This is a genomic window from Nodularia spumigena CCY9414 (assembly GCF_000340565.2).
GTDB lineage: Bacteria > Cyanobacteriota > Cyanobacteriia > Cyanobacteriales > Nostocaceae > Nodularia > Nodularia spumigena.
This window is the reverse complement of record NZ_CP007203.1, coordinates 2,097,561-2,151,344: the sequence shown is the minus strand read 5'-3', so window position 1 is coordinate 2,151,344 and position 53,784 is coordinate 2,097,561. Positions and strand designations below refer to the sequence as shown.

The window sequence follows — 53,784 nt, the reverse complement described above, 5'->3', positions numbered from 1 at the left end:
ATTAGGAGAAAAGCAAGAAGCGCTCAAATTCTACAACCAAGCTTTACCCATATACCGTGCAGTGGAAGACAAGGGAGGGGAAGCCACCACCCTCAATAATATTGGCAGTGTCTACGACTCATTAGGAGAAAAGCAAGAAGCGCTCAAATTCTACAACCAAGCTTTACCCATATACCGTGCAGTGGAAGACAAGGGAGGGGAAGCCACCACCCTCAATAATATTGGCAGTGTCTACGACTCATTAGGAGAAAAGCAAGAAGCGCTCAAATACTACAACCAAGCTTTACCCATACGCCGTGCAGTGGGTGACAAGGGAGGGGAAGCCATCACCCTCAATAATATTGGCAGTGTCTACGACTCATTAGGAGAAAAGCAAGAAGCGCTCAAATTCTACAACCAAGCTTTACCCATATACCGTGCAGTGGGTGACAAGGGAGGGGAAGCCACCACCCTCAATAATATTGGCTTGGTCTACTCTTCATTAGGAGAAAAGCAAGAAGCGCTCAAATACTACAACCAAGCTTTACCCATACGCCGTGCAGTGGAAGACAAGGGAGGGGAAGCCACCACCCTCAATAATATTGGCTTTGTCTACGACTCATTAGGAGAAAAGCAAGAAGCGCTCAAATTCTACAACCAAGCCTTACCCATACGCCGTGCAGTGGGTGACAAGGGAGGGGAAGCCACCACCCTCAATAATATTGGCTTGGTCTACGACTCATTAGGAGAAAAGCAAGAAGCGCTCAAATACTACAACCAAGCCTTACCCATATACCGTGCAGTGGAAGACAAGGGAGGGGAAGCCACCACCCTCAATAATATTGGCGCTGTCTACGACTCATTAGGAGAAAAGCAAGAAGCGCTCAAATTCTACAACCAAGCCTTACCCATATACCGTGCAGTGGGTGACAAGGGAGGGGAAGCCACCACCCTCTTTAACATAGCTAACCTAGAACGCAGTCAAGGTAATTTACAACAAGCCCAAACACATATTCAAGCAGCTATTGAAATCGTTGAAGATTTACGCACCAAAATAGCTAGCCAAGAACTACGCGCTTCTTATTTTGCTTCCGTGCAGAAATACTACAAGTTCTACACCGACCTGCTGATGGAACTGCACAAAAAAGACCCATCAAAAAGATATGATGCTAAGGCATTGGAAGTTAGCGAACGTTCCCGTACCAGAGGATTGGTAGAACTGTTAACCGAAGCTAACGTAGATATCCGTAAAGGTGTTGAGCCAAAACTCTTAACAGAAGAACGCCAATTGCAATGGCGAATTGATGCCCAAGAAAAACTGTTGTCACAACTATTCAGTCAAAAAGAGCCATCAACCCAACTAATAGCAACTACCAAACAACAAATCCAAGACTTACTCAAGCAACACCAAGAATTAAAAACAAAATTCCGTAACACCAACCCTCAGTATGCTGGACTAAAGTATCCTGAACCCCTCAGCTTGCGCCAAATTCAACAACAATTGGATAAAGACACCGTGTTGTTGCAATATTCCTTGGATAAAGACCGCAGCTATCTGTGGCTAGTTACCCCTAACTCCGTCGATACCTACGAACTACCAGGAAGCGAAAAGATAGAAACAGCCGCGAGTAATTTATACAAAGAGTTGACAAAAGAACACATCCAAGGAGCAACAGAGGCAGAAAAAGCCCAATATTTAGCCGATACAACCAAAGCCGCTCAGGAACTGAGTCAAATTATCCTTGCACCCGTGGCTGAGAAGTTGGGGAAAAAACGCTTAGTAGTGGTCGCTGATGGGATTTTACATAAGATTCCTTTTGCGGTGTTATCTGACCTAACCCCCCAACGCCCTTCCCTGCAAGGAAAGCAGGAGCAGAAGTACCAACCCATGCTAGTCAATCATGAAATCATTACTCTTCCCTCAGTCACCAGTCTTGCTACCCACAGACAGCAACTCAAAGGACGTAAACCCGCAGCCAAAACTTTCGCGGTTCTCGCAGATCCCGTATTCAGTGCTGATGATACACGCGTCACAGGGAAAACACCGCCAGCCTCCTCATCCCTCGACTTAGAACTAGAACGTTCTGCCCTGAAACGCTCTTTAAACAATATTAATCGTACTGGCTTAGATAGACTCCCAGGTACGCGCCAAGAGGCTGACGCAGTGCTAAAAATGGTATCACCTCAAGAAAGTCTGCAAGCCTTTGACTTTGATGCTAACTACAAATTTGTCACTAGCAAACAACTGAGTCAATATCGCCTCGTGCTATTCGCCACCCACGGCATTTTCGATGACACCAACCCAGAACTATCAGGTATAGTCACATCCCTAATAGATAAAGATGGTAAACCACAAAAAGGTTTCTTACGCCTCAACGATATATTTAACCTCGACCTCCCCGCCGAGTTAATCGTTTTGAGTGCCTGCGAAAGCGGACTAGGTAAAGAAGTCAAAGGAGAAGGCTTAATAGGATTGACAAGAGGATTAATGTATGCAGGTGCAGCCCGTGTAGTTGTTTCCTTGTGGAAAGTTGATGACCAAGCCACATCAGAATTAATGCAGCAATTATACACACAAATTTTGCAACAAGGTAAAACCCCTGTTGTCGCTCTGAGGGAAGCGCAATTGAAACTATGGCAACAGAAAGATTGGCAAAACCCCCGTTATTGGTCAGCTTTTACCATCCAAGGAGAATGGAATTAATTCCTAAATAAATAATAGACATTTTGTTAAAAATATCATGGCTCCTAAACAGATAAACTCTTCCTAACTGGATATGAAAAAAATCGCAAAGTATACTAGAAACCCCTCTCCAAACCTCTCCCCCACAGGGCTACGGTGTACACACATCTTGACAATCAAGCACATACCCTGAATTTACCCCCCTTAATCCCCCCTTGGAAAGGGGGGAAAATCCGGTTCTCCCCCTTTACAAGGGGGAGTTAGAGGGGGTGAGAAGACTTGTGTGTACACCGTAGCCCACAGGGAGAGAGGCTTTGAAACCCCCATTCCCTGCCTTCGGCACGCTGCGCGAACGTAGGGAAGGGGGGCAGGGGGGTTAGGTTTCCGAGATTTCATCGCATTACCAACCAATTTCTAATTAAGGACTTTCATCAATGACGAAAAAGCATTTCTACAACCAACCTTTGACATTGTTTTTTGCTTGCTTTATCGCGGGAATTTTGACTTTTACAACTTGGGGCGGTTGGGTATCAGTACAAGCACAACCAACCAAAGCACCAGAATTTACTAAATTCAAAGATGCAAGTCAATTGCAATTATCAGGAAATGGCAAACCTTTCAAACCTGCTGAGATAAAGAAATCTGAAAAACCCTATGACTCAGACAGAGCGATTATTGATTGGGATGACCGTATCCCGATGATTAGTAGAGAATATCCTTGGTCAACAATTGGGCGAGTGCAGGGAACAACTACTGATTTTCAAAATTATCACTGCACGGGTACTTTAATCAGTGAAAATCTGGTGTTAACAAATGCTCACTGCGTGATTGATCCTACAACCAATAAATTAAGTCAAGAAATCCGGTTTTTACCCAATGTAATTAATGGAGTGGTTCCCAATCAAAGAGATATCGCTGTAGTAAATCGCGTAGTCTATGGTACAGACTTTACAGGTGATGAAATAAGTAATCAAATCAATGATTGGGCTGTGATGGTAATTGATAAGCCCCTTGGTCGCAAGTATGGTTATTTAGGATGGAAATCTCTACCAACTGCAAGTTTCTTAAAAAACCAGAAAAAGCTCTTCTTTGTAGGCTATTCTGGTGACTTCCCTAACCCCAAGAGAAAAGGCTATGAGTTCCTTAGTGCTGGTCAGGGTTGGACTGCTTCTTATCAAGCTGGATGCAGTATTTTTAACGAGGAACAGGACATATTATTGCATGATTGTGACACTACTGGGGGTTCTTCCGGTGGTCCCATCATCGGTTGGATTGGTGGTGAACCTCATATTGTGGCGTTGAATAATGCGGAAATTAAAGAGTTAGGCACAAATCGGGGAATTACCAATTTAGCAGTAAAGGTTGATTTCTTGGATCGCTTATTTGCGAGAAATTAATCAGGACTTACGCAAAATTATGAAAAAACGAACCACGAAGGACACAAAGGACACGAAGTTAAGAGGGTTTCAGAGAGTTCTTGCGTAAGTCCTATTAATCTTTGACGTAAGTAGGTCGGCGGAAATAAAGTTAACTAGCTAGGGTCGTCATTGGTCATTTGTCATTGGTCATTAGTAAGGGTTTGGTCCCTGTTTACGAGTCTTAACATAGTTTGGTTTATTCATGCTTACCTACTTAGTGGACTGACAAGCCTAAAATAGTGGATAAGCATAAATATTTTGGGGTAAGCTCTAGCGACAGCAACAGGTAAATCTGTTAACTGAAACTTTGACTGATGACTAACAGTTAAAACCTTCGCGTTATGTATCTTTCACAGGAAATATAGGACTCCTATTTGATTTCTGTTGGCGTAGCCTGCGCTTTGCGCTTACAACTCAAAAAGCTGTTTCCCACGGACCACTCCCTACGGACCACTCCCCACCTACGCAAGTAAGTATGGCTACGCCACGCAAGCTATCAAAAATCAAAGCGGATTACTATATTTGATTAGAATTTGCCCAGGATTATTGTACTAGCTTGTACTATTACGCATACATCAGAGCCAAAATCTGTTAAATTAACTCGGAACCCATTATCAAGGATTCGTCTTTGCAGATTACTTTTAGTCAAGTTAAAAATTTTCAGGTATTTTTGCAACTACTAACTTGGGATATATCAAAATCATGAAACCATTTCTTTTTGTCTCTGACTTGGATAACACCTTCGTGGGTGATGACAAGGCTTTAGGCGCACTGACAAAATCACTGAGTCAACATCGTCAAGAATACGGCTCTAAGATTGTTTATGCTACAGGGCGATCGCCTATACTTTACCGCGAACTCCAAAAAGAAAAAAATCTCATGGAACCGGATGCTTTAGTTCTGTCTGTGGGGACGGAAATTTATCTCGATGGTAAGGATACCCCCGATGCGGGTTGGTCAGAAATCCTCTCCTCTGGTTGGGATAGTGAATTGGTATTAAAAATTGCTCAGTCTTTTCCAGAGTTGGAACTGCAACCAGATTCAGAACAACGGGCTTTTAAAGTCAGTTTTTTCTTGCATCAAGAAGTAGCAGCAAATGTTTTACCGCAACTAGAGGCAGAGTTACTCAAATCTAAATTAAATATAAAATTAATCTATAGTAGCGGTATTGACCTTGACATTGTGCCTCTTACCAGCGATAAAGGTCAGGCAATGCAGTTTCTCCGTCAAAAGTGGAGCTTTGCAGCAGAACAAACAGTTGTCTGCGGTGATTCAGGTAATGATATTGCTTTATTCGCTGTCGGCGAGGAACGGGGAATCATAGTCGGGAATGCACGTCCAGAGTTACTCCAGTGGCACAACGAGTATCCCGCTAACTATCGTTACCTGGCACAAGCTGTTTGTGCTGGTGGAATTCTCGAAGGGTTAAAATATTTTGGTTTCTTAGAATGATTAGCTATCTCAAAGGGATTGTCGCTGGTATTCAAACAATTGGCGGGGGTCGCATGATGTTGACTCTTGAAGTGAATAATTTGGGGTATGATTTGCAAGTTCCGCAACGCCTGGCAAAACAGTTGCCAGAATCGGGCGGAGTGACACAAATTTTTACCCATCTGCAAATTCGTGATGAAGTGCCGTTTCTCTACGGCTTTGCTTCACCCGCAGAACGGGATTTGTTTCGCCAATTGCTGAGTGTGAGTGGTATTGGTACGGCTTGTGCGATCGCACTCTTGGACACTTTGGAAGTTCCAGATTTAGTCCAAGCCATTATCGCTGCCAATACCCAAATCTTAATTCAAGCCCCTGGTGTGGGCAAAAAGACCGCAGAGCGTATCTGTTTGGAACTGAAAACCAAGTTAGTCGAGTGGCGCAAATCAGCCGGTTTCTTCGTCGCTACAGGCGGTCCCGCACCAGGGATTTTAGAGGAAGTGCAAATGACTCTTTTCGCTTTGGGATATACCGCCGATGAAGTTAGTCATGCTTTACACGTAGTCAGTGAGGATATTGGACTCACAAAAGACGCTTATGTGGAAGATTGGATTAAACAGGCGATCGCGCATCTGAGCAGCAGCCAAGAAGTGACTCATTAGTCATTAGTCATTTGTCATTAGTCATTTGTCATTTGTCGTTCGTAATTAAGAAAGTCTGGGTTTTCAGGATTGCATCTATTTTTATTGGTACTGCTTATATCATGTCCGCCTAATTAGTTATCATTCCCTGCATCCGTGCAAAAACTGCCAAATTCTTTTTCCCCCTGCTCCCCTGCATTCCCCTATGCCCCAAGACCCTTACAGTTGGATAGAAGCATCTCTAGCAACTATTCACAAAGCTAACTGGTATCGCTGTGTACAGACAATCGATGGTCGCCCCGGTGCTACTGTGCTTTTGTCTGGGGAAGAGGTAATTAATTTTGCCAGTAATGACTATTTGGGATTGGCTGGGGATGAACGCTTGATTAAAGCGGCAATTTATGCTACTGAAAAAATGGGAACTGGTAGCACTGGTTCTCGATTAATCAGTGGACATCGGGAATTACATCGGGAATTGGAACAGGCGATCGCATCTTGGAAACAAACCGAAGATGCGATAGTATTTAGTTCTGGGTATTTAGCAAATTTAGGTGCGATCGCTGCTTTAGTTGGTAAGCGTGATTTAATTTTATCTGACCAGTACAATCATTCCAGTCTGAAAAATGGGGCAGTTCTGAGCGGTGCAGAAATCCTAGAATATCCCCACTGTGATATGGAAACGCTAAAAACTCAACTGAGTCAGCAACGCCAAAACTACAGACGTTGTTTAATAATTACTGATAGCGTCTTCAGTATGGATGGTGATTTATGTCCATTACCAGAATTATTAGATATAGCAGAAGATTTTAGCTGTATGCTGCTCATCGATGAAGCCCATAGTACTGCCGTACTAGGAAAAACTGGTGCAGGATGCGTAGAACATTTTCACAGCACAGGTAGGATCTTAATTCAAATTGGCACATTAAGTAAAGCCTTGGGTAGTTTAGGCGGCTATGTAGCGGGAAGCGCCAACCTCATAGATTATTTACGAAATCGCGCCCCCAGTTGGATTTACACCACCGCACTTTCACCCGCAGACACCGCCGCAGCTTTAGCAGCAATTAAGATAGTGCAACAAGAACCGCAACGTCTGATGCAACTATGGCGAAATGTGGATTATTTAAAACAGTTAATTAAAGAACAATTACCCCACCTGAAATTATTACCTACAGAATCACCCATACTATGTTTACAGTTACCCAGTGCAGCAGATGCGCTCAGAGTTGGTAAACAGTTAAGAAATCACGGTATTTTTGCCCCAGCTATTCGTCCCCCCACAGTTCCTACAAGTCGGATACGGATATCTGTGATGGCTACTCATGAAGCCGCACATATTGAAAAATTGGTATCAGTTCTCAGTAAGATTTTATATAGGACTCCTATTTGATTTTTGTTGGCGTAGCCTGCGCTATGCGCTTACAATCTCAGTACAACATAAAAAGGCTCTTCCCCACTCCCCACTCCCCACTCCCCGCCTACGCAAATAAATATGGCTACGCCACGCAAGCTACAGAAATCAAACGGGATTACTATAGCAATTACGCAAAAATTCAGCTTTGAAGTTTGTTCAAAGTATCAGGGATTTAGCACAAACGCAGGTATTTCGATCATATGAAAATATAGAGGAACGAACCGCTTTGGCGCTAGCCTCTCCCTTTGGGAGAAGAACACAAAAGAAGATTTTGAGATAGATAACAATATTAAATAATTTTGTTTTTGGAACAATCATGAAATTAAGGCAAGTCACTACTCCAGAGTAATAACTGGACTTTAGACTAAAAGCACAAAGTGACTCAGGGAAGCTGAGTTGAAAAAAAGCAAAGTAAAAAATGATAAAAGTTAGAAATCAAGCGGATTTAGGCTGGGCTTTACGTAAAGGAGAAGTGCGCTTTTTGACGATAGGATAGCGAATTCTACGTCGTCTCTTCTGTCCTGGTTTCCAGCCGGGAGATTTACCTCGTGGTTTTGGTGGTTTGACGGAATACTGGACACATTGATAAGTCTGCCAGACTGTAGGCATTTCGTGTCAGCAATATTGCATCCGTCATTTCAAATGTTGCGTCCTTTGCCCGACATAAACATTGGTATGCTGCTTGACGGAATTCCTTTAGTTGTGTAAAAACATCCATAGCGGTTGATGAACGTTGGTTGTGCTTCTTTCATCTTCCACTACGGGGGTGTCTGTTCTTACAGGCATCCCTTGATTTTTTTTCACTCCCATGAGCTAACGATCGCATTTTTTAGTCTAAAGTCCAGTAATAAGCTACGCACTACTGTAGGTGAGCGGAAAACTTCTGGCTCTACTGAATGTATCTGATTAGCAACTGCACAAGCTCACAATACAGATATCTATTCAGATACAGAAATAGTATCTTGGATATCTCAGGAGAGAAAATGCTTAGATCAATTGACTCAGGAGAAGTTTACAATACGTTCAATGAGTTGAAGAATAAGGCTCTGAGAAACGAACCGAAATGCGTCCAAGTTGGGGATGAGTTGAAAGAAATTCCTTCTCCTTTCCCATCACCGAAAGATTGGCGAGATGTGTGGATTTACTTTATTATGGTAGACCGCTTTAATAACCCATCGTGTGAGCCTAAAAGTGCTTGGAATGCTTTTGATGGTGATAGTTTTTTAGGTGAAAAAGGTTTGGTTTTCCAAGGTGGTACTTTTGAAGGTATCCGTCAGCAATTAGACTATTTACAAAAATTAGGTGTGGGAGCAATTTGGCTAACTCCTCCTTTCAAAAATTGTCAGTATAAACCTACCTACCACGGCTATGGGATTCAAGATTTTTTACAAATTGATCCGCGATTCGCTACCAACAAAGAAAATCCAGAAGAGGAATTACAAGCACTAATTGATGAGGCTCATGCACGCGGGATTTATGTAATTTTTGATATTGTACTTAACCATGTCGGTAATGTTTTCAGCTATTTCATTGATAGCAAAGATGTTAAATCACCTCAATTCATTGATGAACCGAATAATCCTTATAATATTAATTGGCATGACAAAGAGGGAAAACCGCAATGGATGAATGCACCCGTTGACGAATTTTCTAACCTTGACTCTAATGCAGCAGTATGGCCTCAAGAACTTTGCAAGAATGAGTTTTTCCGCAGGAGAGGAACTAGAGGTGATACTGAAAAAGGTGGCGATTTTAGCGATTTGCGGGAGCTAATTACTGATATTCCAGAAGTACGTAATATCTTAATCAGGATTCATCAATATTTAATTGCCCAGTTCGATATTGACGGATTTCGCATTGATACGTTGAGGTTTATTGAGCCAGAATTCGCCAGAATTTTTGGTAATGCGATGCACGAATTTGCTTTAAGTATTGGTAAGAAAAATTTATTCTCTTTTGGTGAGATATGGGCTGAAGAAAATAATACAGAGGAGAAAATTAGACACTTTATTGGTCGCAATGCAACTGAACCCGGTGATTTATTAGGTATTGATGCGGCGCTTGATTTTCCTTTGTTCTTCCAACTTCCCCATGCGTTGAAAGGCGCGAAAGCACCAAAAGCAGTAGTTGATGTGTATGAAAGACGTAAGGAAAGTCTGCGTGGTATTATCAGTTCGCATGGAGATGTCAGCAAATTTTTGGTGACATTCCTTGATAACCATGATTTGAAGAGTCGCTTTTATTACAGTGACCCTGAAAATCCTCAGAAATTTGATGACCAAGTAACTTTAGCTATTACCTGTTTGTTTGCTTTACAAGGGATACCCTGCATATACTACGGCACAGAACAGGGACTCAATGGTTCTGTTCCAGACAATACCGACTTTGGTGATCTCGTAGTTCGTCAAGCTTTATGGGGTAAACCAGAAGGCGGCTTCAATCGTGACCACTCTTTCTATAAAGCAATTGCAGAAGTATCTGAATACCGCAAGACCCACCCTGCGCTGCGCTATGGTCGGCAGTATTTTCGTCCTATATCAGGCGATCGCATTAATTATGGCATTTCACCCTACAATTCTGGTGTCCTGGCGTTCTCACGCATCCTGAATGAGACAGAAGTAGTTGTGGTAGCAAATACGAACACAGAACTTACTCAGTCTGTTTATGTAATAGTTGATGACAATCTCCATTCTGAAAACCCTACTTTCAAAATTTTATTTAGCAATAAATCTAGGGATAACAGTATTCAACCCAAAAAAGTTGAAGAACAGCACGGTGTCAACATCACAGAAGTTAATGGTCACAAAAATTATGGGCCAGTACGAGTGATGAAAGTAACTCTCCAACCGATGGAAGTACAAATCTTAGTGAAATAGGAATAACATATTTGAGGCTTTCAATTAGTCAAAGTCTCAAATATACAGCACTTTGCAAGTAAATGAAGTACACAAATTAATATTATAAATCTTGTGGGGTGGGCATCCTGCCCGCCCGAACGTACCTACCAAAATGAAATGTGCTGTATTACTTCATCATTGTTGAGGAATGGAGCGTATCCCGTCGCATAAACTTTTTTCATCAGGTTTCACATCAGGATTATTCTGCAAATAATCTCGCGCCCAATCACAACCACGCACTAGTAATTGATCTAAATCATCTAAATATAAATGCCAAACCACGATATCATGTCTGCTACCTGTGGCTAGAGTCTTACCATCAGGACTAAAGCGCACACTCCAAACTGCATCTTTATAGCCTCGCAGGGTACGCAATTCTTTTTTGCCATCAAGATTCCAGATTTTTACAGTATTATCACCACTGGCCGTAGCAATAAATTTACCATCTGGGCTGAAGGCAACATTGTGAACAACATTTTTATGTCCTTCCAAAGTTTGCGTTTTTTGACCGTCAAGATGCCAAATTTTGACAGTATTATCCCAACTGGCACTAGCAATCAGCTTACCATCCCGGCTGAAGGTGAGGTTGTTAATACCACTTGTATGTCCATCTAAGATTTTTAGTTCTTTGCCGTCAATACTCCAAATTTTCACTGTTTTGTCCCAACCAGCCGTAGCAATTCGCTTACCGTCAGGGCTGAACACTGCGCTATTAACTACACTACTCTGACGTGGGAGAGTTTTAAGCAATTCACCGTCTCGATTCCAGAGTTTGACAGTTTTATCCTCACTAGCCGTAGCAATTAATTGACCATCTGGACTGAAATTTATACTCCAGACTGTATCTTTGTGTCCTATAAGAGTTTTATGTAATGTACCGTCTAGATTCCAGAGTTTGGCGGTTTTATCCCAACTCGTCGTCGCAATTAACTGACCATCTGGGCTGAAACTCAGCTTATTTACCCTGCCTTTATGTCCCTTGAAGGTTCGCAGTTCTTGAAGTTTATCCCCTACAATACTCCAGAGTTTGGCGGTTTTATCCCAACTAGCTGTAGCAATGTACTTACCATTTGGGCTAAACACTAGGTCAAAAACCTCATCTTCATGACCCCGGACAATAATGCTGTTAGGACTGTTGAATCTCCAAATTTTAGCCGTTCTGTCACTACCAGCTGTAGCGATGGATGTGCCATCAGGACTAAAGGCGACGCTATTAACTGCATCAGTGTGTCCGTAGAGGGTTTCTAGTTCTTTTCCTTTGCTGTTCCAAAGTTTGACAGTTTTGTCACCACTAGCTGTAGCAATCAGTTTACCGTCGGGACTGAATATCACACTGTTCACCCCATTTTGATGACCTATGAGGGTTCGCAGTTCTTTTCCTTCCAAATTCCAAATTTTGACAGTTCTGTCACCACCGGCGGTAGCAATTTGTTTACCATCTGGGCTAAAGCTGACACTCCAAATCATATCTTTATGTCCGGTAAAGGTTCGCAATTCCTTACCATCAAGATTCCAGAGTTTCATGGTGTTGTCCCAACCGACAGTAGCAATTAGCTTACCGTCTGGGCTAAAGGTGACGCTGTTGACCTTATCTTTATGTTTGTCAAGAGTGTGCAGGAGTTTACCGTCCCGACTCCAGAGTTTAACTGTGTTGTCCCAACTAGCAGTAGCAAGTAGCTGACTATTAGGACTAAAGGCGACTTCCAAAACTGCTTCTTTATGTTTGTCAAGAGTGTGGAGGAGTTTACCGTCTCGACTCCATATTTTTGCTGTTTTATCCCAACTGCCGGTAGCTATGAGTGTACTGTCCGGGCTGAAGGCAACGCTATTAAATCCCTCTCCTGTCTTTTCTCGCAGCATGACTGGCTGTTTTTTGCCGTCGAGACTCCAAATTTTGACGGTTTTATCTCTGCTGGCGGTGGCAATGAATTGACCATCAGGGCTAAAACTGACACTCTCTAGGATTCCATCATGCTCTGCTAAACGATTTTTCTCTCTGACGAAGTTGATGGACTGTTGTAGAGTTTCGGTAACTTGAGTGCGAGTGTTGGCATCAATTCCCTCAGTGCCTTTGATGCGCCTACCTGCTCTAATACTGGCAATTAATCCATCGAACTCTAGATTTGCATTAAGCAAGCTTTCGGCTGATGAGCTGATTGCTTTAGTTTCGCTAATCTGTGCCTTTTGTCTTTGCAACCAAGCAAACCCAGCGAGACCGAGGCTGAAGACTAAACCAGCAACTAGGGATGAAATTGCTAGTTTACGTATGCGCTGCTGCTGTTTAACCTCAAGTTCTCTCAGTTCCAAACTCTGCTTAATGAACCTGATTTCATTTGTATTGAGTTCTTGTGAGCGTTGCAATTGCCATTCTTGGGCATCTGTCAAGGCCTTACCTCGTAATAGCGCATCTTGATCATGTCCATTATTTTCCCATTGGCGAATTGCTAAACGCAATTGTTCTCGCCAGCGCAGAAAGTCACCATCCTCAAGTAGCCACTCTTCCAGTCGTCCCCAGCTTCTAATTAACGCTTCATGGACAATTTCTACTGTTTCTTCTGCCGTGGACTCATTACGGTTGGTCACTACTAGACGTGAAGAAGCAAGTTGTGTGACTAAATCCCAGTTTTCTAGCCTGACTTCCTCACGAGTTGTCAACCGTCGGGTAGCTTCTGTCTCATCTCCTAAACGTACCAATTGGATAAATATTTGTTGCGCCCTTTGCCTGTCTGCTTCGTTTAGCTGGGCATAGACAGCCTCAGCATGGTTAGCCAAGGCTTCTTCTACACCACCAATTTCTTGATAAGCCTGATGAGTTAAGAGCCTATTTTGCTGTTTTGACCATAACTGGGTAAGGGCAAACTCAAGTAACGGCAAATGTCCTGGCTGTTGGTCTATCTCGTCGATTAATTGATTGGTTAATCCTGCTTCTAGTCCTAGGTGCATTTTTTTGGCAGGTTCTTCTATCACCCGACGCAATTCCTTTCTATTCATGGGGCCAAGGTTCTGCACTGCTCCTTGCAAGGCATCACTAAAGCGGCGGTAAGAAAGGGCATAGCTGTAAAAGTCAGCCCGCAGGGTTAAAACGATGGTGAAGGCGGGAGTGAAACTATAAGCATTGAGTAATAAATCTAAAAAAGGCTGACGTTGTGGTTCTGGACAAAGGGTGTAAAGTTCCTCAAACTGATCTGCTATGAGTAGTAAACGAGTGCCAAATTCATGCTGGACAAACTTTTCTAGGATGGTGTGTAGTAATTGGTGGTTTTGCTCTAAGGCGATCGCTAAATCTAATTCTAGTAAGCGAGTAGTGGTATGATCTTTTGGCAACTCTAGTATATTTTCTAGGGAAACAGAGGGACAACACTGCCGTAAACTCACTAATGCAGTCGCCAAAGCTTCAAAGGGATTTTTCCCTGGACGAAAATCAAAGATTTGCCATTGCACATTTGGGTCTTGTCGCAACTGGGGAGTCAACCCAGCAAATACTAAACTAGACTTACCACTGCCACTAGCTCCCACTACAGCCACAAACCGCTTTTTTTTCACCGCTTTGACTAAATTAGCCGTGAATTTTTCTCTGCCAAAAAATAAGTGTGCATCCTCCTCTCGAAAGGCAAATAAACCGCGATAGGGACAAGGGGAAATCCCGCCCAACTGTAACCAAGTTGGTGGTTGTACAGATGGGTTTTGACAAATTACGGGTAACCAAGAAGCACCAGGAAAATTATCCTCTAAACCTTGTAACTGCCTGCGTGCGTGCTGAATGGCTAGATATAAAGGCTTGTGTTCAATGGCAAAAGCCTGGAGAAAATTTTGAAAAAATACCTGTGCTACATAATTTGGCACTGGCTCCCGCATCACAATCACCTGGGGAATATGTAATCTCCCCAAAGCATTGGCCAATCCCAGTCCATCACAGGAGTTGAAAATTGCTAGCTTTAAACCTTTTTCAATGGCTGCAATCAAAGCTTCTTCTAACTGTTCTATTGTCAGACTGTTATTTATCTGATTTTCATTGATGTAAATTCTGCCTGTGTCACCTTCGGTTTGACTATGACCTGCAAAAAACAGAATATCCCAGCCTCTAGAGTCCCAAAGCTGCCTGTTGAATTCTTGACGCGAGGGATTGTTGAGAGAAACAACTTCTGCAATATTGTCTAAGCTTTTGAGAAAAGTTGTTTCTGTCTGCAAATCGATGCCTTGGCTATTCCCCAAAATCGCTAAGATTCTGACTTGAATTCTTGTGAATGTTGGCTGTAAAGATTCTCGCCGTTGATACTCTGGCCTGGAGAGAGCTAGTTCTGCTTTGGGATAATCCTTCAAAAAATCCCAACTATGCAAGGGTAAGCGTCGCAGATTGTCATCGTTGGTTTCTATAATTACTCGAATTTCTTCTGCTGGGTTTAGTTGCGATCGCAATTTTCGCTCAATTGTCAGAAACTCCGTAGATTTCAGCCAAGTATTAATGTTATCTTCTAAATTTTGGCATAATTCATCAAAATCGAGCAGAGAAACGTTAGTGATAGCTCCTGCTTCTATTTCCAGTTTGTCATCTTCCTCCCAGCCTTGAGAACGCAGTGATTGACGACTACACAGAGCCTGATAAATTGATCGCCAGTTTCTATATAGTTCTACCAAGTTTGGATCTGCGGGCAAGCTACCAATAAATTGCTCTGGGGGCAGATGCTCATCTGAGCGAATTTGCGCGGTAACGCTGGGAAATCCATTGTGCAAGTCGCCATTTCCCAGATTGATGACAACTGTTTTGCTCATTATTTATAAGTATAAAGTTTATTTTGTAAGTATACTATCATATATAAGCTAAATTAACAGTTTATAGCGCATTTTTACGATATTTTGTAGAAAAATAATATTTTTTTCTTAGTTGAACTTGATTAGATGGGGTGAAATGACCAATGACGCGTCATTGGTCATTGGTCATTAGTTAATTTCAAGCGGGGACAGTTTTGGCTAAATCATCACCAGCAATAATGGTTGACATGAAAGTATATTTATTATTCAACTGGTAGCGACGGTCTTGTTTAATGATCTGCATAAATTCTCTATGTCCCTGACGAGTTTGTCCTACCAAACAACCAGCACTGGCTTTATCAACCAATTTATTGTCATAACCCCAATGTTGATTAATTCCGAAATGAGAACCAATATCTTCAGGATCGCCAGTCCGAAATCCATCTTTATTGCGATCGCGATGTAGTTTAACTACACCAGTTTGAACCAGTGCTTCATGAGGCTCAGAGTTGCCATGTGTCCCTACTTGCCAAGCTGGATACTGCCCAAATGCAATTCTCGCTGCACCTTTCGGATTCATGGGATTGACTGTGTAATAATGTCCAGGTTCTGTGGTAGCTAGCCAGTTACCCACAATTTGCGGAGTTCCCATCGCGATTTCAATCACAATCCGGCGATCGTTCCATTCATTTAATTTATCAGCATTTGGTACACCATCAGCATTAGCTCCTTCAATATAAATGATGTTGTATCTCTGTTTTCCTCTGGCAACAAAGTAATTTTTATTTTTACTTTGCATATACTTAATGATTCGGCTAGCCAAATTATCACTCAACTGCAAAGGGATAACTTCTTTAACTTCAATTAAAGCTTGGATAGTTGCTTTACCTAGACCCTCCTCTTCTATTTTCATGAGTAATTGGAAATCTTTCAGTGCCTGAGTAGAAAAACGTCCAAATTTTCCATCAGCAAGTGGATCTAGTAAACCCAAGTCAATTAATTTTTGTTGTAATTCTCTTGCTAGTTTAGAGTCATTTTGTAATTTTTCTAAACTAATAGTTTCTTGTGTACCTATTCTTTCCGCTAGTTGCATAGATGTGATCCTCTAGTTTAATTTAATTGATTTAGCCAAACAATATTTTTGAATTGGCTGTTATTTTGTAATAGTTGTATTGCTCAGGAACTTATGCACTTGTAACTACTTCACAAAAAAATACCAGCACTTTTTGTACTGGTATCTGTCAGGATTTAAACTAAAGCTATGGAAGGTTTATTTGATTTCAGGTAACAACAGTTTTAAGATGGCTGCTGCTCCCACTTGCTCAGAAATAGCATCAGGACTCCACTTATTATCTGCAACATATTTACCTTTGTTATAGTTATGAGTACCACTCCAGAGATAAGGTGTCAGCACATCTGGATGATGAAGTCTATAACCAAAACCATTGTAAAGTTCGAGCCGCCATAACTGAGCCGGAATAGTCCAATCTTGAGCTTTATGAAAGTTTTTCATAATTAGTGCATCTGCTGCACTTTCTTCCCAAGAATAGCCAACATCCCAACCATTTTTAGGGGTATTTATTGGGCGAGCTTTCGGAACCCGATGAGTTCGAGCTTTAAGGGAATCACCATTATGGAGGTGACTGTTGAAGTTTAAAGATGCCTCCATGTTATGGATACACCCAATAAAATACCAGGGAACTTTAGTTTCTGAGGCTACGCTTTCATAGCGATCGCGTTTCGCTTGAATGTTGATGACGACTTTTTTAGTACGCTCTAGCCACTCAGGTCTAATCTGACAGCTATTCCAGAGCTTTTCATACTCTGGTTTGAGGACAAAAAGTTTCGTAGTGTTAATAGATTGCATGGTATTAATTGATGAATAAGATAAAGATATTGAGCAGAAGTGTGTCCCAATATAAAAATGTGTTTCTTGTGGCAAAACTCTATTTTTCTGGATCTGAATTAGATTCTGTCGAACTTGATCGAGACAACCCAGCAGCCCCAGATATGGCTGTTCCTGCCAAGCCAATTGCAGATGTTAATTTCTCATTAGAAATTTTTGGTGATCCTAGTGCTGCGATGGCGATTACAGCACCGACAATCGCTAAAAACATAGGGGTTATTGACTTGAGGATTTCGGCATTTCGTGCTGGGAAATTAATGCTTTTTATGAATTTATTTTGCATGATTTATGCACTGTAAATATGTATCTCACATTTATCAGTCTGCTTACAGATGCAAAACACCAGATAACAATTCTGATAACTGTTCACTGATTTATAGGTGTTATCAAAATCAGCTTATGCAGTATTTTTGTAAGAGGTTGTTTTATAGCGATTCTCAGAGGATGTACCTGACTAAAATGAGAAATGCTATATGACACTGCATAAGTTGAAACATCTTGTTTGTATTTATGACTGAGCCAAAAATTCATATTGTGAAAAACTATGCAAGCTAATTTGATCCGAGCTTTTACCCCTCTACTTTTAGCCACTATTGGTGGAGCGATTGGGGTCGCGGTTCTCTTTTTACCTCAAAATGCTGACTCCGTGAAATGGTCGGCGGGAATGGGATTAGCCGGAACAGCCATAGCAGCCGCCGCAGGTCTAGCTCAACCCAGCAACAATAAATACCCTGAAACCGTAGAAGAAGCGACGAAAATGGAGAATAATCGCCAATATTGAGTTAATAAACCATGAAAACGGGGGATACAGAACCGATCAAACTGTAGATAAGCCCAAGGACGAAAATTCAACCGAGATGAAAGACTGACAGGATCAGAGCTAGCCAAAAAACTGCAATTTAGCTGCATATGTTCACAATGCTGGCATTTAGTTATTTAATGCAAGTGTATGACTCAAAATTTCAGCAAATGTGAGGCAAAGCAGTAAATATGAATGCTGCATCAAGATCAAGGTACTGGACGATTTGGCGAATTAATCTCACTAATCAACAAGTAGGATACAAACAGTGTGACCTGTCTCAAGCACGGGATTTTTTCCAGCAACAAGTTGATCATTGCCAAAATGATGACATCCAATCTATCCTGCTAGGGAATTTTTATACCAATCATCTGGGGGAGAAGGATTTGATCAATCGTGGACTAGCTGGTTTGTGTCTGCGGTGCTATGTTTCCTACCCGATTCTGAAAGCCTGTCAAAAAATTGATAGTCTCTTCAGTGGTGAAAAATCTTTCAGCTATCAAGATTTATTAAGCTGTGTACTAGATGATGATGGCAACAAATTAGTTATTTTGGATAGCGATCGCAAAACTCAATTAGTCATAGATGAGCATGGTGTTCCTCAGACAAAAACTTATAAATTGTTTACAGTGGAAGTCTTACGCAAATTTAAGCATGACTCTCAATCAAGTATGAGTCTAGATAATTGGACGTATTTGCAAACTAAACAAAATCCAGAACTGAGAAAGTTTTTATCAGAATTTGGTTTTCAGTATCATAGTGATTGGTCATTATTAAACCGAGTTAGATCCAAGCAACTACAAATTTTAACTCAGCGATCGCGCCAACTAATAACGGTATTTCATGCTGTCTATCGAAGAGATAGACGTGAAAGAAGACAGATAGAAGTGGGAAAATGTCCAGACCCGACTATTTCCCAGTTGCAGGAAATGCTGACGCGCTTGCAAGAACATGACATCATAATCAAGACTACAGATGAGTTGAAGCAAGAACTCAAACAAGTAGGAAACCAACTGCGACAATATGACGTTTGGAGTTACAGAGAACCTCTCGAAATTCCAGATCAGGATACTGGGATACATAAACCCAGAAAAGATTTACCCACAGTTTCTTACGATGAATCGCATTTAGAAGAACAGGAAATAATAGAATTTCTACATCAACAATTTAAATTAATTTTGTCTGATGCGATCGCACAAGAAATTAGTAAGACAATTGCCAAGTTAAAAACCAGTAGAAGTTATGCTCCGCTAGCTCACAAGTATCTTCCTGGTTTACAACTATATTACTGTGAGTGTAGGACTTTGAAGGACATTGTAGAGCTTTTGTCCATGACAAGTTGGGATCAAACACGACGAATATTAAATCCTGGTGAACTGTTGAGTAAGGTACGTACATTAACGGTACAGAAACTTCTCGATACTGTTTTAGAAAAAGCTCATACTAAAGGTTTAACCTCAATTCCTCCCGAACCCGAATACCTGAAAACCTTGGCTGAACAAATAGAAAATTTTGTCGATGTAGAAGTATTTATAGAAGCAGGAGAAGAAATTAGAGCCAGCAAAAACCGTTCCCTTGATAGTTTATATGCTCAAAAACTTCGGAATTACTTGCAAACCCAATCTAGGCAAAATTAAGTTTTTAGCTCTCACTGAAACTCGATAATTTTGTGCTTCATACGGACAAAAACTGCTGTATTTTCTGTCGCATAGATATTTAATTTAATTGAAATAGAGTAGAAAAATAATGATTAATAATCATGAGAATACCAATAATTTGAGATTATTATTACCAGAATTAATTTGGTTAGAACCAGAACATTTTTATTCAGCAAGAAACGTCAGTCAGCAGGTAGTTGGTGAATTAAAACAGTGGGAAACATATTTAAATGCACTAGCATCACTAGGATTTGCTAAATGGCTCAAAGAACACCTACCTGAGCAACCCATCAATCGGAGCAATCAGATTATTGATACTTTTACTCATATCCAAGTAGGTGAATTTAAATTTTGTTTAATCGTTACTGAAAATCTACTAGATGAATTAATAAACATACCTGAAGATAATATTATTAAGCCGGAAGCGTGCGCTCATTTATATGTCGTCATTGAAATATTAGAAGAGCAAGCAGAACTGATTATTCGAGGTATTTTACGTTACGACCAACTCGTTGGTTATCGAGATAAGATGAATTTAAAACCAAGGAATAGTTGTTATCAACTACCACTAGCAGAATTTGATCCAGAGCCAAATCATATTTTATTTTACTGCCGTTTTTTAGATGCTAATGCGATTCCCTTACCTGTGTTAACGACTGTCAACAACGAAGATAATTCAATGCAATCTTTGCCTCAAACTAAAACTAAATTGAGCCAATGGTTGCGGGGGATTTTCCTCGATGAATGGCAGTCAATTGCTGCACTGATTAATCTTGATACTAATTTAGCTTTGAATACCAGAAATAATGCTGATAGTATCAAACGAGGTAAAATTATTAACTTAGGAATGCAACTTGGTAACTATCCTGTTGTCATGTTGGTAAATATTAAAGAAGAGGCTGAAGAAAAATTGCGTGTATTAATCCAGTTGCATCCAAGGGGAGAAACAAAATTTTTACAGCCTAATCTCAAGCTAACTTTACTATCAAAAGCGGGAAAATCACTGTGTGAAGTTATATCTAGAAGTCAAGATAGTTACATTCAAATTAATCCTTTTCAAGGAGAAAAAGGTAAACAGTTTAGTATTGAGGTCAGCTTAGACAATATCACAATTAAAGAAGATTTTGAATTATAGGATAAATTGACTCGCGTCGGTTTTCTTCAAATTATCGAGTTCGATAGCTTGGATGACCTTTTGACGGAGGTCGTAACTGTAGGGTTTGGGCATATGTATAGCGCTACTGATAGTTGATGCTTAAATTACCTTGGCGGTTGCTATACCTCTGCGTTAACCTCAGCGCCCCTCTGCGTTAAAAAAAGGGGAGAGCTGTTAGCCCACCCCTCAAAAACTTAAGAGAATATTTCGTTGCTAATTAACCCAACAAAGCCTTAGCCTTAGCCAAAACATTATCAACACTAAAGCCAAACTTCTCCATACAAACACCACCAGGAGCCGAAGCACCAAAAGTATCGATACTAACAGTATCACCTTCACTACCAACATACTTGTGCCAGCCGAAACTAGCAGCAGCTTCTACAGACAAACGCTTGGTAACAGCTTTAGGTAGAACAGACTCCTTATAAGCCGCATCTTGCGCGTCAAATAAATCACTCGAAGGCATAGAGACAACCCGAACCTTCTTACCTTCGGCTGTCAATTTCTCCCCTGCGGTGACACAAAGGCTTAACTCTGAACCAGTACCAATCAAGATGATATCGGGAGTACCTTGGCAATCTACCACAGTGTAACCACCCTGAGCCACCTTCTCAACTGATGTACCTGCCAAGTTGGGGACAGCTTGACGTGTGAAGGCTAACAGAGAAGGAGCGTTTTCCTTAGCCTTGGTAATTGCCACTTTGTACGCGCCAGAGCATTCGTTACCGTCTGCGGGACGAAATACAGTCAGGTTAGGAATAGCACGCAAGGAAGCCAGAGTTTCTATTGGTTGGTGGGTGGGGCCATCTTCGCCTTGTCCGATGGAGTCGTGAGTCATTACCCAAATTGTGCCAACTTGAGACAAAGCAGATAAACGGATAGCAGCCCGCATATAATCTGTAAAAATCAAGAAGGTAGCACCGTAGGGAATTAATCCCGAACCATGCAGTGCCATACCATTACAGATAGCACCCATACCGTGTTCCCGGACACCAAAGTGGATGTTGGGGTTTTGGTATGCTCCTTTTTGGAAGTCGCCCTTGCCCTTGATTTCAGTTAAATTGGAGTGAGTCAAGTCAGCAGATCCACCGATTAACTCTGGTAAAACTGCTGCTAATTTATTGAGACAGTTTTCTGAGTGTTTACGGGTGGGAAGTCCTTTATCTTCGGGGGTGTAGCTAGGTAAGACTTTATCCCAACCGTCGGGCAGTTTAGCACTGAGGTAACGTTCAAATTCCGCCGCTTCTTGGGGATATTTGGCTTTGTAGTCGGCAAATGTCTTGTTCCACTCAGCTTCGTAGCTTGCGCCACGTTCTACTGCTTTGCGTGTGTGGTCGAGAGCATTTTGAGGAACTACGAAAGGCTCGTGTTCCCAGTTGAGTTGTTTCCGAGTTAAGGCAATTTCGTCTGCACCCAGAGCCGCACCGTGAATACCAGCAGTGTTTTGTTTGTTGGGTGAACCATAACCGATGGTGGTTGTCACCTTAATCATGGTGGGCTTGTCGGTGACAGCTTTGGCTGCTTCAATTGCTTTGGCAATGGAATCTAAATCGGTGTTACCATCGGCAACGTGCAGGACGTGCCAGCCATAAGCTTCAAAACGCTTAGAAACATCTTCGGTGAATGCTACATCTGTAGAACCATCGATGGAGATGTGGTTGTCGTCGTACAGAGCAATTAGTTTGCCTAATCCCAAGTGACCTGCGAAGGAAGCAGCTTCACCAGAAATACCTTCCATGTTACAACCATCACCTAGAATTACATAAGTGTAATGGTCAACAATTTTGGCATCTGGTTTGTTGTATTTGGCTGCTAGATGGGCTTCTGCCATTGCTAAACCAACTCCGTTAGCAATACCTTGTCCCAAGGGGCCAGTTGTAACTTCTACACCGGGGGTTTCAAAGTTTTCTGGGTGTCCTGGGGTCTTAGACCCCCATTGACGGAATTGCTTGATATCTTCTATGGTGACGCTATCGTAACCTGTCAAATAAAGCAGGGCGTACAACAACATGGAACCATGACCAGCAGACAAGACAAAGCGATCGCGGTTGAACCACTTGGGATTTTTGGGATTAAACCGCATAAAGCGATCCCAGAGGACAAAAGCCATAGGAGCTGCGCCCATTGGCAGTCCTGGGTGTCCTGATTTAGCTTTTTCTACGGCATCAACTGCCAAAAAGCGAATCGAATTAATACAAAGTTCTTCGAGGGATTGGGTTGCAACAGCCATAATCTCTTATTCTTAACGACAGGTTAACACTCTTGGAGCTTTTTTCTAACTGGGGTTGTTCTGCACAGTTAGCAGTTAGCAGTTAACAGTTAACAGTTAAAGGTTATCAGTTTTCTTCACTCAACTTGGTAACTGAATCACTGATTGAATTTTCCCCATAGTATCTTTATCATCCCATTCCCCATTTTGATGGACAAGCGGGATCTGCAGAGTAGAGAATTTTAGGCGTACTTCTTAAAGGCTAGTGTGACATTATGACCACCAAAGCCAAAGGAGTTGGATAAGGCGATCGCCACTTTTTGAGGGCGGCTAGTATTAGCTACGTAATCTAAATCACACTCTGGATCAGGATTTTCTAGATTGATCGTGGGGGGAATTTGGTCATGTGCGATCGCTAACACTGTGGCGACTGCTTCAATACCACCCGAACCGCCCAAAAGATGTCCTGTCATCGATTTGGTGGAACTAACAGCGATTTTATAGGCGTGTTCGCCCAAAGCTGTTTTCATCGCCGCAGTTTCCGTGGAATCATTGGCTGGGGTGCTAGTGCCATGAGCATTAATGTAGCTCACCATGTCTGGAGTTATTCCTCCATCCTTGAGAGCCAATTGGATAGCTCTAGCCGCACCTGATCCACCAGGGACTGGGGCGGTCATATGGTAAGCATCACAGGTCATACCATAGCCGACCATTTCCGCATAAATACGAGCGCCACGACTGAGGGCGTGTTCTAATTCTTCTAGTACGAGAATTCCCCCACCTTCACCCATGACAAATCCATCGCGATCGCGGTCGAAAGGACGGCAAGCGTGAGCCGGGTCATCATTGCGAGTTGAAAGCGCTCGTGCTGCGGCAAAACCAGCTAAACCCAGAGGTGTAATTGCTGCCTCACAGCCCCCGCAAATCATCGCCTGAGCATAACCATTTTGAATCAGACGGAAGGCATCCCCAATGGCGTTAGAACCTGCGGCGCAGGCTGTCACAGCACAGGAATTAGGCCCTTTAGCACCGATGTGAATTGCTGTTAATCCCGCCGCCATATTGGCGATCATCATCGGTATCATGAATGGACTACAGCGATCAGGTCCACGGTTAAGGTAGATTGTTTGCTGGTCTTCCAACACCTTCAATCCACCAATACCCGAACCAATCATCACTCCTACCTGTTCGGCATTGAGTTCATTAATGACTAACTTGGCATCAGCAACAGCTTGTTTGGCTGCTGATACCCCAAATTGGGCAAACCGATCCATACGCTTGGCTTCTTTGCGATCCATGTAAGCGAGGGCATCGAAGTTTTTGACTTCCCCAGCAATGCGACAATCATGGCTAGCCGCATCAAAATGTGTGATGTTGCCAATGCCATTGCGTCCGCTTAACAAACCTTGCCAATATTCATCTGGTGTATTACCAATCGGTGTAATCGCGCCAACACCAGTTACAACAACGCGTTTACGTTTATAGTCTGTCATTTCTTAGTTAAAATTGGCTCCAAAGCTGCAAATAAAGGAACTGGGGACTGGGAAGCAGGTATGGTAACAAACCCGATAATAGTTAATTAAGAAGATTTGTATCTATATTCAATTATTCCCAGTACTTAATCCCCAATCCCTGTTTAGGCGGATGCAGCAACTTTATCTTTGATGTAATCCACCGCTTCTTGAACCGTCGTAATTTTTTCGGCGGCTTCATCGGGAATTTCGATATCAAATTCTTCTTCCAATGCCATAACTAATTCAACGGTATCTAGGGAATCAGCCCCCAGATCATTGGCGAAATTAGCTTCTGGTGTAATTTTGTCTTCGTCTTCACTCATGAGTTGCTCCTTAACAATTGTCTTGACCTTTTCAAAAATAATGTCTGCTTCATTCATACGATAAACGTCCTTGACCGGTTGCTATTATGCGCTCTTGATGGGCGATGTGTTTTTGAGCATATACATCTTATCTGAAAGAGCGATCGCCCGTATACTACCAAGGGCTTTTCCTTAAGAAAAACTTAACTCTAAAGGACACACTTAGGCTCTGTACCTAAGATAACAGTTCCACTACTCAAAAAGAATTTGGATACCAGGACACACCAGGCGATCGCATACAATTAGTTTGACACTCCTCGACCTAAAGGTACGAGGATTCTTGCTTCACAGGGATTCCAATGAATTTACCCTCAGCAAGCATCTTGACCGTATGCCCTACGGCTGCAAGTCCGCGAATTGCGACTACTTGAGCAGCTGCAACATCTCTATCAGTTGTATAGCCGCAATTTGAGCAAACATGAATACGTTGAGAAAGTTCTTTCTTTCCTGTCTCAACTCCGCAGTGGGGACAGATTTGGCTTGTTTTCCGTGCATCTACTTTTTGAAAATAGACATCACGTTTAAAACAAGTTTGTTCGAGGATATTAAAGAATTTTCCGAATCCAGCATCCAAGCAATGCTTACCCAGCATTCCACGGGACAAACCAACTAAATTTAAATCCTCAACAAACACCATCCCGGCGCTGTCACAAATTTGGTGAGACAGTTTTCTGTGCCAGTCTTTACGACAATTAGCAACGTACTCATGCAATGAAGCCACTTTCTTTTGTGCTTTTTTCCAATTGTTCGAGCCTAATCGTTTTTTGGAAACACGCTGTTGCAGCAATTTCAGCTTGCGTAAGTCCCAAGGGGACACGCTTCGCGAACGGCATCTACAAAAAACCTCGGACGCTTGACTAAAAGACCATTAGAAGTTGCAATAAAATTTGTTAATCCAACATCTATTCCTACTGCTTCCCCGTGTGGCATGGGTTGGGGTAGACTAATATCCCACTGGATAGTTAACATTACGTACCATCCAGAAACACGCTTGACTACACGTGCTTGTTTCATCCCTCCCCCATCTGGGATTGAACGGGATTGTCGGAATTTAACCCAACCAATCACAGGTAGGTTAATTCTCCCACCACTTAATTTATCCCCCTTCATTTGCCAGAAGACAAAACTACGCATCTTTCCAGATTTTTTAAATCTAGGAAATCCATGATTTTGTTCCCACATACTTGTGAATGCGTTTTCAACTCGTTTTAACGTTTGTTGCAATACCTGAGATTGTACTGATTTTAGATCAGGATTAGCCCTTTTGGCTTCGGTTAATGATTTGCATTGACTAGCGTAGGTGGGACGGGGAGTCTCAGCAGAAATGATGTATTATGAAAAAACGAACCACGAAGGACACAAAGGACACGAAGTTAAGAGGGTTTCAGAGAGTTCTTGCGTAAGTCCTAATTATTTTTAACTATCGCTATAATGAAAGATAAATTAAATGCTCAAATAAAAAGCCTTCCTAGAAGGACGGGGAACCTTAAACCCACTATTTTCGGTAAATATCTCTAATTACCAATTCTGACTAAATTTTTCGTGAATGTCCAATTAATACATACACTTTTATCAGCGTCCTGAGCGAGAAATGATTAAACAGTTATCATCAGGGGTAACTGCCTTTATCCCAAAATATTTATATGCTAAGTCAGACGCTAAAATACGCTTATTACCCCGGCTGTGTGGCTCAAGGAGCTTGCCGAGAGCTTTATATATCAACTCAAGCTTTAACTCAAGCATTGGGTATTGAACTAATTGAACTGAAAAAAGCTGCTTGTTGCGGTTCAGGCACATTTAAAGAAGATTCCCAATTACTCGAAGATACTGTCAACGCCAGAAATATAGCTTTAGCAGAAGAATTAAATCTACCTTTACTTACCCATTGCAGCACTTGTCAGGGTGTAATTGGTCATGTCAACGAAAACCTGAAACAATGCCAAACAAACAACCCTGGCTATGTGGAACAAGTAAATGGCTTATTGCAAAAAGAAGGGTGTTCACCTTATCGTGGCAGTAGCGAAGTTAAACATATTCTCTATGCGCTGCTCACAGATTATGGTTTAGAGGAAATTACCAAACGTGTCACACGTAAGTTAACAGGATTAAAATGCGCCGCTTTTTATGGCTGCTATCTCCTGCGCGCTCAAAAGTATATGCCCTATGATGACCCCTTCCACCCCGAAGGTATGGAAAATATGTTTCGGGCGGTAGGCGCAACCCCAATTTATTACCGTGGTCGGACTCAATGTTGCGGCTGGCCTCTTTCTAGTTACGCCACTAACGAATCTTTTCAAATGGCTGGGATGCACATTCAAGATGCTTTAGCTAACGGTGCTGACTGTATAGTTACTCCTTGTCCTTTGTGTCATCTGAATTTAGATTCTCGTCAGCCAGAAGTAGAAAAGGTGATTTCGCAACGGCTAGGTTTACCAATTCTGCATTTACCGCAGTTGATTGCTTTGGCTTTAGGAGTTAGCCCCAAGGAACTTGGTTTAGACCGTCACATTGTTTCTACCCAGCCAGTGTTAGAAAAATTAGGAATTAGTTATTAGTCATTGGTCATTGGTCATTGGTCATTGGGAAGTACCGTCTTCTCTCCCCTGCTCCCTGCTCCGGTGCTCCCCTGCCTCTTCTAATCCCCACTCACTTTTTCCCTAGTTGGCGTTGTAATTGCCTGAAGGTTTGATACATTTCCGGTAGGCGATGATATATAGCAGATGCTTTGAGATATAGTTTGTGAGGTACTGCGGGCATCCCGGAGACAATTTCTCCTGGTGCAACATCATTATGGATTCCGGCTTGAGCAGAGGCGATCGCACCATCACCAATTTTTACTTGATTGGAAACTCCTGACTGTCCCGCTAAAATGACGCGATTCCCGACTTTCACCCCTCCCGCTAGTCCTGCCTGACCTGCTATAGCACAACTAGTCCCAATTTGGCAACCATGTCCTATTTGTACCATATTGTCAATTATTGTATGACTACCTATGCGTGTTTCGCCTACTGCTGGGCGGTCAATGGCACTGTTACAGCCAACTTCTACATGATCTTCTAAGACTGTATAGCCAGATTGTTCCATTTTCAGCCAGCCAGTGCGGGTAGGCACAAAACCAAAGCCTTCGGCACCGATGACAGTCCCACTGTGAATTACGCAATCGCTACCAATGCGGGTACGTTCATGAATGGTGCAGTTAGCGTGTAAAGTAGTGCGATCGCCTATTTTAGCATCGGGATAAATGACTACATTAGGATGAATAACTGCACGGTTGCCAATTTCCACATCTTGCTGTATTACAGCATGGGGACCAATGTAAACATCATTACCGATTTTGGCTGTGGGATGAATTACCGCAGTAGCATGAATTTCTGGTGCCGGGTGGTATGGTTTATAGAACAGTGCGATCGCTTGGGCAAACAACAGGCGCGGATCTGGCGTGGCTATCCAGGCGATACCGCGTTCTTGCGCTTGTGACTGTAATGTTTTATCTTGGGGCAGAATTAAAGCACTGGCGTTTGTCTGGCTGACAAGAGATGCAAATTTTGCCCCTTCTACGTAACTTAGATGAGTCAGTGTAGCTTCATCTAAGGCAGCTAAACCTGTAATTTCTGGGTCTTGATCTTGGCTAGTGCTGAGGCTATTATCTGTGGCGGCTTCGCCCAGTCTAATGATAATTTCGCTAAATTTCATCTTGTTTTCCGCGAGATAGCCCAGGTTCAGGAAAGCAACCTGGGGAAGAATGTTTTTTTACCTATTACCTGATTAACCCAGAATCCCACCCGCTTTTAGCCGTGGAAGTGTGAATCTGAACCATAGGCAATGCGGAGACTTTGGACTAAAATCACCAGAGAGGCGATCGCCATCAGACCACCCCAAAACCAGTAAGGTAAAATTAAATACTTTTGCATTTGCCCAGTATCAGAAAGTCCTAAAGGTCCTGCACTGTAGCTAAATAAATAATTGAGTTGGTGGTAAACACTCACACAAGCTTGTACACCCAGAAATTGAATGACAAACCCCTGCATCCACTGGGGCGCTTTCAGGGAAATACCCAAAATAATTATACCGAGTATGGGAATCGCCAGCAATCCAAACCAAGAACGTACCCAAACTAATGTTGAAAATAATAAAAAACCTCCCAGTATCTTTAAACTCAGTCCAGCTGTTTTAAAACTACGAGAAGCCAGAATCAAACCTGCACCGGCAATAGCTGGCCCCATTGGACCAGAGGCGGCGACTAAAGCCGGGCCAATAGGCCATAGAGCTTGTGAAATGCCATAAGTAGCAACGCCGGAGCCATTACTAAAAATTTGTAATTGATGAAAGCGTCCCCCTAAGAGCAGAGCCATCAAACCGTGACCCATTTCATGGAACCAAGTTGCCAAGATACTAAAAGGGTATAAAATATAATCGCCTCCTGGAACTTGCCACAATACAATAGTGGCGATCGCTGCTGATATTAGCCAAGTTAGCCCCATACGTTCAACTGCTGGCGGAGCAAGTCTTGTCCACCGTGGTTGAAAATCTTTTCCTGGTTCCCTCATAGGTTACTTCCCTGAACGTAATTACTCCAAATAATGGAGTGTACTTTCATCTATCCTAGTGTACTTATAGATGTAGTACAATTGCTAAATAATACAGCCGTTTGCACCCTGATAGGAAAGCGGTGGGGTAAAGCGCTACAAAGAACGAAATAGGTATCCGTCGCCGGTTTGATGTGGATAATTTGTTCATCCTCCAAGATAGATGATAGAGGCTGCTGGAGGATGGCAAGAATCAGTTAAGCAAGTTGAAAGAGAAACGTGACCAAATCTCCCTTACCCAGACTGATGCGATCGCCTGGTCTGAGGCGGTGTCTGTTCCCTGGTAATAACGGCGAGTTATTAATATAAGTGCCATTGGAACTGCCCACATCTTCTATGTAGTGAGAATCTCCCTCAACCCGAATATCTGCGTGTATCCGTGAGACAATTTCCGAATTGGAAAAGCCGGAAACATCGATATCTGGGGGAATCCGGTCATTGGGTTTACCGATGTGAATCACAGAAAGAGCTTGGGGTAATTCAATCTCGCGATCGCTTTGGACGTGGAATAACCGTGCCATTACCTGCTGCAATTGCGTCATAGAAGCAGATGGGACGGGAGTTGCTTCCACAGCCACAGGTGCTGGTTCTGGTTCTGGTGCGGGCGGTTCCACAGCCACAGGGGGCGCGGGTTCTGGTTCTGGTTCTGGTTCTGGTGCGGGCGCTTCCACAGCCACAGGGGGCGCGGGTTCTGGTTCTGGTGCTGGTGCGGGCGTTTCCACAGCCACAGGGGGCGCAGGTGCTGCTGCTGGAGCTTCTGCGGGCTGCACTGAAATTGCTGTTGGCGGTAGGGGTGCAGCAGCCGGCTGATTGGCATTGGGGTCTGAGTTAATTCCCAAAGCATCAGGTTGTAAAAGTTCTAAAATCGGATCAGGTTCAACTAACTGTGGTACTTCTACTGGGATGTCAGGCGCAACGGTTGCTACAGATGTGGCAGCAGCAGGTGCAACATTTGAGTGCAGGTTAAAACCACATTGACCGCAGAAAGCAGCATCTGCTTGGACAGTTGCGCCGCAATTGGGACAGTTACTAGTTGTTGGTAACGGCGTATAACAAGCTTCACACTGGACAGCGCCGTCTGGGTTGGGGTGATTGCAATTAGGACAGACGATCATCAATTTAAGCCTTTGTTCAAGATCATCGTAAAATCATATTGGCTAGCAGAGAAAACTCTGTAACCACTTGTGCTGTGAGACTGTGCTACAAAGAAAAGTTGCTCCGAAATTTAACCAGTTCTCAGCACCTGCATTAGCAAGGCTAAGAACAAGCTGAAATCCCCCGCCAAGGAGAAATTCGCTCAGGGGATAACTCTAACTTCCGATTTTAAGCCGGGAGTTCCGAACCTGCTGCGGTATCGAGTAACCACGAAAGTTCGCCTTGGGGTTGAATCAAGCGGGATGGATAGGTGAAGTCATCTGCTTCAGGCGCGAAGACTTGAGCTAGAGCTGGTCGTTTATTAGCACCAGCAACCACAAAAATAACACTGCGAGCCGCGTTAATGAATGGGTATGTGAAGGTTATGCGGGGGTTTCCGTCTTTGTTACCCACAGTAATCAGCCGATCTTGTACCTTTAAAGCTTCCGTGTGAGGAAACAAAGATGCTGTATGTGCATCATCACCCATTCCTAGCAATATTACATCCAAGGGGGGAAACTCGTTGGGGTCAGAGTTAAAAAATTCTCGCAGATGCTGTTCGTATTTGGCGGCTGATACGGCTGGCTCTCCTTCCAAAGTTGGTACAGAGTGAATGTTAGCGGCTGGGATATCAATCCGATCTAACCACGCCCGCCGCGCCATCAGTTCATTGCTATCGGGATGGTCGGGTGGTACATAACGTTCATCTCCCCAAAAGATATGAATTTTATCCCAAGGCAGTTTTTGGTTAGCGATCGCCTCGTACAATGGTTTAGGTGTACTACCTCCAGCTAAGGCGATGGTAAATTGTCCCCGTTGCTCAATGGCGGTTGACAATTGGGAAAGAATCAACTCTAGCGATCGCGCCACTAGCGCTGAAATATCTGGGAGAACTTCAACCTTTTTATTCATGGTTTCATCATCATATTGCCGACTTCCAGCAATACCATACCGAACTTATGACTATTCCCCTTTTTAACTTTTGAAACTTTTAACATGATGACTTAACCGAGAACTAGGATACAAGGGTTAATTAACAGATGCATCGCGTATCTAGCTACTCGCCCACCAACAGATGTTCCCAACCGGCGATCGCCTCTCTCTGAGCGATTAACAATTGCTGGATGCCTTTTTCGGCAAAATCTAGTAGCTGATTTAACTGAGTCCGGCTATAACTTCCTTCTTCTGCCGTTCCTTGGATTTCAATTATACCCAGGTTTTGATTCATCACTACGTTGAAATCTACTGCTGCACCGACATCCTCAATATAGTTTAAATCTAAATAAGGCTCGCCTTGCAATAAACCCACAGATATGGCTGCTACTTGCCCACATAAAGGCGATCGCTCTAACACACCCGAATGCAATAATTGACCAACTGCATGAGCTAACGCCACAAACCCCCCTGTAATCGCGGCGGTTCTAGTCCCCGCATCTGCTTGTAATACGTCAGCGTCTACAGTTAGTGTTCGTTCCCCCAACGCCTCAAAATCAATAGCTGCTCGTAAGCTACGTCCAATTAAACGTTGAATTTCTTGAGTTCGTCCAGACAACTTTAACAATTCCCGTGGTTGGCGTTCTTGTGTGGATGAAGGTAACATTCGATACTCAGATGTTAACCAACCTTTGCCAGTTCCTGCTAAAAATTTCGGTACTCCCTCACTTACACTGACAGTACAAAGTATCTGGGTGTCTCCAAACTTTGTCAGGACTGAACCGGGCGCAAAGCGGGTAAAACCCGCGTGAAAACTGATGGGACGGAGTTCATAAGGTTGCCTACCATCGGGACGCTGCCAAACCATGAGAGTTGCCTCAGAAATTTTATACAGAAGTAAACTGCCTTCAGGTTACCAGATACCGTCTTACATGGTGAAAATCTGCGTGTATGTCCCGCGAAAATGTAATTTTTACCGATTTGAGGTGACAGGGAGGCTCTTGAACGAAGCCAAATCCTGTTTTCCGGTGAGAAGTATCAGTTTTATCCAGATCCCCCCTTACCCCCCTTAATAAGGGGGGGGAAAATTAATCAAAGTCCCCCTTTTTAAGGGGGATTTAGGGGGATCTACAAGTGTTTTATGCAACACGAAAAAGTTTTCAGACATCCTCTAACTGCTAAATAAAGTCCTAATATAGTAATCCGGTTTGATTTCTGCATTTATTTGCGTAGGTAGGGAGTGGGGAGTGGGGAGTGGGGAGTAGGGAAAAACCTTTTTGTGTTATACCGAGATTGTTCAAAAATCAAATAGGAGTCCTATATTATTGAGTATTTCAAAAAAGAAAGATTAGCCGCATTAGTCACCATAATTTTACCCCCGTTCATAAAATCCTCTCTGCAATAGAGTTTTCAGTCGGATACTTTCAAGCTCTAAAACTTTCATTGCAAGGTGGCGATCGCCCTCTAGTAAATCATCAAATGCCTGTACCGGAATGGCTAAGATACGGGTTATTTCGGCTTTAGCCATAATAGTTCCCATAAGATTTGTATGGCTTAAAACTTCTAATTCATCAAGGATACAACCTGGTAATAAACAGTAAACAAATTCAGTACCATCGGCTCGTTTAGTAACAATTTCAACACTTCCTTCTATGAGTAATAGGAGTTCACGGCAAGTATCCCCCGATTCGGTAATATTTTCATCAAGGAAAAAGATTTTTACATCAGCCCGATAGGCTAATTCAATCAATGTCTGACTATCCAAAGACGCAAAAAAATCACTGTTAAAGAGATAAACAATGCGTTCAAAAATCGGTAAATGGGATAGTCTTAATTCGCCCTTGTATTTTGTTAATCGGGGGATAATTTCTTGTAATAAAGTGTGGTGTTCGCCGTCAGACTGCGGCATAATTTGCTCGGCTAAAGTAATCCCTCGTTTGGGATAAAACTGTTGTAATAAATAGAGGCAAACTGTTTTGATCAGAACATTCGGTTCTGTGATCAGGGTTTCCAAGGTATCAATAAATGTGCTGAGGGGTAACTCTAAAGAACAATAAGCAGATTGGGGCGGTTGTGCTAAGGTATGCAAAATCTCAGGGGTTAAACGATGCTGCCAACCTGCTGCTTTATCCATCAAAATACCTTTTAAAACAGTGGGTAATAAACTTCCTAATACTTGGGCTATCGGTAAACTTTCAGCTAAATCAAGCTGTTCTAAACGATGCAATAGATCTGTGAATAATAATTCTGTTTCTTGACGAAGGACACCGCGTAAAAGGGAAATAATCGGACGAAATTCGGCAGCAAAGGGTTGATTTAATGCATGATAGGAATTGACTAATTTTTCTAATCTTTCGAGGTAGAGCTTGGCTTGTTGTTTCAGAATTTCAGGGGAAGGTTTTTCTTCACCCCTGATTTCTGGCTCACCCGTCATCGGATCAATCATGACATTATTTTCTAAATTGCTCCCAATCATTTTTTGGATGGTGATTAATCGCACTAAGGATTGATGATAGCCAGAAACACGCACTGAATTTTCAATATCGCGTTGACGATTGGGATCTAATAATGTCGGATCTTCAATGCCAACCTCGACTAAAATTTGTTCATGTTCTCGATCATTAATGCCTAATTCAGTGCGTAATTGCCATAAAACTTCGAGACTATTGGCAGAATTGACATAACCTTCCTCTAGGGCTTCCCGCAAAACACCTTTATATGCATTGCATTTTTCCTTACTAAAACCAGGTAAAAGTTTAGCAATAACATAAACTTCATAGGGATTTAGATCGTCAATATCCCGCCCTGAAAAGTAACTGTCAATTGGGAAGTTCATCTTGATTAATTGTTTACGGAATCGTCCAGCTAATCCTTCACGGGCATATAGTTCCGGTTCCCGTTTGAGGACACGCATTAACCAAAAGGAACTGACCACAACGATTAAAATATCAAAGGCTTCTTGGGCATAATTTGGCAACAGACAAATAAAAGGACGACCGCCAAAAATAAAAAATAAATTGAAGGCGAGGAAAGTACAAATGCTAAATAAATGATGACGAATAAAAGGGAGTTTATTTTTCTTGTTTCTGAGATTTAAATAATAGCGATAAACTTTTTCACCAACTAAACCGAGGACATAGCCCCAAGCGGTAAATAAACCGAGGGTAATAGGTACAGCCAATAATTTGGGGATAGGAATTACTTGACCATAAAGATACCAACCTGCTGAAAAAAGGTGTTCAAGTGTGTCCCCTTCAATTGCCCATGCGCCGGAAAAATAATAATCCCAATTCCCAGCATAGAGGTAATAATAGAAGAAATAGCCGACGAATAGCCCGAAATAAGAATAATAAATAAATTGAATTTGTGGTTTTTCTAAGCCTTCCCAATAAGAACCTTCGGCATCAATATCAATGCAGGGTTTTTGACAAGCAACACAGGCACTTTTTTCTTTATTATCTTCTACAACAACTCGACACATAGATTGAGTAATTGGGGTTTCGCTCATGTGGGCTTTACTGGTAAATAATCCCATCGGTTCTGCATAGATTTTTTGTACGGGAGTCATTGGACAAAAATAGTTACACCATGTTTTGCCACCATATAAATAACCGACTGTAATGGCAGCAATAATTGTTATGGTTAGCCATAGACCTAAAAATAGGCGATCGCTGTTAATAAATAGAATCCGAAAACATAATCCAATGAATAATAAACCAAATTGAAGATAGAGATAATTGCGACCGAGCCAAGAATTGGGTTTGATTTTTGGGATTTGGTAACGGACTTTGCCAGATTTTGCATCAGTGCGTTTAAATTTTCTTTGCCACCCTAAAGCATGGGGAATTTGGGATAGAAAAGAAAGAGGACAAATACGTCGCCAAAGTTCATGTCCAAAGACTAATAAAATAAAAATGCTACTAGGAACAATCATTCCCCAAAATATGGGTGCGCCCAGGGCATAGGGTTTTAATTCTAAACAATTATTTTGAATGGCAATACATTCTTCTGGGCGAATGCGAAAGGGACTCCACGTTCGTTCTGGTGCGGTTAAAAATGGGGAAATAGGATCATAAAATAATGAGGCAATGAGTAATAACCAACCGCAGGTTAAAACCCAACTGATGTTATGCATAGCTCGTTCGGGAATACGGGAAAACATAACATTATGGTCTAGTGAGTGATGATCAACAAATTCTTTTTTGTTAGGAAAGCGAATCTTGGCGCAAGGTTTAACACTTTTGCCTATTTTATCATGATTTCATCATTTTTCCCAGAGAGCGACTTTCTACAGATTGCCGTGAGGCACTTGGGTTTTTATACAGGTTAATTACCGTTACTGTGAAAATTATTTTACAACAAAGTCACCGAGGCGGAAACCCTGGTAGAGTAAGTGACTAGGATGAATGTAGAATGCCCGACCCTTTAGGGCGGGGAGTGTCAATTAAACAGAGGTAAAACGTGCTTAAGAATGATAAATGGATTATCGAACAAGCCAAACTAGGGATGATTTCTCCATTTGAAAGTTCCCTAGTGCGCCAGGTTGAACACAGGCGAGTTATTAGTTACGGTTTGTCTAGCTACGGCTATGATTTGAGATTAGCTCCCACAGATTTTCGGATTTTTAGACATATTCCCGGTACAGTTGTCAATCCCAAGCGGTTTAACCCTGACAACCTAGAATCTATTGCACTGCAAACCGATGAAGATGGAGCGTTTTTCATTATTCCCGCAAATTCATATGCTTTAGGTGTCTCGCTGGAACGATTGCGGATTCCTGCGAACATTACAGTTATTTGTATTGGAAAATCAACAATGGCGCGTTGCGGTATTATTGCCAACATAACTCCTGCGGAAGCTTCATGGGAAGGGTTCTTGACTTTGGAGTTCAGCAATGCTTCTAGTGCAGACTGTCGCGTCTACGCTAATGAGGGTGTGTTGCAGCTGCTCTTTTTAGAAGGGGAACCATGTCAAACAACTTACGCAGAGCGCTTTGGAAAGTATCAAAATCAACCACAAACTGTCACCATTGCCAAGGTTTAGAAGTCATCCAATTTTGGATTTTGGATTTTGGATTTTGGATTTTGGATTAATTTCACAAATAAATCTGGGGTCTTGAAGCACTTTGGATTTTGGATTTTGGATTTTGGATTAATTTCACAAATAAATCTGGGGTCTTGAAGCACTTTGGATTTTGGATTTTGGATTTTGGATTAATTTCACAAATAAATCTGGGGTCTTGAAGCACTTTAGAAATATTGCTCAAAAAAGGAGGAATTGCTGCTGAATCAGTTTGATTAGCAGCAATTTTGTTTTAATATTTAACACAATTGTGGTAAGATTGTTTAGATAAATTGTCCTTTTTCGAGCTAATCTGAAACAGTACCATCGGGGAGAGTAGCATTACGAAAATTCGCTCCTGACAAGTTGGCGTTAGTCAAATTTGCATCTCGTAAATTTGCACGATCCAAATCAGCTTTATGCAGGTTGGCTCCTTGTAAGTTAGCGCCTTCTAAATTGGCAGCTGTCAGATAAGTTGTACTTAAATCTGCATTACTGAGATTTGCATCTTCGAGATGTGCTTTATTCAGGTTGGCTTGACGAAGATTTGCACCGCTAAGATTAACTTTATGTAGAATGGCTCCGCCTAGATTAGCTCTACTCAAATCAACCTGATCAAAGTCTCGTTCTCCAGAAGCATAACGTTGCAAAAAATTATTTACATCCATATTTACCTCATATCAGTAGAAACTTAAATAACTACTAACTAATTAGGCAATTTAATTATTTATGCAGCACTGCGAGAAGTTAACAAGTTCCACAAGAAAATAGCCACGATGGCACCAAGTATTGCTAAGATGATACCCGTAATACTGAGAGTAGGAGCCGCTAAGGCAAAGGTTCCTGTACTAAAAAATACTCCCAAGCTACCACCAATAAAAGCACCGATAATTCCCAGTAAGATTGTTCCTAAAATGCCACCACCTTGATGTCCGGGGTAAATGGCTTTAGCGATAGCTCCAGCAATTAAACCTAAAGCAATCCATGCAAGAATGTTCATGATTTTTAATTTAGTAAATATTTTTACTGACAGTCATAGATTAACAATTCCAAGCTTGGCATTAAATCTGTCATCGGAACTAATTATTGAAAGCGACAACAAACTATTTCTGTGATTACCACTTCTTTTGGTATACACCTATGTGGAATCTTCAGAGTTCTGCACATATCTATGAGTCAAAACCTTTGTAGAGACGTTCCATGGAACGTCTCTACATTGAAATTCATACTTGTTTTGAGCAACGCCAAAGATTTTGGCACAGCTTGAGAAAAAACAGATAAGCTGTTTTATCTAGACTGTTTTTTTTACTCTACTATGGCAACGATTAACGACAACTACCTGAAGCTGAAAGCTGGTTATCTGTTTCCTGAAATTGCGCGGCGGGTGAATGCCTTTGCTGAAGCTAATCCTGATGCTAAAATTATCCGCTTGGGTATTGGCGATGTTACGGAGCCTCTGCCGGAAGCTTGCCGCACAGCTATGATTAAGGCTGTAGAAGAAATGGGCGATCGCACTACCTTTAAAGGCTATGGTCCAGAACAAGGTTATGCTTGGTTAAGGGAAAAAATTGCCGCCCACGATTTTCAAGCCAGAGGGGCTGATATAGATGCCTCAGAGATCTTTATCTCCGATGGTTCTAAGTGCGATTCCGGCAACATTCTCGACATTTTCGGCAACAATAACATAATTGCAGTTACTGACCCTGTATACCCCGTCTATGTAGACACTAACGTCATGGCTGGTAATACCGGGGTTGCTAACGATAAAGGCGAGTTTGGTGGTTTAGTATATTTGCCAATTTCGGCTGATAATAACTTCAAGGCTGAAATTCCCTCTCAGAAAGTCGATTTAATTTATCTGTGTTTCCCCAATAACCCCACTGGTGCAACTGCTACGAGGGAATACCTCCAAGCATGGGTAGACTATGCTAAGGCGAATAATTCGATTATTTTCTTTGATGCTGCCTACGAAGCTTATATCACCGATCCCGCTCTTCCTCACTCCATATATGAGATTTCAGGCGCAAGGGAATGTGCCATTGAGTTTCGTTCCTTTTCTAAAAATGCAGGTTTTACCGGAACCCGTTGCGCGTTAACCGTTGTACCCAAGACGCTGACAGCAAAAGCGGCTGATGGTTCGGATGTGCAACTGTGGAAGTTGTGGAATCGCCGCCAATCGACTAAATTTAATGGTGTTTCCTATATTATCCAACGGGGTGCTGAAGCTGTATACTCTGAAGCTGGAAAAGCGCAAATTCGGGCATTGGTGAGTTTTTACCTAGAAAATGCCCAAATTATTCGTGAACAACTGTTAGCGGCTGGATTAGCTGTGTATGGTGGGGTAAATGCACCTTATGTTTGGGTCAAGACTCCCAATAATTTATCTAGTTGGGAATTTTTCGATAAGCTGCTGCACACTGTGAATGTGGTGGGTACACCTGGTTCTGGTTTTGGCGCTGCGGGTGAAGGCTACTTCCGCATTTCGGCTTTTAATAGTCGGGAAAATGTCGAAGAAGCAATGAAGCGGATTACCGAAAAGTTTAAGGTGTAAAATTTTATGGTGGGCATTGCCCACCCTACTGGTGTGACAAGCTTAAAATGTTGCATTATGTTTCTCTTGTGGAACAGGCAAGATGCCTGTTCTGGGGGGACTAGAGAGCTTACCCCAAAATATTTATGCTTATCCACTAAAGCTTAATTACTGCCAATACTTGTTAAGCAGTCAAATTAATTACACTATTACCAATTTAGCAGAGCATTTAGAGCATATTAGCCATGATGCAATTAATTATTATTTGAAGAAAGAAAAGTTAACACCGAGGTTACTATGGGAAAATGTGAAAGACGTAATTGAGCTTGATGCCAATGGTTACATAATATTTGATGATAGTGTTTTAGACAAAAGATATTCTCAAGTTATTTCCTGTGAAAGATACATAACGCGAAGGTTTTAACTGTTAGTCATCAGTCAAAGTTTCAATTAACAGATTTACCTGTTGCTGTCGCTGCTGCAAAAAACTTTCACACTGACGCAAAGACTCAACAGCAGTACAAAACTGCTCAAACACTTGCTCCAAATCCAACTCACCCGCCTCAATGCGAGCAATAATTGCTTCTATCTCCCGCACCTTCTCTTCATAACTCCAACCCGCCCTCGAATCATCCTTACGCTTAACCATTCAACTCTCTGTGTCCTCTGCGCCTCTGCGGTTCGTTAATCCTTCAGTTCCATCACCTTCACTTTAACCTCCCCCAGCCCCAACTGAATCAATAAATCCTCCCCCACAGTTAACTCAGAAGCAGAACGAGCTATTTCCCCATTTTCCCGCCTCACCACAGCATAACCACGCTGTAACACCGCTTTGGGGTCAAGACTAGCCAACTTTTCCCGTAATAATTCTAAACGCTGCTGGGCTTGGTGCGATCGCCCCAAAGTCACCTGTATCAATTGTTGCCTTTTCCAATTTAGCTGCTGTAACTCCTGCTGCACCTGTTTATCTAATCCTAAACGCCGCAAGCGATCGCGTAAACCTTGCAACTTATTCTCAGAATTTACCGTAAATTCCCCTACCGCCTCACGTAGCGCAACTATCCTTTGGCGATGCTGAAAATACAAATCTGCAAGAGATGGGACAACAGTTTCCGCCGCCGCCGTCGGTGTATGTACACAGGCATCAGCAACTAAATCTACCAAAGACTCATCCCGTTGATGACCAATACCAGTAATTACCGGGATAGAACAAGTAGCAACAGCCCTCACCACCCGTTCATCATTAAAGCAAGCCAATTCCTCAACCGCACCACCACCCCGTGATAAAATCAGCACCTGGGCGCGACCATCACGATTGACGCGATTAATCGCCTTAACTATAGAATCAGGTGCTTGCTCACCCTGCACAGTAGCGGGAGAAAATAACACCTGTAAACCTGGATATCGTTGCTTGAGAGTTTTTTGAATATCGCCCCAAGCCGCCGCCGTGGGTGATGTTACCACAGCAATAGTTTGAGGGTGCAGAGGTAGAGGGCGTTTGCGTTCTGTATCAAATAAACCCTCAGCCAGCAATCGGTTTTTTAATTGTTGATAGCCTAGCGCCTGTAAACCAGCACCCGCAGGTATAGCTTGCCAAACCGATAATTGATACTCTCCCCGTTGCGGGTAAACTCTGATACTACCCAAAATAATTAACTGCTCACCTGCAATTGGCATTTGAGCCAGTTTAGGGATTTGGCTTTTCCAAACCACACACTTAATTCCGGCTGTCGCCTCGGGGTCTTGTAGGGTAAAAAATAAGCCCCTGCGATGGTTGTTAGCACTGGAAACTTCCCCAATTACCCAAACTTGGCGTAATTGATTATCTTGTTCTAATAGCAAGCGGATATAGTCGGTTAATCCGGCTACTGAAAGCGCTGTATCGGGAATCAGAGAGTTAAAAGTCATCTGGGTATGTGAGGAGAAGCCTAGTCAAATTTTAACAAATAAGTTGAGTAGGATTGTAGTGATTTTGCTCACTTTTCAGTTGGTGGATGCCAACCAGCAGAAACCCAAGCTTGCCTGACAGTGACAGCATAGGGGTTATTCAGTTGTAAAGCTAAGACAGTTGCACGACCACAGGCGGTTAGACCTGCAATTTGAGTGCCATCGTTTGTCCAGGTTAGATGACGTGACCATTTTTGTTGACGAGGGTTGAAGAGTTTAACTTTACGGTTTGTCACTGGATCTTTCGCATGGGTTTGGATGCCTTTGTAACAATTGCATAACCTACAGGCAAGCCACAGATTTTCCTCATCATCAGTACCACCTGCTGCTTTGGGAATAATGTGTTCGATTTCCAGGATTCCTAAAACATACTTTTGAAGACTACGGCAGTAACCGCATTGATTGTTGGCCTGTGTCCGTATTCGCGCCCGGACTTCTTCAGAAATTTGGCTCACTGGCTTAAAGGTTCAATCAAGTTACGTCTTACAGCCTCACTCAGTGCAGTTGCTTTCCGCAAAAGTCCTTCCTGATAAACTTGCATCAGGGTTTGTAACTCTAAACGCTCATCTTCATTAAGAGTATCAGCCTGTTGGCAATCAAGCAGTTCACTTAACCGAGTATCTTGTTCTGGTTCCATTTGCAGTTCGGTCAGTGCCAAGACTTGTTCATCTGTCAGGGTGGACACAGATTCAAAGCTGTTAACATCTGTACTGACGGGTGGAATCGAGAGTTTAATTGTATCGCTCAGAATGCTGGCAACATCCCGATTTGCTAAATGTGCAAAGCGTTCGGCACGTTGGTAAATCTCATCTGGCAAGGTAATGGTGATTTTGGTACTCATGGCTCTTATAGAGATTCTTCTCTATTATCTCTTGTCTATGATGCGATCGCGCCACTGATTCAAGATACTGCAAATAATGAGAGGCTGGCTGCTATTATATTCCCGCAGAACTTTTACAACATCCTCTAAATTAGAATATTAAATTGAATTTTATTTTGACCTTCACTCAGCCTTAGATAGCTCCTGATACCTTTATCCAGTTTATCTGTACTACTTTGCCCCTACATCTTCTTACCACTTCATCAACAACTTAGATACCTTTGCCCTGCGTTGCATAGAGCATCTCAACATGACTAATACTGTACACTAAAAATACAACTAATACTGTACAGGACGCGTACATTATTGTGAATATAAATAACCTGCTAGATAAATACTAGACAAAGCTAGACATTTACTTCTTACGTCAAAGGGAGCATGGGAGCGGTTATCCCTCGGTAAGCGTTCAAGGTTTAGCCAACCTCGATAAAACTATTGCTCAAACATATCTTCTCCTACTTGTGTAAGTTTACAATAAAAGTCATCTTTTGATTCATAATATTTTTTTTGGTCAAGTCTATCTATTGTATAAATAAGTAGGCCAACAGCACCAACAACTATAAAAACATTCTTACCTATAAGTGATTTTAGAACTTCTTTTTTTGATAACATTGATTTTATATTTCTTGGAAACACATCGGCATTGTAGCATATTTACTTACCAGTTCTTGTGCAAATTTGAACCAGCCATTGTTTCAACACCTAAGAGTCACTTTTTTTAGCATAACCAATTAATAAGTCTGATATACCACTCATGGGCTTAATTGATAGTTGGTTTGACTTTGGTGCTGAACGTATAGCAGAATTAAAAAACCGTGGATATGAAGACGCGAAACGTTGTCTAGTGCCGATTATGGAAACTTTTAGCACTCTCAAAAATCAGCGTCAGTCTCTAGATGGGCTGGTTAACTCAACCCAGCGTTTATTTAATGATTCTTCCCTGTAAACTGGAGTAAGTTGCAGATAAATAGCCAATAAATCACTGTGCTGTGGTCTAAACTAGATAATCTACGCTTTTTGGGAGGTAGTCAAATTTAAGCGATCGCCTGATAATAGCATCAAGTCATGTATCATCTGCGTAGCTCTGTAGTTAAAAAAATAGCCTATAATTATGTAGTATTGCTCATCTAAATTGAGAGCGATCGCATTACGATTTAGTCACGTTTATTTTTTAAAGTCCTATTCTAGAATTTTCCGGTTAAAATAGTATATCTGTTCTACTCAGACTCCCGTCCCAAAATTCCTGACATCCATATAATTCCTATATTTAGAGGTCCATAATGGCTATCAACACCGATACTTCCGGCAAAGAAAAAGCATTAAATATCGTACTCAACCAAATTGAGCGCAGCTTCGGTAAAGGAGCAATCATGCGCCTGGGCGATGCTACCCGGATGCGAGTAGAGACAATTTCCACAGGGGCGCTCACATTAGACTTAGCATTGGGCGGAGGACTACCCAAAGGACGAGTAATTGAAATTTATGGCCCAGAAAGTTCTGGTAAAACCACAGTAGCCCTACACGCCCTCGCAGAAGTCCAAAAAAATGGCGGTGTTGCAGCCTTCGTTGATGCTGAACACGCCCTAGATCCTACCTATGCTGCGGCTTTGGGAGTAGATATTGAAAATTTGCTAGTTTCCCAACCTGATACCGGCGAATCTGCTTTAGAAATTGTCGATCAGCTGGTGCGCTCCGCCGCAGTTGATATTGTCGTCATTGACTCAGTAGCAGCACTAGTACCTCGTGCGGAAATTGAAGGAGATATGGGTGACATCCACGTTGGTCTTCAAGCCCGGCTGATGAGCCAAGCCCTACGTAAAATCACTGGCAACATAGGTAAATCTGGATGCACAGTCATTTTCATCAACCAGTTACGCCAAAAAATCGGTATTACTTACGGTAGCCCAGAAACGACAACTGGCGGTAATGCCTTAAAATTTTACGCCTCAGTCCGCCTGGATATTCGCCGGATTCAAACCTTGAAAAAAGGCACAGAAGAATTTGGGAACCGAGTGAAAGTCAAAGTCGCCAAAAATAAAGTTGCACCGCCCTTTAGAGTCGCGGAATTTGACATCATCTTTGGTAAAGGAGTTTCTACCTTGGGTTGTCTGGTTGACTTAGCAGAAGAAACAGGCATTATTGTTCGCAAAGGAGCCTGGTACAGTTACAACGGTGATAACATTTCCCAAGGTCGAGATAACGCTATCAAGTACCTAGAAGAAAAGCCAGAATTTACTGCCGAAATCAAGGAACTGGTGCGTCAAAAGCTAGATATGGGGGCTGTTGTTTCTGCTAATTCAGTGTCGAAGAGTAATGAAGAAGATGAAGATGTTGAATTAGAAGAAGAATAGAATTGATACAGAACGTGTAAAAGCGGCAACATCCGACAAAAGACTGGACTGATATAGGTTCAGTCTTTGCATTTAATCTCATAAAATTGTAGTTGTCCGTAGTCAAACGTAGCTATACCCGTCACTACAATGAACCTTAGTAATATTTTTCATTGTTGAAAATTCAACTCTAAAACCATTGATAACAATCTCACATCCGTTTTTTGTGGGAGTTTTAACACGACTTACATACTTTCCAGAAGTTATGTTTTTACGATCTTTGTGCAAAGTAGCCTTAACAAAATCTCCTGTAGAAACATGAGTGAATATTTTTTTAGGCTCAGTGCAAGGAAAACCAAATTTATTGATCCTACAGAATCTTCTGCAACTATGCCCCGTGTCTTTTTACTGTTAAAATTTTTGTTGTCAGTATTTTGAGAGTTTCAACTTTTCCTACACAAGCAGCATCAATCCAATGAGTTTTAGGCAATCCTAAACGAGTTCTATTAAACTTAGTTAAACCTCCTGAACCTGTTGTTATAGGTAATCCAGTTTCTTTTAACTTATTAAATAAAGCCCATCTCGTTGAATTTACAGCAGACGCATCTTTTAGTGGACGCTTGGCTTGGGATAAAATTTGCTTCAACAACTCAGGCTTTTTTGCTAAAAACTTCTCAATATCTTGAGTACCTTTTTTGATATTGCATTTCTCACAAGCTAGACACAAATTAGAAATTCTATTAGTTCCTCCTTTGGCTTTTGGTTTAATATGCTCAACTTGTAAAGGGACATTTTCCGCAGTACAGTATGCACATTTTCTATTCCATTTATTCAAAAGATATTCACGGACTTCATACCCTTGTAACTCTCCCTGTTGATACTCAAAGCCTGATATCTCCGGGTTTTCTAGCTGCTGTAGGTCAAACCTAGCAAGCTCTTGAACTATGTCAGTTATTGGGGCAAAATTACATAATCTTTTAACCCAAGTGTTAATAGTTAAAACTCTATGGCTTAAAGAAGGTGCTAACCAACCTTGAGGTTTAGTGCGGTTAAGAAATCTAGCTTGACGATAACGAGTATGTCTAGAACGTCTTCCTCGCCTTACTCCTTTTCGAGTTTCTAGGCTTTCTTTAATAGCTAAACCTCTGTGTTGTAATTCCATACCCCAGATGACTTTATTATTTTGAACTAACGCAAAACCTGTAGTTTTACTCCCTGGATCTATTTTTAATTCAATCGGTTGAGTTGGAACTTCAGATTTAGGTTCTTTCAAAATTATGGTAAATGGAAATCTTCTAAATACAGCAGCTTTTTGTTGATTTAATAAAAAACGTGCATCTCCTGGATGAATTGGAGTAAGTGGTTTTTTGTTGGTATCAAGAACTAGAACAAAATTAGACATTTAAATTTCACCTTTTCAGGGTAATGTTTGCTTCAACCTTGTTATCTGAGCTTGTTATGCTAAATACACTATCCTTGCGGATTGTTTAATAAGTAGCAACATGGCAGGGGACTAGCGAATCCCAAGGTGTTATGACCTAGATAACGTTTACTCATGTTTTGAGTGGTTTGGTTCACATAAACTACAGATTACTCCGTTTATTTATGCTCTCTTTCCTATATCATAATCAGCCTCGTTTACCATTGGGGCGGATTGTCATCCAATTGGTTTTAGCTAAGGCTAGCTGCTCATCTTCAATCTTAGCACCAGTGAGATTAGCACCACACAGATTAGCTCCTCGGAGATTAGCATTGCCCAGATAGGCTTCGCTGAGGTCTGCGCCTCGCAGGTCTGCTCCTTCTAAATTCGCATGGTTGAAGTAGGCTTTGCTCACATTAGCGTCCCTCAGATTGGCTCGCATGAGATTAGCTCTGCCAAAGTCGCTATTGTAAAGATTAGCACCTTGAAGATTAGTATTTTGGAATTGAGTTGAATGAAAATTTGTTTCGGATAAGTCAACACCCGGCAATTTCAGAAAACTTAAATTGTGTAAAGCAAAATCCCGTCTTCCCTTGAGATAAGCTGTTAGCAAACTTTGAGTATTTAATTTGCGTCTTTGAGGATTTTTACGGTGTGAATTAATACTGCTGTGACTCGCCAAATTTGCTGGGTTACCTCCCGAAGATACCTGGCGGATTCCCTCTGCTTCTGCATTCTTGGCTCGTCTGGCTCGAATTGCTGCCGCTTGTGCCGCACTTCCTCCACTACTACCCCCAGGAGCAGGGTTATTGGATAAAATAGCATAATTTTCCAAGCGGGGATGTGTTGGTTCTTTAAGACTAGGATCAGATTTAACCAGCAAACTCTGAGCTAAACTTTCCAAATAGGGTTCTATCTCTAAGGCTCTCAGTACGTCTTCTGCTGACTGGTAGCGATTGCGTACTGACACGTCTAACATTTTTCGCAGAACATTGGTGAGATGATCATTGGCTTGCACCAGATGCTCCCACATGATCTCCCCTGTTTTAGGATTGTAATCTAAATCTTTAGGAGTTTTACCACTCAACAGATAAATACAGGTAACACCCAGCGCGTAGATATCACTAGCATACACTGGACGCATAGCCATTTGCTCTGGAGGTGCGAAACCAGGTGTACCAATGGCGTATGCAGTTAATGCTGTCTGTCCCGATGGGTTTTGTGCAGCTTGGCTGACTTGATTTTTCACAGCGCCAAAGTCTATGAGTACCATTCTGGCATCTTGAGTCCGCCGAATTAAATTGGCTGGCTTAATGTCACGGTGAATTACTTTTTGCTCGTGGATATATTGCAACAACGGCAAAGTTTCGCTCAAAAATTGTTTAATTCCTGCTTCGCTGAAGACACCATTCAGTTTCACCTCTTGTTGCAGTGTAGAACCACTGATATATTCTTGAATTAAATAGAATTGTTCTTGGTCTTCAAAATAGTCAAGTAACCTTGGTAATTGCGGATGATTGCCAATCTTACCCAGGGTTTTGGCTTCTCGCTCAAATAGCTCTCGCGCCATTTGCAAGATGTGTGGTGCGTTTCCTGAAGGGCGTAGTTGTTTGATGACGCAACTGGGTTCTCCTGGTAAGGCTTCATCGTTAGCTAAAAATGTTGCTCCGAAGCCACCTTGACCTAATGGTTTGACCACCCGATAGCGATCGCGCAATAATAGTCGCGAGCCACACGACTGACACCTGTGGCTATATGCCACATTTTCTGGATTCGGACAGGTAGGATTTAAGCAATAGCTCATGCACTGTCAACTCGCTGCACGAATAATGACTGGAAGCGTTACACTCTCTTTTAATTATTAGGACTCACAATTAACTCTTGCTAAGTGATTTCTGCGGCAAATTCTTTGAAGAGTTCCTAAAGTTAACTCAGGATTACGTAAGACGATTCTAAAAACAAGATTACTTATTATACTTACAGTTTCAAATAGTGTCTAGGCTATTTTTTCGGGTAAATATAATCATTTAATCTTTAAACTCGGATTTTACTGTAATTCTGTTAATAATTATACTTGATTGTCGGAAATTAGATTAATTTTTTTCAGCGCTTTGTGTCCTCACAAATTCAAATAGCTGAACAATAGTTGAATATCTGTTCATATGTTATAAGATAAGTATTCAAAAGTAATGGAGAAAAATATGAATACCGTAACCCAAATGAAATGCGCTTGTCCCACTTGCCTATGTATTGTTTCACTTGAGGATGCCATCAACAAAGAGGGTAAATACTATTGTTCTGAAGGCTGTGCTGAAGGTCATAAAACAATCAAAGGCTGTGGTCATAATGGCTGCGGTTGTTAACTAGTGCTGAGTGCTGAGTAAAAGTAGCACATACTGTGCTAATGAAATAAATCTGAATTATTTTTCTACCCAGCACTCAGTCAGGAAGGACTATAGACTAGATAACACTTCTCGCGCAACGGCTAAAGTTTGCTCAATATCGGCTTCTGTGTGAGCTAAAGAGGTAAAACCTGCCTCAAACTGAGAAGGTGCTAAATAAACACTCCGCTCTAACATACCGCGATGGAAGCGACCAAATTTAGCCATATCTGACTTTTTGGCATCTTCGTAGTTATGTACTGGCCCAGAGGTGAAGAATAAGCCAAACATCGCGCTAATCTGACCACCACAAGCAGGATGACCAGTTTCTGTGGCAATTTGCAGTAAGCCATCTGCTAACTTCTGAGTAATTTGGTCAAGATACTCATAACTACCAGGTCTTTGCAACAATTCCAAGGTTTTAATCCCAGCAGTCATTGCTAAGGGATTACCTGAAAGAGTTCCCGCTTGATACACAGGGCCTGCGGGAGCAATCATTGACATAATATCACGACGACCACCGTAGGCTCCTACTGGTAAGCCTCCACCAATAACCTTACCCAAGGTTGTTAGGTCTGGTGTTACACCAAATTTTTCCTGAGCGCCACCGTAAGCAATACGAAAACCGGTCATCACTTCGTCAAAGACTAGCAAAGCTCCATGTTCATGGGTAATTTCTCTTAAACCTTCGAGAAACCCAGCATCAGGAGTAATAAACCCAGCATTGCCCACTACTGGCTCCAGAATCACACCAGCAATTTCGTCACGGTTTTCTTCAAATAAGGCTTTGACAGCTTCCAAGTCATTGTAAGGAGCCGTCAGAGTGCTTTGAGTTGCGGCTTTAGGTACTCCTGGCGAATCGGGTAAACCAAGGGTAGCCACACCAGAACCAGCCTTCACCAAGAACATATCGGCGTGACCGTGGTAGCAGCCTTCAAACTTGATGATTTTCTCTCGGTTGGTGAAAGCCCGCATTAACCGCAGTACGGCCATACAAGCTTCTGTGCCTGAATTCACAAATCTCACCATTTCGATGCTAGGAACAGCATCAATGACCATTTCTGCCAGAACATTTTCCAGTAATGAAGGAGCGCCGAAGCTAGTACCTTTTTCCAAGGCTTCATGGAGCGCTGCAATTACTTCGGGATGGGCATGACCACAAATAGCTGGCCCCCAAGTGCCGACATAATCAATATATTGGTTGCCATCTACATCCCAAATGTATGCGTCTTTGACGCGATCAAAAACTATGGGTTGTCCGCCCACTGATTTGAAGGCACGAACTGGAGAACTAACTCCTCCTGGCATCAGGTTTTGGGCGGCGGCAAAGATTTCTTGTGATTTTGTGGTTTTAATCGTGGTATTTACCAAGGTTCTCTCCTAAATAGTGGGAAATAAAAAGCTCTATCTTAGGATAGGGTGAAAAACTGTTTAGAAATTCTACCTTATAGGGTTATCCGAACCAGAAAAATAACAATATGTTATGCAAGTCCCATGATGACTTGCCTTGAGAGATTTGCGCTCAACTATCACCAGGCTTACCAGGATGTTTACTGGGCTGCTTTTAACTCGGCGATACCTTGGTATGGTGAAGCTTATATTGCCCACCAAGTAGCCTTAAGTGCCGTCAAGATGCACTCGGCTATACATAGGGATGCTTTTGTTTAAACTGAATTATTAGGTTCAATTTTAAGGAAGCATACCAGCTGCCCTATTCAGAATGGTATCGTGAATCCATCAATAATGTTTAATGAGAACAAATTAGCTGGTATGTTTTCTACTGATTCCCATTCACTACCACACTCTATTCCTGTTGATCAGATTCGCTACGATGAACGGGGTTTAGTGCCGACAATTATCCAAGATTATTTGGATGGCACTGTCTTAATGATGGCGTGGATGAGTCAGGAGTCATTACAAAAGACTTTAGAAACTGGGGAAACTTGGTTTTGGAGTCGCTCTCGCCAGGAATTATGGCATAAGGGAGCAACTTCTGGACATATTCAAAAAGTGCAAAGTGTCCGTTATGACTGTGATAGTGATGCACTGCTCATTGGTGTGGAGCAGCTAGGGGATATTGCCTGTCACACTGGGGAACGCAGTTGTTTTCATCAAGTAGAAGGGACAGTTGTTGCACCACCAGGGGATACATTATCTCAAGTATTTCAGGTGATATGCGATCGCCGTGACAATCCCGTAGATACTTCTTATACCTGTAAGTTATTGGCAGGTGGCGATAACAAAATTTTAAAAAAGATCGGCGAGGAAAGCGCTGAGGTCGTAATGGCGTTTAAGGATGATGAGGAGGATGCGATCGCCGGCGAAGTGGCAGATTTACTTTACCATACCCTGGTTGCCTTAGCTCATCATCAAGTGGATTTGAAGTCAGTGTATCGCAAATTACAAGAACGTCGGAGATAGAAGAGGCAGGGGAGCGGGGTGCAGGGGGCAGGGTGCAGGGGGGAGGAAGAGGCAGGGGAGCAGGGTGCAGGGAGCAGGGGAGAGAAGAGGGTAACTTCCCAATGACTGATGACCAATGACTAATGACTAATGACTAATGTTTTTGTAATTCTTATCATTACCTAAAATTTTCCTCACTCATTCCACAGGGTTTCCACAGGTATTTTGGTAGTTTTCCACAGACATTCTACGAGCTAATAGGCTCTTGCCGTTTTACTGGGGATTGTTGATTTAGAATAGCAAGGAGCCTAAGTCACTGAGTTTTTGTGAAGTTAAGTAACAAAAAATTAGCTATAATGCTGATTATTGCGTCAATATTTATTTTTTATACCACTGGATTTAACATTTCGCAGCATTGACAAACCCACCCCCTCTTGGCGCACAATGATGCGACTGGCTTTTATAGTCTGTTCAACCATTGACACCAAAAAACACCAAGAGAAGCTGGTGTAGATTGTCAGGTAAACACAGGACTAGTAAGGCAACTCCCGGATTACGGCAAGCAACTTGTCTCTCTTGATTGACCTCAGAGAAGGAAAAACTCATGAACGCAACAGTTAGTATCTTTACAGAAATTCCCGAAACACTACATGAATCCCTCAAGAATTACTTAGAAACACACCCTGATTGGGATCACAATCGAGTGCTGACGGCTGCTTTGTCCCTGTTTTTACTCCAAAATGGCGAGAGCGATCGCCGCGCCGCCCGCGTATATTTAGAAACATTGTTTCATAATTGTTAAATATCAATGCCCTGCCAATTAGCCGCAAACCCCAAAGTGCTGGTAAGTCGGTGGGCAAAAATATTTCTAACTATGTGGAGAAAATTTGATTGTAGGGTGTGTTATCGCAAATAACCTGAAACCATCGAAAATTCAAGGTGCGATCGCCGACGGTATAAAACGTTGATATTTCTTCATATAGTGGGATTTTTTGCGCCAACGCACTTAAAGGCTGTGTGATTCTGACTCCTGCCTGAGCATGGGCACGGTAACCGTGCCCCATAAATAGATGTTGATCACAGCTAGGGAGGGTTTGGGATGGGCGGAAGAACAGGTAGTAGCCTGTCTGTCTTTAAATATTTGTAGCTTCAGTAGGTGGACGGGAAAATTTACCAGTTTTTCATTGCTAGTGAAACAAAGTAGAAGCAAGCATCAGCCCCAGGGGTAAGCTACGCAAATGCCGAAGTTAGGAACTTTTGGTATTTTTTTATGAGTTAACGTGAAAAACTCTAGACTAAAGACGATGCACTCAGGAATGAGTTTCCAGCTTTGGGGAATGCGTAGGACATTCAAACTTATACCCTACGCCGCGTACAGTTTGAATTAATGCTGGTTGACTAACATCGATTTCAATTTTCTTGCGAATTTGACCGATGTGTACATCTACAACCCGTTGGTCGCCAACATATTCATAATCCCAAACCTCTTGAATCAGTTCTGCACGTCGCCAGACTCTACCGGGATGGCTAGCTAAAAAATGCAATAAATCAAATTCTAGAGCAGTTAAGGGTATGACTTGGTTGTTAAGTGCGACTTCCCGTCGTGCTGGATCAATCATTAACTTTTCAAATACCAGACGTTTTTGTTCGGCGGTAGTCACAATCCGCTGTCGTCTCAAAATTGCTCCTACTCTAACTTCTAACTCTCCCAGTCCAAATGGCTTGGTGAGATAATCGTCAGCGCCTTTAGAAAAGCCGCGAATTTTGTCGGCTTCGTCGGCGCGGCTAGTCAGCATCAAAACAAAAACACCATTACGACTTTGCATTTCCTGGCAGAGGTTGAACCCAATAACATCTGGTAAATTTACATCTAAAATCACCAAATCTGGGTTAAATTGCTCAAATAGAGCTAAGGCTGTTTTACCATCCTCAGCAGCCTCCACCTGATAGGTCTGCTTAATCAAAAAGCGTTGGATTAAATTTCGGACCGCAGGGTCGTCATCAACTACAAGAATCTTGGCGGGAGCCATGACCATCACTTTGCACAAAAATTCGTAAGATTAACAGGAGGTAGGATTGCGTAAAAACGCAGTTCCCACTTTAGGGGTTATTTAAGACTCTACAGGGGTACGGAATGCATTTCCTGATCATCCAAAATAATAGTCTAATCAAAATTATGGAAAATGAAAGTAATAAGACTTTGCTAGTCACACATATACTTAAGTACAGGTATTATAATTATCAAGGTTAATGTGTCCTAGAGAGATATTCTTAACATTCGCCACAGCAGTTTGATAACCTAGTAGACTTTATTTTCCCAATTTAGTGGGGATTTAAAACTTTTTAATTTTAAATCCATATGTCGATACATACCATAAGCTATTGTGAGGCTAATTCCTGAAAATGTCTTTAAAATACTCTAAAACGCGAAATTTTGACCGAAAAACGAGACGCAAGCCCCTGACTTTAGGCATGGGGAGAAGGCGGTAGGAACTTTTAAGTTCCGTCAAACGATTGCGTGGCTTTAGCCACAGTGTTAAAATAGATTAGCGAGAAAACAAGTAGGAATAACCTTCAGCGCCTTGAAATATCCTAGTACGGAGCAATCCCGGCAACGGACATATCCGACTCGATTCGGAATAGTTAAAGGGCAAATAAGGGCAGGATATGGAGCGTTCATCTTTAAAATATGAAGGACTCAGAAAGTATGCGCGAATGAGAGCAAAAGCTCTTTGAGTGAGTAGAGGGATACTTGAATGTCCCGTTGTCGCCTTTTTCAGGTGGGCAAGAATCCCCCGGCTTTAGACGTGGGGAGGTTCAAACATAAAAATTAATTTTTTCCCAAAAAATGTGTTTAAGGCGTTTCTAGCTCCAGTTCTAGAGTAAAGCGCTCATTGAGCAAAGGCATGAAGGCATACACGGAGTTATAGCAATATGTTAAAGTTGACTTAGTTCAAAATTCAAAGTCAATCCCACTAACCCATGCTACTATCCTGGTAGGGCAAAAAAATGGATTGATCCCTTGGTTTAAATCAAGATAAAACCTAAAGTTGTTTTTCCAAACAGCGAAAGACTGCCGCTGACTAAGGCTAAAGAAAGTATAAACTCCCATGAGCGATCAAAATCCCTACGAGAAACTTGGGGTATCAGAAGATGCTAGCTTCGATGAAATTCAGGATGCTCGTAATCGCCAATTGGAGCAATACAATGGCGATGCCAAGAGTCTAGAACTCATTGAAGTAGCTTACGATGCGATTTTAATGGATCGCCTACGGATGCGCCAGGAAGGTAAAATTAAAGTACCTGAACGGATCAGGTTTCCCGAATTGCGAGTGCAATTACCTGCAAAAGACAGTCCCACCCCTCGCGAGC

46 protein-coding genes and 3 pseudogenes are annotated in these 53,784 nt (G+C 42.1%); 21 read left to right on the top strand and 28 right to left on the bottom strand.

Annotated elements, in window-relative coordinates; all coding sequences use genetic code 11:
- The 5 genes from NSP_RS09555 to bioF form a co-directional block, all read left to right on the top strand.
- Positions 1-2,683: CHAT domain-containing protein (locus NSP_RS09555; RefSeq protein WP_044482810.1), on the top strand; the 2,683-nt coding region annotated here is incomplete at its 5' end.
- 413 nt (positions 2,684-3,096) lie between these two features.
- A complete protein-coding gene (locus NSP_RS09550; RefSeq protein ID WP_006194587.1) occupies positions 3,097-4,059 on the top strand; it encodes a trypsin-like serine peptidase in 963 nt (320 codons plus the stop codon).
- Between the two features lie 723 nt (positions 4,060-4,782).
- Positions 4,783-5,532, top strand: a complete 750-nt coding sequence (locus tag NSP_RS09545; RefSeq protein ID WP_006194588.1) for a sucrose-phosphate phosphatase — start codon at positions 4,783-4,785, stop codon at positions 5,530-5,532.
- Positions 5,529-6,170, top strand: coding sequence for a Holliday junction branch migration protein RuvA (gene ruvA, locus NSP_RS09540; RefSeq protein WP_006194589.1), 642 nt, complete (start codon positions 5,529-5,531; stop codon positions 6,168-6,170). Before NSP_RS09545 ends, ruvA begins: the two co-directional genes overlap by 4 nt.
- Before the next feature lie 184 nt (positions 6,171-6,354).
- Complete coding sequence (gene bioF / locus NSP_RS09535) at positions 6,355-7,536, top strand: 8-amino-7-oxononanoate synthase (protein ID WP_006194590.1); 1,182 nt, start codon at positions 6,355-6,357, stop codon at positions 7,534-7,536.
- A gap of 459 nt (positions 7,537-7,995) precedes the next feature.
- Here the strand turns inward: bioF and NSP_RS26845 are convergent, their stop codons facing one another.
- Positions 7,996-8,169, bottom strand: a complete 174-nt coding sequence (locus NSP_RS26845) for a hypothetical protein (protein WP_159076569.1) — start codon at positions 8,167-8,169, stop codon at positions 7,996-7,998.
- Between the two features lie 374 nt (positions 8,170-8,543).
- On the opposite strand from NSP_RS26845, the gene NSP_RS09530 reads away from it, so the two are divergent.
- A complete protein-coding gene (locus NSP_RS09530; RefSeq protein ID WP_006194591.1) occupies positions 8,544-10,436 on the top strand; it encodes an alpha-amylase family glycosyl hydrolase in 1,893 nt (630 codons plus the stop codon).
- Between the two features lie 156 nt (positions 10,437-10,592).
- On the opposite strand, the gene NSP_RS09525 is transcribed toward NSP_RS09530, so the two are convergent.
- The 3 genes from NSP_RS09525 to NSP_RS09515 form a co-directional block, all read right to left on the bottom strand.
- The gene (locus tag NSP_RS09525) at positions 10,593-15,227 is read right to left on the bottom strand and encodes an nSTAND1 domain-containing NTPase (RefSeq protein WP_006194592.1); all 4,635 of its coding nucleotides are present in this window, start codon (positions 15,225-15,227) and stop codon (positions 10,593-10,595) included.
- Positions 15,228-15,405: 178 nt separating this feature from the next.
- Positions 15,406-16,299, bottom strand: coding sequence for a peptidoglycan-binding domain-containing protein (locus NSP_RS09520; protein WP_006194593.1), 894 nt, complete (start codon positions 16,297-16,299; stop codon positions 15,406-15,408).
- Positions 16,300-16,476: 177 nt separating this feature from the next.
- Positions 16,477-17,073, bottom strand: a complete 597-nt coding sequence (locus NSP_RS09515) for a hypothetical protein (protein ID WP_006194594.1) — start codon at positions 17,071-17,073, stop codon at positions 16,477-16,479.
- 11 nt (positions 17,074-17,084) lie between these two features.
- Here NSP_RS09515 and NSP_RS09510 point away from each other — a divergent pair, with 11 nt between their 5' ends.
- The 4 genes from NSP_RS09510 to NSP_RS09495 all read left to right on the top strand — a co-directional run bounded on the left by NSP_RS09510 (position 17,085) and on the right by NSP_RS09495 (position 20,704).
- Positions 17,085-17,411: a hypothetical protein gene (locus tag NSP_RS09510; RefSeq protein ID WP_231859564.1), complete on the top strand. Its 327-nt coding sequence runs from the start codon at positions 17,085-17,087 to the stop codon at positions 17,409-17,411.
- A 245-nt stretch (positions 17,412-17,656) separates the two neighbouring features.
- Positions 17,657-17,893 (top strand): hypothetical protein, encoded by a 237-nt coding sequence (locus NSP_RS09505; RefSeq protein ID WP_006194596.1) that lies wholly within the window; start codon positions 17,657-17,659, stop codon positions 17,891-17,893.
- Between the two features lie 209 nt (positions 17,894-18,102).
- A complete protein-coding gene (locus NSP_RS09500) occupies positions 18,103-19,548 on the top strand; it encodes a hypothetical protein (protein WP_017804017.1) in 1,446 nt (481 codons plus the stop codon).
- A gap of 109 nt (positions 19,549-19,657) precedes the next feature.
- The gene (locus NSP_RS09495) at positions 19,658-20,704 is read left to right on the top strand and encodes a DUF1822 family protein (protein ID WP_006198158.1); all 1,047 of its coding nucleotides are present in this window, start codon (positions 19,658-19,660) and stop codon (positions 20,702-20,704) included.
- 6 nt (positions 20,705-20,710) lie between these two features.
- Here the strand turns inward: NSP_RS09495 and NSP_RS25270 are convergent.
- The 6 genes and pseudogenes from NSP_RS25270 to NSP_RS26835 form a co-directional block, all read right to left on the bottom strand.
- Positions 20,711-20,797: pseudogene (locus NSP_RS25270) on the bottom strand (IS630 family transposase); the annotation flags it as partial.
- A 145-nt stretch (positions 20,798-20,942) separates the two neighbouring features.
- Positions 20,943-22,955 (bottom strand): transketolase, encoded by a 2,013-nt coding sequence (gene tkt / locus NSP_RS09490; protein WP_006198159.1) that lies wholly within the window; start codon positions 22,953-22,955, stop codon positions 20,943-20,945.
- 221 nt (positions 22,956-23,176) lie between these two features.
- Entirely contained in the window at positions 23,177-24,427 is a 1,251-nt protein-coding gene (fabF, locus tag NSP_RS09485) for a beta-ketoacyl-ACP synthase II (RefSeq protein WP_006198160.1), read from the bottom strand.
- A gap of 143 nt (positions 24,428-24,570) precedes the next feature.
- Entirely contained in the window at positions 24,571-24,828 is a 258-nt protein-coding gene (gene acpP / locus NSP_RS09480) for an acyl carrier protein (protein ID WP_006198161.1), read from the bottom strand.
- A 244-nt stretch (positions 24,829-25,072) separates the two neighbouring features.
- On the bottom strand, positions 25,073-25,597 hold the full coding sequence (locus NSP_RS26840) for an RNA-guided endonuclease InsQ/TnpB family protein (protein ID WP_006198162.1): 525 nt from the start codon (positions 25,595-25,597) through the stop codon (positions 25,073-25,075).
- Positions 25,598-25,599: 2 nt separating this feature from the next.
- Positions 25,600-25,944, bottom strand: coding sequence for a hypothetical protein (locus NSP_RS26835; RefSeq protein ID WP_231859563.1), 345 nt, complete (start codon positions 25,942-25,944; stop codon positions 25,600-25,602).
- Between the two features lie 509 nt (positions 25,945-26,453).
- On the opposite strand from NSP_RS26835, the gene NSP_RS09470 reads away from it, so the two are divergent.
- A complete protein-coding gene (locus NSP_RS09470; RefSeq protein ID WP_017804016.1) occupies positions 26,454-27,365 on the top strand; it encodes a CoB--CoM heterodisulfide reductase iron-sulfur subunit B family protein in 912 nt (303 codons plus the stop codon).
- 91 nt (positions 27,366-27,456) lie between these two features.
- On the opposite strand, the gene lpxD is transcribed toward NSP_RS09470, so the two are convergent.
- From lpxD to NSP_RS09440, 6 genes are all read right to left on the bottom strand, one after another.
- Complete coding sequence (gene lpxD, locus NSP_RS09465; RefSeq protein ID WP_006198165.1) at positions 27,457-28,503, bottom strand: UDP-3-O-(3-hydroxymyristoyl)glucosamine N-acyltransferase; 1,047 nt, start codon at positions 28,501-28,503, stop codon at positions 27,457-27,459.
- A gap of 95 nt (positions 28,504-28,598) precedes the next feature.
- Positions 28,599-29,357, bottom strand: coding sequence for a M50 family metallopeptidase (locus NSP_RS09460; protein WP_006198166.1), 759 nt, complete (start codon positions 29,355-29,357; stop codon positions 28,599-28,601).
- A 236-nt stretch (positions 29,358-29,593) separates the two neighbouring features.
- Complete coding sequence (locus NSP_RS09455) at positions 29,594-30,511, bottom strand: FHA domain-containing protein (RefSeq protein WP_006198167.1); 918 nt, start codon at positions 30,509-30,511, stop codon at positions 29,594-29,596.
- Between the two features lie 208 nt (positions 30,512-30,719).
- A complete protein-coding gene (pgl, locus tag NSP_RS09450) occupies positions 30,720-31,442 on the bottom strand; it encodes a 6-phosphogluconolactonase (RefSeq protein ID WP_006198168.1) in 723 nt (240 codons plus the stop codon).
- Between the two features lie 145 nt (positions 31,443-31,587).
- Positions 31,588-32,331 carry a ribonuclease PH gene (gene rph, locus NSP_RS09445; protein WP_006198170.1) on the bottom strand — a complete coding sequence of 248 codons (744 nt, stop codon included), beginning with the start codon at positions 32,329-32,331 and terminating at the stop codon, positions 31,588-31,590.
- A 504-nt stretch (positions 32,332-32,835) separates the two neighbouring features.
- Positions 32,836-35,625, bottom strand: a complete 2,790-nt coding sequence (locus NSP_RS09440) for a cyclic nucleotide-binding domain-containing protein (protein WP_006198171.1) — start codon at positions 35,623-35,625, stop codon at positions 32,836-32,838.
- A 299-nt stretch (positions 35,626-35,924) separates the two neighbouring features.
- Here NSP_RS09440 and dcd point away from each other — a divergent pair, with 299 nt between their 5' ends.
- Positions 35,925-36,506 carry a dCTP deaminase gene (dcd, locus tag NSP_RS09435; RefSeq protein WP_006198172.1) on the top strand — a complete coding sequence of 194 codons (582 nt, stop codon included), beginning with the start codon at positions 35,925-35,927 and terminating at the stop codon, positions 36,504-36,506.
- Between the two features lie 326 nt (positions 36,507-36,832).
- Here the strand turns inward: dcd and NSP_RS09430 are convergent, their stop codons facing one another.
- Together NSP_RS09430 and NSP_RS09425 are read right to left on the bottom strand one after the other, a co-directional pair.
- Positions 36,833-37,192, bottom strand: a complete 360-nt coding sequence (locus tag NSP_RS09430) for a pentapeptide repeat-containing protein (RefSeq protein WP_006198174.1) — start codon at positions 37,190-37,192, stop codon at positions 36,833-36,835.
- Positions 37,193-37,251: 59 nt separating this feature from the next.
- Complete coding sequence (locus NSP_RS09425; protein WP_006198175.1) at positions 37,252-37,524, bottom strand: GlsB/YeaQ/YmgE family stress response membrane protein; 273 nt, start codon at positions 37,522-37,524, stop codon at positions 37,252-37,254.
- A 315-nt stretch (positions 37,525-37,839) separates the two neighbouring features.
- On the opposite strand from NSP_RS09425, the gene NSP_RS09420 reads away from it, so the two are divergent.
- Both NSP_RS09420 and NSP_RS09415 read left to right on the top strand, forming a co-directional pair.
- Complete coding sequence (locus NSP_RS09420) at positions 37,840-39,075, top strand: LL-diaminopimelate aminotransferase (protein ID WP_006198176.1); 1,236 nt, start codon at positions 37,840-37,842, stop codon at positions 39,073-39,075.
- 82 nt (positions 39,076-39,157) lie between these two features.
- Positions 39,158-39,457 (top strand): annotated as a pseudogene (locus NSP_RS09415) (hypothetical protein); the annotation flags it as partial.
- 24 nt (positions 39,458-39,481) lie between these two features.
- Here NSP_RS09415 and xseB read toward each other — a convergent pair.
- The 5 genes from xseB to NSP_RS09390 form a co-directional block, all read right to left on the bottom strand.
- Positions 39,482-39,703 (bottom strand): exodeoxyribonuclease VII small subunit, encoded by a 222-nt coding sequence (gene xseB, locus NSP_RS09410; protein WP_006198178.1) that lies wholly within the window; start codon positions 39,701-39,703, stop codon positions 39,482-39,484.
- A 35-nt stretch (positions 39,704-39,738) separates the two neighbouring features.
- Positions 39,739-40,962, bottom strand: coding sequence for an exodeoxyribonuclease VII large subunit (gene xseA, locus NSP_RS09405; protein ID WP_006198179.1), 1,224 nt, complete (start codon positions 40,960-40,962; stop codon positions 39,739-39,741).
- Between the two features lie 68 nt (positions 40,963-41,030).
- Positions 41,031-41,456 carry an HNH endonuclease gene (locus NSP_RS09400; protein WP_006198180.1) on the bottom strand — a complete coding sequence of 142 codons (426 nt, stop codon included), beginning with the start codon at positions 41,454-41,456 and terminating at the stop codon, positions 41,031-41,033.
- A complete protein-coding gene (locus NSP_RS09395; protein WP_006198181.1) occupies positions 41,453-41,842 on the bottom strand; it encodes a hypothetical protein in 390 nt (129 codons plus the stop codon). Before NSP_RS09395 ends, NSP_RS09400 begins: the two co-directional genes overlap by 4 nt.
- Positions 41,843-42,313: 471 nt before the next feature.
- On the bottom strand, positions 42,314-42,493 hold the full coding sequence (locus NSP_RS09390) for a hypothetical protein (RefSeq protein WP_006198182.1): 180 nt from the start codon (positions 42,491-42,493) through the stop codon (positions 42,314-42,316).
- Positions 42,494-42,635: 142 nt separating this feature from the next.
- Between NSP_RS09390 and NSP_RS09385 the strand changes: the two genes are divergently transcribed.
- Together NSP_RS09385 and recA are read left to right on the top strand one after the other, a co-directional pair.
- Entirely contained in the window at positions 42,636-42,827 is a 192-nt protein-coding gene (locus NSP_RS09385; RefSeq protein WP_006198183.1) for a hypothetical protein, read from the top strand.
- Between the two features lie 334 nt (positions 42,828-43,161).
- Positions 43,162-44,232: a recombinase RecA gene (recA, locus tag NSP_RS09380; protein ID WP_006198184.1), complete on the top strand. Its 1,071-nt coding sequence runs from the start codon at positions 43,162-43,164 to the stop codon at positions 44,230-44,232.
- Positions 44,233-44,334: 102 nt separating this feature from the next.
- Here recA and iscB read toward each other — a convergent pair.
- Together iscB and NSP_RS09370 are read right to left on the bottom strand one after the other, a co-directional pair.
- Positions 44,335-45,613, bottom strand: a pseudogene (gene iscB / locus NSP_RS09375) (RNA-guided endonuclease IscB).
- 226 nt (positions 45,614-45,839) lie between these two features.
- Entirely contained in the window at positions 45,840-47,435 is a 1,596-nt protein-coding gene (locus NSP_RS09370; protein ID WP_042203047.1) for a serine/threonine-protein kinase, read from the bottom strand.
- Positions 47,436-47,820: 385 nt separating this feature from the next.
- Between NSP_RS09370 and NSP_RS24025 the strand changes: the two genes are divergently transcribed.
- Positions 47,821-47,994, top strand: a complete 174-nt coding sequence (locus NSP_RS24025; protein WP_458368264.1) for a metallothionein — start codon at positions 47,821-47,823, stop codon at positions 47,992-47,994.
- Between the two features lie 90 nt (positions 47,995-48,084).
- On the opposite strand, the gene hemL is transcribed toward NSP_RS24025, so the two are convergent.
- Entirely contained in the window at positions 48,085-49,383 is a 1,299-nt protein-coding gene (gene hemL, locus NSP_RS09365; RefSeq protein WP_006198929.1) for a glutamate-1-semialdehyde 2,1-aminomutase, read from the bottom strand.
- Between the two features lie 123 nt (positions 49,384-49,506).
- Here hemL and NSP_RS09360 point away from each other — a divergent pair, with 123 nt between their 5' ends.
- The 3 genes from NSP_RS09360 to NSP_RS09350 all read left to right on the top strand — a co-directional run bounded on the left by NSP_RS09360 (position 49,507) and on the right by NSP_RS09350 (position 51,214).
- The gene (locus tag NSP_RS09360) at positions 49,507-49,680 is read left to right on the top strand and encodes a hypothetical protein (protein ID WP_017804014.1); all 174 of its coding nucleotides are present in this window, start codon (positions 49,507-49,509) and stop codon (positions 49,678-49,680) included.
- 102 nt (positions 49,681-49,782) lie between these two features.
- The gene (gene hisIE / locus NSP_RS09355) at positions 49,783-50,433 is read left to right on the top strand and encodes a bifunctional phosphoribosyl-AMP cyclohydrolase/phosphoribosyl-ATP diphosphatase HisIE (protein ID WP_042203050.1); all 651 of its coding nucleotides are present in this window, start codon (positions 49,783-49,785) and stop codon (positions 50,431-50,433) included.
- Positions 50,434-51,016: 583 nt separating this feature from the next.
- Positions 51,017-51,214 (top strand): DUF2811 domain-containing protein, encoded by a 198-nt coding sequence (locus NSP_RS09350; RefSeq protein ID WP_006198932.1) that lies wholly within the window; start codon positions 51,017-51,019, stop codon positions 51,212-51,214.
- A 70-nt stretch (positions 51,215-51,284) separates the two neighbouring features.
- On the opposite strand, the gene NSP_RS26830 is transcribed toward NSP_RS09350, so the two are convergent.
- Together NSP_RS26830 and NSP_RS09345 are read right to left on the bottom strand one after the other, a co-directional pair.
- On the bottom strand, positions 51,285-51,476 hold the full coding sequence (locus tag NSP_RS26830; RefSeq protein WP_144360516.1) for a hypothetical protein: 192 nt from the start codon (positions 51,474-51,476) through the stop codon (positions 51,285-51,287).
- Positions 51,477-51,722: 246 nt separating this feature from the next.
- Positions 51,723-52,442 (bottom strand): response regulator transcription factor, encoded by a 720-nt coding sequence (locus NSP_RS09345; RefSeq protein WP_017804013.1) that lies wholly within the window; start codon positions 52,440-52,442, stop codon positions 51,723-51,725.
- Between the two features lie 1,080 nt (positions 52,443-53,522).
- On the opposite strand from NSP_RS09345, the gene NSP_RS09340 reads away from it, so the two are divergent.
- Positions 53,523-53,784 (top strand): CPP1-like family protein (locus NSP_RS09340; RefSeq protein ID WP_017804012.1); only part of this gene is annotated, 262 nt, incomplete at its 3' end.

Excerpts from the sequence above, each read along its gene's own strand:
- NSP_RS09550 (WP_006194587.1), top strand. The coding sequence starts at position 3,097 with ATGACGAAAAAGCATTTCTACAACCAACCTTTGACATTGTTTTTTGCT.
- NSP_RS09545 (WP_006194588.1), top strand. The coding sequence starts at position 4,783 with ATGAAACCATTTCTTTTTGTCTCTGACTTGGATAACACCTTCGTGGGT.
- ruvA (WP_006194589.1), top strand. The coding sequence starts at position 5,529 with ATGATTAGCTATCTCAAAGGGATTGTCGCTGGTATTCAAACAATTGGC.
- bioF (WP_006194590.1), top strand. The coding sequence starts at position 6,355 with ATGCCCCAAGACCCTTACAGTTGGATAGAAGCATCTCTAGCAACTATT.
- NSP_RS26845 (WP_159076569.1), bottom strand. The coding sequence starts at position 8,169 with ATGCCTACAGTCTGGCAGACTTATCAATGTGTCCAGTATTCCGTCAAA.
- NSP_RS09530 (WP_006194591.1), top strand. The coding sequence starts at position 8,544 with ATGCTTAGATCAATTGACTCAGGAGAAGTTTACAATACGTTCAATGAG.
- NSP_RS09525 (WP_006194592.1), bottom strand. The coding sequence starts at position 15,227 with ATGAGCAAAACAGTTGTCATCAATCTGGGAAATGGCGACTTGCACAAT.
- NSP_RS09520 (WP_006194593.1), bottom strand. The coding sequence starts at position 16,299 with ATGCAACTAGCGGAAAGAATAGGTACACAAGAAACTATTAGTTTAGAA.
- NSP_RS09515 (WP_006194594.1), bottom strand. The coding sequence starts at position 17,073 with ATGCAATCTATTAACACTACGAAACTTTTTGTCCTCAAACCAGAGTAT.
- NSP_RS09510 (WP_231859564.1), top strand. The coding sequence starts at position 17,085 with ATGAATAAGATAAAGATATTGAGCAGAAGTGTGTCCCAATATAAAAAT.
- NSP_RS09505 (WP_006194596.1), top strand. The coding sequence starts at position 17,657 with ATGCAAGCTAATTTGATCCGAGCTTTTACCCCTCTACTTTTAGCCACT.
- NSP_RS09500 (WP_017804017.1), top strand. The coding sequence starts at position 18,103 with ATGAATGCTGCATCAAGATCAAGGTACTGGACGATTTGGCGAATTAAT.
- NSP_RS09495 (WP_006198158.1), top strand. The coding sequence starts at position 19,658 with ATGATTAATAATCATGAGAATACCAATAATTTGAGATTATTATTACCA.
- tkt (WP_006198159.1), bottom strand. The coding sequence starts at position 22,955 with ATGGCTGTTGCAACCCAATCCCTCGAAGAACTTTGTATTAATTCGATT.
- fabF (WP_006198160.1), bottom strand. The coding sequence starts at position 24,427 with ATGACAGACTATAAACGTAAACGCGTTGTTGTAACTGGTGTTGGCGCG.
- acpP (WP_006198161.1), bottom strand. The coding sequence starts at position 24,828 with ATGAATGAAGCAGACATTATTTTTGAAAAGGTCAAGACAATTGTTAAG.
- NSP_RS26835 (WP_231859563.1), bottom strand. The coding sequence starts at position 25,944 with ATGCGTAGTTTTGTCTTCTGGCAAATGAAGGGGGATAAATTAAGTGGT.
- NSP_RS09470 (WP_017804016.1), top strand. The coding sequence starts at position 26,454 with ATGCTAAGTCAGACGCTAAAATACGCTTATTACCCCGGCTGTGTGGCT.
- lpxD (WP_006198165.1), bottom strand. The coding sequence starts at position 28,503 with ATGAAATTTAGCGAAATTATCATTAGACTGGGCGAAGCCGCCACAGAT.
- NSP_RS09460 (WP_006198166.1), bottom strand. The coding sequence starts at position 29,357 with ATGAGGGAACCAGGAAAAGATTTTCAACCACGGTGGACAAGACTTGCT.
- NSP_RS09455 (WP_006198167.1), bottom strand. The coding sequence starts at position 30,511 with ATGATCGTCTGTCCTAATTGCAATCACCCCAACCCAGACGGCGCTGTC.
- pgl (WP_006198168.1), bottom strand. The coding sequence starts at position 31,442 with ATGAATAAAAAGGTTGAAGTTCTCCCAGATATTTCAGCGCTAGTGGCG.
- rph (WP_006198170.1), bottom strand. The coding sequence starts at position 32,331 with ATGGTTTGGCAGCGTCCCGATGGTAGGCAACCTTATGAACTCCGTCCC.
- NSP_RS09440 (WP_006198171.1), bottom strand. The coding sequence starts at position 35,625 with ATGTTTTCCCGTATTCCCGAACGAGCTATGCATAACATCAGTTGGGTT.
- NSP_RS09430 (WP_006198174.1), bottom strand. The coding sequence starts at position 37,192 with ATGGATGTAAATAATTTTTTGCAACGTTATGCTTCTGGAGAACGAGAC.
- NSP_RS09425 (WP_006198175.1), bottom strand. The coding sequence starts at position 37,524 with ATGAACATTCTTGCATGGATTGCTTTAGGTTTAATTGCTGGAGCTATC.
- NSP_RS09420 (WP_006198176.1), top strand. The coding sequence starts at position 37,840 with ATGGCAACGATTAACGACAACTACCTGAAGCTGAAAGCTGGTTATCTG.
- xseB (WP_006198178.1), bottom strand. The coding sequence starts at position 39,703 with ATGGTTAAGCGTAAGGATGATTCGAGGGCGGGTTGGAGTTATGAAGAG.
- xseA (WP_006198179.1), bottom strand. The coding sequence starts at position 40,962 with ATGACTTTTAACTCTCTGATTCCCGATACAGCGCTTTCAGTAGCCGGA.
- NSP_RS09395 (WP_006198181.1), bottom strand. The coding sequence starts at position 41,842 with ATGAGTACCAAAATCACCATTACCTTGCCAGATGAGATTTACCAACGT.
- NSP_RS09390 (WP_006198182.1), bottom strand. The coding sequence starts at position 42,493 with ATGTTATCAAAAAAAGAAGTTCTAAAATCACTTATAGGTAAGAATGTT.
- NSP_RS09385 (WP_006198183.1), top strand. The coding sequence starts at position 42,636 with ATGGGCTTAATTGATAGTTGGTTTGACTTTGGTGCTGAACGTATAGCA.
- recA (WP_006198184.1), top strand. The coding sequence starts at position 43,162 with ATGGCTATCAACACCGATACTTCCGGCAAAGAAAAAGCATTAAATATC.
- NSP_RS09370 (WP_042203047.1), bottom strand. The coding sequence starts at position 47,435 with ATGAGCTATTGCTTAAATCCTACCTGTCCGAATCCAGAAAATGTGGCA.
- NSP_RS24025 (WP_458368264.1), top strand. The coding sequence starts at position 47,821 with ATGGAGAAAAATATGAATACCGTAACCCAAATGAAATGCGCTTGTCCC.
- NSP_RS09360 (WP_017804014.1), top strand. The coding sequence starts at position 49,507 with ATGATGACTTGCCTTGAGAGATTTGCGCTCAACTATCACCAGGCTTAC.
- hisIE (WP_042203050.1), top strand. The coding sequence starts at position 49,783 with ATGTTTTCTACTGATTCCCATTCACTACCACACTCTATTCCTGTTGAT.
- NSP_RS09350 (WP_006198932.1), top strand. The coding sequence starts at position 51,017 with ATGAACGCAACAGTTAGTATCTTTACAGAAATTCCCGAAACACTACAT.
- NSP_RS26830 (WP_144360516.1), bottom strand. The coding sequence starts at position 51,476 with ATGGGGCACGGTTACCGTGCCCATGCTCAGGCAGGAGTCAGAATCACA.
- NSP_RS09345 (WP_017804013.1), bottom strand. The coding sequence starts at position 52,442 with ATGGCTCCCGCCAAGATTCTTGTAGTTGATGACGACCCTGCGGTCCGA.